The 56,405-nt window shown below is 59.4% G+C and carries 57 protein-coding genes and 1 tRNA gene (1 of these 58 cut by a window edge); 30 read left to right on the top strand and 28 right to left on the bottom strand.

Annotated elements, in window-relative coordinates; translation table 11 throughout:
• Positions 1-16: 16 nt before the first annotated feature.
• The gene (locus K3J57_RS13470) at positions 17-1,273 is read left to right on the top strand and encodes a M24 family metallopeptidase (protein ID WP_259796305.1); all 1,257 of its coding nucleotides are present in this window, start codon (positions 17-19) and stop codon (positions 1,271-1,273) included.
• Between the two features lie 90 nt (positions 1,274-1,363).
• Here K3J57_RS13470 and K3J57_RS13465 read toward each other — a convergent pair whose 3' ends face one another.
• From K3J57_RS13465 to ectA, 5 genes are all read right to left on the bottom strand, one after another.
• Positions 1,364-1,594 carry a helix-turn-helix domain-containing protein gene (locus K3J57_RS13465; RefSeq protein ID WP_259792390.1) on the bottom strand — a complete coding sequence of 77 codons (231 nt, stop codon included), beginning with the start codon at positions 1,592-1,594 and terminating at the stop codon, positions 1,364-1,366.
• Between the two features lie 143 nt (positions 1,595-1,737).
• Positions 1,738-3,174 carry an aspartate kinase gene (locus tag K3J57_RS13460; RefSeq protein WP_259796304.1) on the bottom strand — a complete coding sequence of 479 codons (1,437 nt, stop codon included), beginning with the start codon at positions 3,172-3,174 and terminating at the stop codon, positions 1,738-1,740.
• Between the two features lie 30 nt (positions 3,175-3,204).
• The gene (locus K3J57_RS13455; RefSeq protein ID WP_259785214.1) at positions 3,205-3,609 is read right to left on the bottom strand and encodes an ectoine synthase; all 405 of its coding nucleotides are present in this window, start codon (positions 3,607-3,609) and stop codon (positions 3,205-3,207) included.
• A 3-nt stretch (positions 3,610-3,612) separates the two neighbouring features.
• Positions 3,613-4,899: a diaminobutyrate--2-oxoglutarate transaminase gene (gene ectB, locus K3J57_RS13450; protein ID WP_259796303.1), complete on the bottom strand. Its 1,287-nt coding sequence runs from the start codon at positions 4,897-4,899 to the stop codon at positions 3,613-3,615.
• Positions 4,900-4,965: 66 nt separating this feature from the next.
• Positions 4,966-5,496 carry a diaminobutyrate acetyltransferase gene (gene ectA, locus K3J57_RS13445; RefSeq protein WP_259785210.1) on the bottom strand — a complete coding sequence of 177 codons (531 nt, stop codon included), beginning with the start codon at positions 5,494-5,496 and terminating at the stop codon, positions 4,966-4,968.
• A 227-nt stretch (positions 5,497-5,723) separates the two neighbouring features.
• On the opposite strand from ectA, the gene K3J57_RS13440 reads away from it, so the two are divergent.
• On the top strand, positions 5,724-6,200 hold the full coding sequence (locus tag K3J57_RS13440; RefSeq protein ID WP_259792382.1) for a MarR family winged helix-turn-helix transcriptional regulator: 477 nt from the start codon (positions 5,724-5,726) through the stop codon (positions 6,198-6,200).
• Positions 6,201-6,312: 112 nt separating this feature from the next.
• Here K3J57_RS13440 and K3J57_RS13435 read toward each other — a convergent pair whose 3' ends face one another.
• The 6 genes from K3J57_RS13435 to K3J57_RS13410 all read right to left on the bottom strand — a co-directional run bounded on the left by K3J57_RS13435 (position 6,313) and on the right by K3J57_RS13410 (position 10,551).
• Complete coding sequence (locus tag K3J57_RS13435; protein WP_259792380.1) at positions 6,313-6,525, bottom strand: hypothetical protein; 213 nt, start codon at positions 6,523-6,525, stop codon at positions 6,313-6,315.
• Between the two features lie 210 nt (positions 6,526-6,735).
• Positions 6,736-7,002, bottom strand: a complete 267-nt coding sequence (locus K3J57_RS13430) for a hypothetical protein (RefSeq protein ID WP_259796302.1) — start codon at positions 7,000-7,002, stop codon at positions 6,736-6,738.
• A 136-nt stretch (positions 7,003-7,138) separates the two neighbouring features.
• Positions 7,139-7,215, bottom strand: a tRNA-Arg gene (locus K3J57_RS13425).
• A gap of 44 nt (positions 7,216-7,259) precedes the next feature.
• Complete coding sequence (locus K3J57_RS13420) at positions 7,260-8,309, bottom strand: LacI family DNA-binding transcriptional regulator (RefSeq protein ID WP_259796301.1); 1,050 nt, start codon at positions 8,307-8,309, stop codon at positions 7,260-7,262.
• A gap of 109 nt (positions 8,310-8,418) precedes the next feature.
• Complete coding sequence (locus K3J57_RS13415) at positions 8,419-9,186, bottom strand: inositol monophosphatase family protein (RefSeq protein ID WP_259796300.1); 768 nt, start codon at positions 9,184-9,186, stop codon at positions 8,419-8,421.
• Positions 9,187-10,551 carry a TldD/PmbA family protein gene (locus K3J57_RS13410; protein WP_259785194.1) on the bottom strand — a complete coding sequence of 455 codons (1,365 nt, stop codon included), beginning with the start codon at positions 10,549-10,551 and terminating at the stop codon, positions 9,187-9,189.
• Positions 10,552-10,694: 143 nt separating this feature from the next.
• On the opposite strand from K3J57_RS13410, the gene K3J57_RS13405 reads away from it, so the two are divergent.
• From K3J57_RS13405 to K3J57_RS13390, 4 genes are all read left to right on the top strand, one after another.
• Positions 10,695-11,450: an SDR family oxidoreductase gene (locus tag K3J57_RS13405; protein ID WP_055193008.1), complete on the top strand. Its 756-nt coding sequence runs from the start codon at positions 10,695-10,697 to the stop codon at positions 11,448-11,450.
• Complete coding sequence (locus K3J57_RS13400; RefSeq protein WP_259796298.1) at positions 11,447-12,061, top strand: enoyl-CoA hydratase/isomerase family protein; 615 nt, start codon at positions 11,447-11,449, stop codon at positions 12,059-12,061. The genes K3J57_RS13405 and K3J57_RS13400 overlap by 4 nt, the downstream gene beginning before the upstream one ends.
• Before the next feature lie 318 nt (positions 12,062-12,379).
• A complete protein-coding gene (locus K3J57_RS13395) occupies positions 12,380-13,714 on the top strand; it encodes a mechanosensitive ion channel family protein (RefSeq protein WP_259785184.1) in 1,335 nt (444 codons plus the stop codon).
• The gene (locus K3J57_RS13390; protein ID WP_259796295.1) at positions 13,711-14,886 is read left to right on the top strand and encodes a TIGR03862 family flavoprotein; all 1,176 of its coding nucleotides are present in this window, start codon (positions 13,711-13,713) and stop codon (positions 14,884-14,886) included. Before K3J57_RS13395 ends, K3J57_RS13390 begins: the two co-directional genes overlap by 4 nt.
• Positions 14,887-15,198: 312 nt before the next feature.
• Here K3J57_RS13390 and holA read toward each other — a convergent pair whose 3' ends face one another.
• The 3 genes from holA to leuS are packed head-to-tail and all read right to left on the bottom strand — an operon-like array spanning position 15,199 to position 19,257.
• Positions 15,199-16,224 carry a DNA polymerase III subunit delta gene (gene holA, locus K3J57_RS13385; RefSeq protein WP_259796293.1) on the bottom strand — a complete coding sequence of 342 codons (1,026 nt, stop codon included), beginning with the start codon at positions 16,222-16,224 and terminating at the stop codon, positions 15,199-15,201.
• A complete protein-coding gene (lptE, locus tag K3J57_RS13380; RefSeq protein WP_259785179.1) occupies positions 16,221-16,688 on the bottom strand; it encodes an LPS assembly lipoprotein LptE in 468 nt (155 codons plus the stop codon). The genes holA and lptE overlap by 4 nt, the downstream gene beginning before the upstream one ends.
• 13 nt (positions 16,689-16,701) lie before the next feature.
• Entirely contained in the window at positions 16,702-19,257 is a 2,556-nt protein-coding gene (leuS, locus tag K3J57_RS13375) for a leucine--tRNA ligase (RefSeq protein WP_259796291.1), read from the bottom strand.
• Positions 19,258-19,422: 165 nt separating this feature from the next.
• On the opposite strand from leuS, the gene K3J57_RS13370 reads away from it, so the two are divergent.
• Positions 19,423-20,676, top strand: coding sequence for a glycosyltransferase (locus tag K3J57_RS13370; protein WP_259796288.1), 1,254 nt, complete (start codon positions 19,423-19,425; stop codon positions 20,674-20,676).
• A 248-nt stretch (positions 20,677-20,924) separates the two neighbouring features.
• On the opposite strand, the gene K3J57_RS13365 is transcribed toward K3J57_RS13370, so the two are convergent.
• Positions 20,925-21,449 (bottom strand): DUF3576 domain-containing protein, encoded by a 525-nt coding sequence (locus K3J57_RS13365; protein WP_173496070.1) that lies wholly within the window; start codon positions 21,447-21,449, stop codon positions 20,925-20,927.
• Between the two features lie 364 nt (positions 21,450-21,813).
• On the opposite strand from K3J57_RS13365, the gene K3J57_RS13360 reads away from it, so the two are divergent.
• Together K3J57_RS13360 and K3J57_RS13355 are read left to right on the top strand one after the other, a co-directional pair.
• Positions 21,814-22,674, top strand: a complete 861-nt coding sequence (locus K3J57_RS13360; protein WP_259796285.1) for a porin — start codon at positions 21,814-21,816, stop codon at positions 22,672-22,674.
• Positions 22,675-22,767: 93 nt separating this feature from the next.
• Positions 22,768-23,424: a YggS family pyridoxal phosphate-dependent enzyme gene (locus tag K3J57_RS13355; protein WP_259796281.1), complete on the top strand. Its 657-nt coding sequence runs from the start codon at positions 22,768-22,770 to the stop codon at positions 23,422-23,424.
• A 146-nt stretch (positions 23,425-23,570) separates the two neighbouring features.
• On the opposite strand, the gene K3J57_RS13350 is transcribed toward K3J57_RS13355, so the two are convergent.
• Both K3J57_RS13350 and ribA read right to left on the bottom strand, forming a co-directional pair.
• Complete coding sequence (locus tag K3J57_RS13350) at positions 23,571-24,059, bottom strand: L,D-transpeptidase family protein (protein WP_259797802.1); 489 nt, start codon at positions 24,057-24,059, stop codon at positions 23,571-23,573.
• A 26-nt stretch (positions 24,060-24,085) separates the two neighbouring features.
• Positions 24,086-25,177, bottom strand: a complete 1,092-nt coding sequence (gene ribA / locus K3J57_RS13345) for a GTP cyclohydrolase II (RefSeq protein WP_259796279.1) — start codon at positions 25,175-25,177, stop codon at positions 24,086-24,088.
• 248 nt (positions 25,178-25,425) lie between these two features.
• Between ribA and K3J57_RS13340 the strand changes: the two genes are divergently transcribed.
• The gene (locus K3J57_RS13340; protein WP_173487577.1) at positions 25,426-26,112 is read left to right on the top strand and encodes a response regulator transcription factor; all 687 of its coding nucleotides are present in this window, start codon (positions 25,426-25,428) and stop codon (positions 26,110-26,112) included.
• Between the two features lie 102 nt (positions 26,113-26,214).
• Here K3J57_RS13340 and K3J57_RS13335 read toward each other — a convergent pair whose 3' ends face one another.
• From K3J57_RS13335 to soxR, 3 genes are all read right to left on the bottom strand, one after another.
• On the bottom strand, positions 26,215-26,835 hold the full coding sequence (locus K3J57_RS13335) for a hypothetical protein (protein WP_259796277.1): 621 nt from the start codon (positions 26,833-26,835) through the stop codon (positions 26,215-26,217).
• Positions 26,836-27,021: 186 nt separating this feature from the next.
• The gene (locus tag K3J57_RS13330; RefSeq protein ID WP_259792347.1) at positions 27,022-27,732 is read right to left on the bottom strand and encodes a VIT1/CCC1 transporter family protein; all 711 of its coding nucleotides are present in this window, start codon (positions 27,730-27,732) and stop codon (positions 27,022-27,024) included.
• A gap of 92 nt (positions 27,733-27,824) precedes the next feature.
• Entirely contained in the window at positions 27,825-28,289 is a 465-nt protein-coding gene (gene soxR, locus K3J57_RS13325) for a redox-sensitive transcriptional activator SoxR (protein ID WP_259796275.1), read from the bottom strand.
• 82 nt (positions 28,290-28,371) lie between these two features.
• Here soxR and K3J57_RS13320 point away from each other — a divergent pair, with 82 nt between their 5' ends.
• The 6 genes from K3J57_RS13320 to K3J57_RS13295 all read left to right on the top strand — a co-directional run bounded on the left by K3J57_RS13320 (position 28,372) and on the right by K3J57_RS13295 (position 31,971).
• Positions 28,372-28,749 (top strand): VOC family protein, encoded by a 378-nt coding sequence (locus tag K3J57_RS13320; RefSeq protein WP_259776067.1) that lies wholly within the window; start codon positions 28,372-28,374, stop codon positions 28,747-28,749.
• A gap of 87 nt (positions 28,750-28,836) precedes the next feature.
• Positions 28,837-29,625 carry an exodeoxyribonuclease III gene (locus K3J57_RS13315; RefSeq protein WP_259792343.1) on the top strand — a complete coding sequence of 263 codons (789 nt, stop codon included), beginning with the start codon at positions 28,837-28,839 and terminating at the stop codon, positions 29,623-29,625.
• A 153-nt stretch (positions 29,626-29,778) separates the two neighbouring features.
• Entirely contained in the window at positions 29,779-30,684 is a 906-nt protein-coding gene (locus tag K3J57_RS13310; RefSeq protein WP_259785160.1) for a thioredoxin family protein, read from the top strand.
• 25 nt (positions 30,685-30,709) lie between these two features.
• Entirely contained in the window at positions 30,710-31,336 is a 627-nt protein-coding gene (locus K3J57_RS13305; protein WP_259776064.1) for an LON peptidase substrate-binding domain-containing protein, read from the top strand.
• Entirely contained in the window at positions 31,333-31,527 is a 195-nt protein-coding gene (locus K3J57_RS13300; RefSeq protein ID WP_055192973.1) for a Trm112 family protein, read from the top strand. The genes K3J57_RS13305 and K3J57_RS13300 overlap by 4 nt, the downstream gene beginning before the upstream one ends.
• A 105-nt stretch (positions 31,528-31,632) precedes the next feature.
• Positions 31,633-31,971 (top strand): hypothetical protein, encoded by a 339-nt coding sequence (locus K3J57_RS13295; RefSeq protein WP_259796274.1) that lies wholly within the window; start codon positions 31,633-31,635, stop codon positions 31,969-31,971.
• A gap of 200 nt (positions 31,972-32,171) precedes the next feature.
• Here the strand turns inward: K3J57_RS13295 and K3J57_RS13290 are convergent, their stop codons facing one another.
• From K3J57_RS13290 to K3J57_RS13275, 4 genes are all read right to left on the bottom strand, one after another.
• Positions 32,172-32,486 (bottom strand): monooxygenase, encoded by a 315-nt coding sequence (locus tag K3J57_RS13290; protein ID WP_259796272.1) that lies wholly within the window; start codon positions 32,484-32,486, stop codon positions 32,172-32,174.
• Between the two features lie 26 nt (positions 32,487-32,512).
• The gene (locus tag K3J57_RS13285) at positions 32,513-32,890 is read right to left on the bottom strand and encodes a hypothetical protein (protein ID WP_173488253.1); all 378 of its coding nucleotides are present in this window, start codon (positions 32,888-32,890) and stop codon (positions 32,513-32,515) included.
• On the bottom strand, positions 32,887-33,345 hold the full coding sequence (locus K3J57_RS13280) for a MarR family winged helix-turn-helix transcriptional regulator (RefSeq protein ID WP_259776062.1): 459 nt from the start codon (positions 33,343-33,345) through the stop codon (positions 32,887-32,889). The genes K3J57_RS13285 and K3J57_RS13280 overlap by 4 nt, the downstream gene beginning before the upstream one ends.
• A 139-nt stretch (positions 33,346-33,484) precedes the next feature.
• On the bottom strand, positions 33,485-34,747 hold the full coding sequence (locus K3J57_RS13275) for an FAD-dependent monooxygenase (RefSeq protein ID WP_259785156.1): 1,263 nt from the start codon (positions 34,745-34,747) through the stop codon (positions 33,485-33,487).
• Between the two features lie 45 nt (positions 34,748-34,792).
• On the opposite strand from K3J57_RS13275, the gene K3J57_RS13270 reads away from it, so the two are divergent.
• The 5 genes from K3J57_RS13270 (at position 34,793) to K3J57_RS13250 (ending at position 42,267) form a co-directional block, all read left to right on the top strand.
• The gene (locus K3J57_RS13270; protein ID WP_259796270.1) at positions 34,793-36,124 is read left to right on the top strand and encodes an amidase; all 1,332 of its coding nucleotides are present in this window, start codon (positions 34,793-34,795) and stop codon (positions 36,122-36,124) included.
• A gap of 589 nt (positions 36,125-36,713) precedes the next feature.
• Complete coding sequence (locus K3J57_RS13265; RefSeq protein WP_259796268.1) at positions 36,714-37,895, top strand: aminotransferase class I/II-fold pyridoxal phosphate-dependent enzyme; 1,182 nt, start codon at positions 36,714-36,716, stop codon at positions 37,893-37,895.
• An 11-nt stretch (positions 37,896-37,906) separates the two neighbouring features.
• On the top strand, positions 37,907-40,960 hold the full coding sequence (locus tag K3J57_RS13260) for a DNA translocase FtsK (RefSeq protein WP_259796266.1): 3,054 nt from the start codon (positions 37,907-37,909) through the stop codon (positions 40,958-40,960).
• A gap of 99 nt (positions 40,961-41,059) precedes the next feature.
• Positions 41,060-41,407, top strand: coding sequence for a RidA family protein (locus tag K3J57_RS13255; RefSeq protein WP_055192981.1), 348 nt, complete (start codon positions 41,060-41,062; stop codon positions 41,405-41,407).
• 260 nt (positions 41,408-41,667) lie between these two features.
• Positions 41,668-42,267, top strand: a complete 600-nt coding sequence (locus tag K3J57_RS13250) for a LolA family protein (protein WP_259785152.1) — start codon at positions 41,668-41,670, stop codon at positions 42,265-42,267.
• Positions 42,268-42,445: 178 nt separating this feature from the next.
• On the opposite strand, the gene K3J57_RS13245 is transcribed toward K3J57_RS13250, so the two are convergent.
• Complete coding sequence (locus K3J57_RS13245; RefSeq protein ID WP_259776054.1) at positions 42,446-43,039, bottom strand: transglycosylase SLT domain-containing protein; 594 nt, start codon at positions 43,037-43,039, stop codon at positions 42,446-42,448.
• Between the two features lie 234 nt (positions 43,040-43,273).
• On the opposite strand from K3J57_RS13245, the gene hspQ reads away from it, so the two are divergent.
• A complete protein-coding gene (gene hspQ / locus K3J57_RS13240; RefSeq protein ID WP_055192984.1) occupies positions 43,274-43,600 on the top strand; it encodes a heat shock protein HspQ in 327 nt (108 codons plus the stop codon).
• Between the two features lie 22 nt (positions 43,601-43,622).
• Here the strand turns inward: hspQ and K3J57_RS13235 are convergent, their stop codons facing one another.
• From K3J57_RS13235 to K3J57_RS13225, 3 genes are all read right to left on the bottom strand, one after another.
• Positions 43,623-45,209 carry a gamma-glutamyltransferase family protein gene (locus K3J57_RS13235; RefSeq protein ID WP_259792327.1) on the bottom strand — a complete coding sequence of 529 codons (1,587 nt, stop codon included), beginning with the start codon at positions 45,207-45,209 and terminating at the stop codon, positions 43,623-43,625.
• A 365-nt stretch (positions 45,210-45,574) separates the two neighbouring features.
• Entirely contained in the window at positions 45,575-46,090 is a 516-nt protein-coding gene (locus K3J57_RS13230) for an ATP-binding protein (RefSeq protein ID WP_259785150.1), read from the bottom strand.
• Entirely contained in the window at positions 46,065-46,412 is a 348-nt protein-coding gene (locus K3J57_RS13225) for an STAS domain-containing protein (RefSeq protein ID WP_259773377.1), read from the bottom strand. The genes K3J57_RS13230 and K3J57_RS13225 overlap by 26 nt, the downstream gene beginning before the upstream one ends.
• 156 nt (positions 46,413-46,568) lie before the next feature.
• On the opposite strand from K3J57_RS13225, the gene K3J57_RS13220 reads away from it, so the two are divergent.
• The 8 genes from K3J57_RS13220 to K3J57_RS13185 form a co-directional block, all read left to right on the top strand.
• Complete coding sequence (locus K3J57_RS13220) at positions 46,569-47,747, top strand: thiolase family protein (protein ID WP_259776051.1); 1,179 nt, start codon at positions 46,569-46,571, stop codon at positions 47,745-47,747.
• A 70-nt stretch (positions 47,748-47,817) separates the two neighbouring features.
• The gene (msrC, locus tag K3J57_RS13215) at positions 47,818-48,273 is read left to right on the top strand and encodes a free L-methionine (R)-S-oxide reductase MsrC (protein WP_259796264.1); all 456 of its coding nucleotides are present in this window, start codon (positions 47,818-47,820) and stop codon (positions 48,271-48,273) included.
• A 299-nt stretch (positions 48,274-48,572) separates the two neighbouring features.
• Complete coding sequence (locus K3J57_RS13210) at positions 48,573-49,142, top strand: helix-turn-helix domain-containing protein (RefSeq protein WP_375542845.1); 570 nt, start codon at positions 48,573-48,575, stop codon at positions 49,140-49,142.
• A gap of 190 nt (positions 49,143-49,332) precedes the next feature.
• Positions 49,333-49,707, top strand: coding sequence for a GFA family protein (locus K3J57_RS13205; RefSeq protein ID WP_259796258.1), 375 nt, complete (start codon positions 49,333-49,335; stop codon positions 49,705-49,707).
• Positions 49,707-50,330, top strand: coding sequence for a LysE family translocator (locus K3J57_RS13200; protein ID WP_259796256.1), 624 nt, complete (start codon positions 49,707-49,709; stop codon positions 50,328-50,330). The genes K3J57_RS13205 and K3J57_RS13200 overlap by 1 nt, the downstream gene beginning before the upstream one ends.
• Positions 50,331-50,368: 38 nt before the next feature.
• Positions 50,369-52,816, top strand: a complete 2,448-nt coding sequence (locus K3J57_RS13195) for a GcvT family protein (protein ID WP_259796253.1) — start codon at positions 50,369-50,371, stop codon at positions 52,814-52,816.
• Between the two features lie 100 nt (positions 52,817-52,916).
• Positions 52,917-53,888, top strand: a complete 972-nt coding sequence (locus tag K3J57_RS13190; RefSeq protein ID WP_259796251.1) for a GlxA family transcriptional regulator — start codon at positions 52,917-52,919, stop codon at positions 53,886-53,888.
• 110 nt (positions 53,889-53,998) lie between these two features.
• Positions 53,999-56,405: the 5' portion of a GcvT family protein gene (locus K3J57_RS13185; protein WP_259796248.1), read on the top strand. Its footprint extends 47 nt past the window's final position; only the first 2,407 of its 2,454 coding nucleotides appear in the window; the start codon lies at positions 53,999-54,001; the stop codon falls past the right edge of the window.

Below are 56,405 nucleotides of genomic sequence, written 5' to 3'. Positions count from 1 at the left end.
GAAAAGGGAAAGCATCATGGCAAACTTCGACTGGCATGCAGAACGCAGTGATTTGGCGGGGATCGCCTTGCTTGATCGTGCGCCCGAAAGCGAAGGCATCGACCTAAAGGCTGTGCGCCTGTATCGCCTTGGGCGGGTGCGCGAACAGATGATGCGCTATGGTGTTGATGCCGTGATCCTGTCGGATCCGATAAACATCCGCTACGCCACCGGCGCGCGCAACATGCAAGTGTTCAGCCAGCGTAATGCGCCCTCTCGCTATCTGCTACTGACAGCGAACAGAAGCATTCTGTTTGAGTTCACCGGCTGTCTGCATCTGGGACAGGGGTTTGAGACCATTGACGAGGTCCGCCCCGCCAAAACCGCCAGTTTCGTGGCTGCGGGCCCCCATATTGCCGAGCGCGAACGTGCTTGGGCCGCAGAAATGGCCGATCTGATCACCGAACTGGTCGGCCCCGGCGCGACCGTTGGGCTGGAACGTTTGAACGCGGGCACTGCGATTGCGATGAAAGACTGTGGCCTGCGCATTGTGGACGCGCAGGAACCGGTCGAGATGGCCCGCGCCATCAAGTCTGATGAAGAGATGAAATGCGTTAATGCCTCTTTGCGCGCCACCGAAACTGGTGTTGGCAAACTGCGCGAGGCGATCCGCCCGGGCATGACCGAGAACGAGCTTTGGTCCGTGCTGCATCAATCCGTGATTGCCCAGAACGCGGATTACTGTGAAACGCGGCTGTTGAATGCCGGGGCGCGTACGAACCCTTGGTTTCAGGAAACCTCGTCCAATGTGATCGGTGAAAACGAATTGATCGCGCTGGACACAGATGTGGTGGGCTGCCACGGGTATTATTCGGACTTTTCGCGCACCTTTCACTCGGGTCCGGACAAACCCAGCGCCGCACAGCGAGAACTCTACCAAGTGGCCTATGAACAGGTGCATCACAATATGGGCATCCTGAAACCGGGCATGAGCTTTCGCGACTATGCTGACCGCGCGTGGGATATCCCTGACGCGTACTATGAGAACCGTTATTATCTGTCTGCGCATGGCTGCGGAATGACCGGGGAGTACCCTTATCTTTACCACCGCGGGGACTTCCCTGACGCGGGGTATGATGGGGAGATCCTGCCGGGCATGACACTTTGTGTCGAAAGCTACATCGGGAAGGCAACGGGGGGTGAAGGCGTCAAACTGGAACAACAGGTACTGGTCACTGAAACCGGGATCAAGTTGTTATCCCGCTTTCCGTTTGAAGACGAGTTGCTTGGTTAATCTCCACGATTGGGCGTCCGTCTAGGCTGCGGAACCGGACCGCTGCGGGTATCGGCACCACTGCCGCCGACAGTAAATCGCTTTTCGGGGTCAGGATTGAAGGCTTCGGAGGAGACGTATAGTGGTCTCTGAATCCTGAGCCATGAGCCCCAGTAGCTTGAAGGCCGGCCCACCCGGCTGTCGATGACCGTTCTCCCAGAGCTGGTAGCCATTCACACTCATACCGATCAGGTCGGCCATCTCTTCCGCTGAGAGGTTCGCGCCTTCTCGAACTGTGCGCGGGTCCGGTGTGGTTTTCTCTTCCGGTGTCTTGACGTCCATGGTTTTCTCCTTGCCTTGGTTGTGGCTGTGAGCACAGGTTAGCACAAACAGCGTTTCTGCTTCTCTTGGCGCAATCAAACCAACTCTGCGGCGCAGGTCTTAGCCTTTCACCACTGCCCTCCGCGGTTTCGGTGCAAACCCAGTCATGCCACCTGCTGGAGATGTGCTTCGCCTGACGCCCCGATCAGAGCCGCGTGCAAAGCCACCACAGCTGCATCGGCCGCTTCGCGCGGGACGACAAATTGAATGTCCACATTGCGCGGCGTCTGGTGGGCGGCAATCAACTCGATCTCTGCCATTTCAAGAGAAATCAGACCTCGACTGAAGGCTTTTAGACCACTCAGGTCGCGCCCAATCGCCGAGACAATCGACACATTGCGCGCGCTGATGTTGGCAGAGGGATACGCGCCTTCCAGATCAAACACCACGCGCCGCACGATTTTCAGCGGAGCCTCGACATAGTGGGTGATCGAATTGGCGTTCGACGTCTTCGAGGCAATACGCACATTGTGGCGCTTGAGCGCATCCAGAGCGGCAGCGTCGTAGCCTTTTACGCCCACCATGTCCTGCTCGAACAGTTCCAGCGCAACAACGTTCAGCCCAGTGATGATTTCCACGGCTGGGCTGTCCGCTGGCTGCTCGTCAATGAGCGTCCCTGGGTCAGAGGGGTCAAATGCATTGGTGACCCGCAACGCAACCTTCGATTGGCGCAGGATTTTGGCAGCGTTGGGGTGAATGGCCTCCATCCCCATGTTCGAGAGCTGGTCGGCGACATCATAGTTGGTATGCCCCAGCTTGCGTACGGCATCCGCCCCGACAAGCGTCGGGTCGGCCGAGGAGAGGTGGAATTCTTTGTGAATGATCGCCTCTTTTGCCCCGGTGAAGGCGGCGATGTTCGAGAAGGTTACCTCGGAATAGCCGCGGTCGTATTCGCGCATCAGCCCTTCACGGCATTGCGCATAGCCTGTCACGATGGGCAGTTCGCTTGCCAAGTCTACGTCCTGAAAAGCGCCTGCGATACGTTCTTGCAAATTGCATTCGGTTTCATCGCGCCACCCGCTGAGATCAACGAAACGGGCATTGACCCCGGCACGCTGCAACATGAGCGTCGTGACATAGGCGGAATGCGCCTCGCCCAGACCGGACAGTAACTCGCGCACGATCATCATCTGGCTCGACAGGCGGAAATGCCCGTATGAGCACAAACGGCGCAGGTCATAAAGACAATTGCGTGCGCCCTCGATACGATCACGGACGAAATCTTCGGCCAAGGCGCGGTCGGCGGCATTTTCCAGAACCTTGCTGTGACATGCGCCCATCGCCTCGGCCACGCGGGTCAGTGCATCCAGCCAGCTGTGGTCGTTATCGTCATTGGCGAACAGGGCGTAAACGCCGGGCGCGCCCGTTTTCTTGTGCTCCAGAAGCAGGTTGGTGATCCCGCCAAACGCCGAGACCACGAAGATGCGATGGAACAGAGCATCCGCAGCGCGGTCGCCGATAATCAACGTGTCGCGCAGCTCGTGGATGCGCGACATTGAGGTGCCGCCGATTTTTTCGACGGTATGTGCAGGAAAGGTCAAAATATGTCATCCAGCGTGTGCCGGAGCCTCTTAGGCTGTTTCCAGGTCGTCTGCGATGGCGTACGAGCCATCTTCGCGGTGCACCTCGGTACCGGTGACCGGCGGATTGAAGCAGCAAGCCATGACCAGCTCTTCCTCGGCGCGCAGAATGTGGCGGTCATGCTTGTCCAGCGCGTACATCACGCCGGGCTTGATATAATGGGTTTCCCCAGTGGCCAGGTCAGTGATCGAGCCGGTGCCCTGCATGCAGTAGACGCTTTCGAAATGGTTCTTATACTCAAACGTGTGCTCGGAACCCGGCTCAAGAAAGGTGATGTGGAAGGAAAAGCCCATCCCGTCATCCGCCAGCAGCATGCGAACGCTGCTCCATTGCGCATCCGATACGACCCGGTCGCGTTCTTTTGTGATGATCTCGTTGAAATCGCGTACAATCATGTCTTACTCCGCTGCAAATTTGCTTGAATCGGTGGCAATGCGCATGGCGTTTCGCAGGATCCTCAGACCCTTCAGGAAAGTGTCCTGATCCGTGGTCAGCGGGGCCAGAATTTTGATCACCTGATCCTCGTTTCCTGAGGTTTCAATGATCAGCCCGTCCCGGAAGGCGCGCGCACAGATGTCGGCGGCCAGATCGCCCGATCCCACATCCAACCCCTGCATCATACCGCGCCCTTTCAGCTTCGCGCCGGGCAGCATTTCCGCCATCTCCTCCAGAGCCGACGTCAGCAGCATCGCCTTGGCGGCAACCTCTTTCTGAAACCGATCATCGGCCCAGAACTTGGTGATTGCGGTGTGGGCGGTGACAAAGGCATGGGTGTTGCCCCGGAAGGTGCCATTGTGCTCGGCAGGGCCAAAGACGTCATGTTCCGGACGCACCAACAACAGCGCCATGGGCAGGCCAAAGCCTGACACGGATTTCGCCAGCGTGACGATATCGGGGGTGACGCCCATATCCTCGAACGAGAAGAAGCCGCCGGTCCGGCCGCAGCCGGCCTGAATGTCATCAACGATCAGCAGCGCGCCATGTTCCTTGGCCAGCGCGGCGATGCGGCGGATCCACTCGGGGCGCGCAGCGTTCAGTCCGCCTTCACCCTGCACCGTTTCCAGTAGGATTGCCGCAGGCGCGTCAAGCCCGGACGAGCGGTCTTTCAGCATGGCTTCAAGGAAATCAGCAGTGTCCGTGTTGCCGGGGAAATAGCCGTCATAAGGCATGCGCGTCACGCCGTTCAGCGTGGTGCCCGCACCGCCCCGGTGATAGCTGTTGCCGGTCGCCGACAGTGCCCCCAAGGTGACACCGTGAAACCCGTTGGTGAAGGCGATTACATTTGTGCGCCCCGTGACTTTGCGTGCCAGTTTCAGGGCCGCTTCCACTGCATTGGCACCGGTGGGGCCGGTGAACATCACCTTATGATCCATCTTGCGCGGCTGAAGGATGAGTTGATCAAACGCGTCCAGAAATGCGGCCTTGGCATCCGTGTGTAGATCCAGTCCATGGGCCAGACCATCCGACTGCAGATGATCAATCAACGCCTCTTTCATGTCCGGATCGTTGTGTCCGTAGTTCAGCGAAGAACACCCGGCTAGGAAGTCGATGTAGCGCGTACCGTCGCGGGTGATCATCTCGGATCCTTTTGCCGAAGTGAATACAGCGTCAAATCCCCGGCAATAGCTGCGCGCGTCGGATTCGCGGCGTTTGAAAATGGCGATTTCAGGCGGGTTCGTAGACATACGACCTCTCTCGGGTTTTGGCGGATGAATTAAGAATAAGCTGCTGAGCACTGAGGGGCGCATGGCTCAGGCGGCCAGCTGCGCCCGGCTGGTCAGCGGGATCGTGACCATGTATTCGGTCTTGTGGCGTTCCCGGAAATGCAGCGCTTGCGTGTAATAGGGCGCGATATCCAGTTCGCTGCCCTGAAGGCTGGCGAACTTGCGGAACAGAGCCCAGGAGGCCTCGTTATCGGCGGTAATGGTGGTCTGCACCCGGGTCACGTCTTTGCATTGCGGGCGGTTCAGGATGCTTTTCAGCATCAGGCCGCTCAATCCCTGCCCACGCGCGATTTCCGAGACCGCGACCTGCCAGACGAACAAGGTATTAGGTTCGTTCGGCATGACATAGGCGGACACCCAACCCGCAGCCTCGCCCGATAGTTCGGCCAGAACACATGTGTCGGCAAAGTGATCGCATTGTAGCAGGTTGCAATACATGGAGTTCTCGTCGAGCGGGCGACAAGCCCGGACCAGCTTCCAGATATCGGCGCCATCTTTGGCGGTGGGCTTGCGCAAGGACGGTAGGTCAACGCGCATGGGGTGAGCGGGGTGTTGCATTATGGGCTCCTTTCGCTTCGATGGTCGAACTATCACGGAGTTGTATAAAGTTCAACAGCCAAAGCATTAACGTAACCCCACATGCCGATTTGTCGCGATATTACAACGCATACCACCGTTATCAGCCGCAATTCCTGCAATATTCGCTTCGCTTCTCGAATTAATTTTGAATTTGCGCGAAGGCACCGGAGTGGGTATGTTTTGACGATCAAACCAATGGAGGCGAATTGGACCGGATCGACAGCAGCTTGATTGCCCTAAGACGAATAGTACGCGCGACAGAACTGTTCGGGCGCGAGATTCGCCAGTCTACGGGCGTCACCCCCACCCAGTTTCGCGTTCTGCAAATTGTCGCGGAACAGGGATACGCCACCGCCAAAGCCATCTCGCTGCGCATGCGCGTTTCGCAGGGAACAGTCACGTCCTTGGTTGACAAGCTTGTGCGTGATGGGCTGGCCGTGCGAGAGAAGTCCACCCTGGACCGCCGCCAGACAAACATCCTGCTTACCGAAGAGGGCCGCACCGTCCTGCAAGAGGCTCCGGACCCACTTCAGCAACGCTTCGTGCGCAAATTCGCCGCGATGGAGGATTGGGAACAGGCCATGCTGGTGGCCAGCCTTGAACGCGTGGCCACCATGTTGGACGCGGAAGATATGGATGCGTCGCCAGTGCTTGACACCGGTGAAATTAGGCCTGCCAGTTAGGCGCTCGGAGATGTGCTTTTCGGCCAAAGCCTTTTGGGGTTTCGGGCCGTAGATAGATGCAAGTCTACGCAAGGCACCCTGGGCTTGGGCCGCGAGCTTTTGACAACTCGCATCAAAAGTCCGCGTCGCCCCACTTCTCGATTATCAATCCCACTTGCGGCGAAAAGGGCGGCTTGGATTCTGCAGGATTATACCGGACCGCATGTCCGCAAACGGGCAATCCGCTGTATTGCCGCAAATCTACCGCTGCGGGCGCGAGGATTTTCTGCATCAGCACATGCCGCGCCTGCAAAAGGCAGCTTTGTCCCACAACACGGTCGTCCATCCCGGGCGCCTGAATGACTGGTTTTCCCGCATGTGCATCCATCGAGTGCATTGCAGACTTGTCGCTGAATGCTGCAGACCGCGTTTAGGACTGCCGCTACAGACCTCCTAAACACGGCAACACTTGCAGTAAGATTAAAGCGAGCGGCCCGCGCTACGGTGATTATTGCGGGTATCAAGCTCTCGTTCAGCCGCTTCTCGGCGTCTTTCGCTAGTTTCCAGCTGTTTTTAAGCCCGCCTGAAGCGTCTCGTAATTCTGCTCCTCGCGCAGCAAGTCGGCCAATGTGGTGTTGGACGTGAGATGTGATTTCATCAATAGCGCCAGGCAATGTGCCAAGCCATTCACCTTGCTTTCGATCCTGCTGGTCGAGCGCGTCTCCAAGGTGTGCAATTCCTTGGCGGAGCTCTCGCAGGCTGTCACCAACCGTTCGACGGATGCGAGAAATTTGCGTTCGGGATCAAAGCTATGGCGGCTCATGATAGAGCCCCGAAATACGCGCAAACGTGCGAATTTTGTACAGGTTTTGTACGAGATTTCGGCCTGAAAGCTCACGGGCCTTTCTGCAAGCTTCCGCACAACGCCCTGTAAATACGCCATATTTTTCAGGCAGTTTTGGCGACCCCGGCAGGATTCGAACCTGCAACCTGCCCCTTAGGAGGGGGCTGCTCTATCCAGTTGAGCCACGGGGCCGCGTTGGTGCCTGCCAGTCGTCTAATCCGCGAGGCGCGGGATGTCTAGCGTCGCTTCAGCGTCTCGCCGGGCTCGATCTTGGGGGCAAGTTCCACCCGTTCGCCACCGGCAACCCCCCCGTCCTGTGTCCGCTCGGCGATGATTTTTGCAGCGGCGCGCCCGATTTCAAGCCTGCAGGCATCCATCGTGGCCAGTCGGCGCGGCAGACCCTCCAGCAACTCCACCCCGTTAAAGCCCGCAAGCCCCAGTTTGCCCGGCACGTCGATGCCTTTGTCGAGGCAGTAAAGCAGCCCGCCGGCGCCGATCATGTCATTGGAATAATACAGAAAATCCAGTTCAGGGGAGCGGGTCAGAATGGTTTCGGTCATCTCGCGCCCCTTGGCCAGAGCGGATCCGCCCTCATAAAACTCCTGATCCATGATCTCGATGCCCTCTTTCGCCAGCGCCTCAGTGAAGCCTTCAAACCTTTTGCGGGCGCGGTGATCCAGCGGCATTTTCGTGCCGAGAAAGCCGATATTGCGATAGCCTGCCTTGAGGATCGCCTTGGCCATCATCCGGCCAGCGCGGCGATGTGAAATGCCGACACAGGCGTCGATGGCGGGCCCGTCCGTATCCATGATTTCCACCACTGGGATTCCTGCCGCGCGCAGCATCGCCTTGGCGTTTTCGCTGTGTTCCAACCCTGCGATGATCACGCCGGAGGGGCGCCAGGACAACATCTCGTAAAGCACTTTTTCTTCGCGCTCCGGGTCATATTTGGTCACGCCGAACACCGGCTGCAAAGGGGTTTCATCCAGCACCTGATTGATGCCCGTCAGCACTTCGGGAAACACCATGTTCGACAGCGACGGGATGATCACCGCAACCAGATTTACCCGCTGTGAGGCCAGCGCGCCGGCAATTTTGTTGGGCACGTAGCCCAGTTCCTTTGCCGCGGCGAGGACCTTTTCCCGTGTGGCCTGACTGACATCCCCGCGATTGCGCAACACCCGGCTGACCGTCATCTCACTGACGCCGGAGGCTTCGGAGACATCGCGCAGGGTCAGGGGACGGCGGTTTGCAGAAGGGGCGGGGGAGGTCTTCGGATCAGTCAAAGCAGGCACCTTTCTCAAATTCGGTGCCTATAGTGTTAGCGTCTGATATCTGATCCGCAAAGCCAAATTTTATTGAATGTTAGTTCTAACAAAACCTTACTGGATCTGATCAAAGTAACCCTGCGACAAGGGCGTGGTGAATGTCGGGGTTCCCGGCAACCAGACCATTGATCATCGGGGTCGGATTGTTGAAACGCACCAGCCCCGCGCGGCGGTCGCTCACATCGCCGCCAGCTTCTTCGACAATCAGGTTGCCAGCGGCAATGTCCCATTCCCAGGTGCCGCGCAGGCTCATCATTGCATCAAACCGCCCCTCGGCCACCAAAGCCAGACGATACGCAAGGGATGAACGGAAGGCGCGGGTTACCGGCGGGGCCTTGGCCCCTTTCCAGAACCACGGGTCCAGGTTGGGTTTGGCGGCAAGCACGGTGGCACCGTCAATATCACGCCGGTCGGAAACGCGCAGCGGCGCGCCGTTCAGCGTGGCCCCCTTGCCCCGTTCAGCAGCATAAAGCTTGTCGGCGGCGGGCAGGTAAACCACCGCTGCCTGCACAATTCCGCCCTTGGCCACGGCCAGCGAATGGGACCAGTGATAGGCCCCTTCGATAAAGGCGCGTGTGCCGTCGATCGGGTCGACGATAAACACGTGCTCGGCATCGAGTCGCGCCTTGTCATCCTCGGTCTCCTCGGACAGCCACGCGTAATTGCGCGCCGCCAGCAATTCGCCATGCAGCATGCGGTCAACGGCAAGGTCGGCTTCGGTCACCGGCCCCTGATCCCCCTCCTTGTGCCAGACCTCCGGGTCGTCCTGAAAGAACCCCAATGAGATCTCGCCCGCCGCCCGTGCCGCATTTATCAGAAGGTCGAGGTCGCCCACTTACGCCCCCGCAAGTGTCATGCCATCCACCAGCAGGCTGGGCACCAGACGGCTCAGATGCGGTTCGGCGTCATTGGCAGGCACGAGGGTGCGCAGCATCTCGATCAGGTTGCCCGCGATGGTGCATTCGTTGACCGGATAGGCAATCTCGCCGTTTTCCACCCAGAACCCGGACGCCCCGCGCGAATAATCCCCTGTGGTCGGGTTGATGGTTGATCCGATCATCGAGGTGACAATCAGCCCGGTCCCCATCTCGCGGATCAGGTCTTCGCGGCTTTGTGGTCCCTGTGTCAGGGCCACGTTGGAAATCGACGGGCCGGGTGGTGAAGAGGTGCCGCGTGAGGCACTTGCCGTGCTCTCCATCCCAAGCTTGTCTGCCGTGGCCAGATCCAGCGTCCAGCCGGTCAGCACGCCCGCGTCAATGATCTTGCGGCGGCGGGTCGCCAACCCTTCGCCGTCAAAGGGCCGCGACCCGGTGATCCGGGGGCGCAGCGGGTCTTCGATCAGGTCGAGCCCAACGGGCAGCACCTCTTTGCCCAGCAGATCCCGCGCCCAGCTGGACCCGCGCGCGATCATCGCCCCATTGGTGGCGGCAAGCAGATGCCCGATCAGCGAGGCCGAGACGCGTTCGTCATAGAGCACCGGAAAAGCGCCGGTGGGGGGTTTCTTTGCCCCGGCCATGGCAACGGTGCGTTCCCCCGCCTTGGTGCCGATGTCTTCGGGAGAGGGAAGGTCGGCCTGAAACACCCGCATTTCTCCGGCATAGTCCCGTTCCATATTGGCGCCTTCCCCGGTGATTGCCACCACCGAGGTGCCCCGGTTGGTGCGCCCATAGCCGCCGGAAAACCCGTTTGAGGTCATCAGGTGGAACTGGTGCCGCCCATACCCACCCGAGGCCGACGACACCTGCGTCACCCCCTTCACGGCAAGCGCTGCCGCCTCCGCCTCTGCCGCATCGCGTTCAAGCGCCGCCGGGTCCGGTTCATCGGATGGATCCGCCAGTTCCAGCGCGGCCAGATCCCATTCTTTTGCAAGTTCATCAGCCCGCGCCAGCCGGATATGCGGATCTTCGGGGGCCTCTTTTGCCATCGCCACCGCGCGTTCGGCCATCGCCGCGATCGTTTCGGCGGATGTGTCCGAGGCCGAGACGATGGCCTGCCGCTGACCGATCAGGACCCGCAGGCCAATATCTACCCCCTCCGAGCGCTCTGCATGTTCCAGCTTGCCGCCCAGCACGTCGATGGACACCGAGGTGCCATCCACCGCCAGCGCATCCGCCTGATCGGCGCCCGCGCGCCTTGCCGCGGCCAGAAGCTGTTCGGTCAGGGTCTCAAGCTTGGAATTGTCCGTGTCGGGCCGGGTCATGGGCGCTCCTTCATTTGCTTCTCATTCAGGTAAACGCTGGGCCGGTGTCTCGCAAGGGCCACGATGTGGGCGGCGGTCATCATCCCGTCTGGTCACGCCTTGGTGACTGGGTTACTCTTGAGGCAAAGAAGGGGGGCAACATGTTGGATATGACCGGAAAAACCGTTCTGATCACCGGTGCAAGCCGTGGGATCGGGGAAGCAAGCGCCCATATTTTTGCGGGCGCTGGGGCCAATGTCGTGCTGACCGCGCGCGGGGCGGCCCAGATCAGCGCCATTGCCAAGGCGATTGGCGAAGAGCGCGCGCTTGCCGTGCCCTGTGACGTGTCGAAATGGGCGGACGTCAAGGCGGTCGTGGATGCGGGTATGAAGAAATTTGGCCGCATCGACGTGCTGATCAACAATGCCGGTGTGATCGAGCCGATTGGCCCAATGATGACCAGCGACCCGGCTGAATGGGGCCATGTGATCGATGTGAACCTCAAGGGGGTCTATTACGGCATGCGCGCCGTGATGCCGATCATGGCGGCACAGGGGGGTGGCTCGGTGCTGACCATCAGCTCGGGTGCGGCCCATAATGCGCTTGAAGGCTGGGCCCATTACTGTGCCTCCAAGGCAGGGGTGCATATGATGACCAAGGCGCTGCACAAGGAAGGGGCCGGCAAGGGCATCCGTGCCATCGGCCTTTCGCCCGGCACCGTGGCCACACAGATGCAACGCGAGATCAAATCCTCAGGCATCAATGCCGTGGCGCAGCTCAAATGGGATGACCACATCCCACCCGAATGGGTGGCGCGTGCGCTTTTGTGGATGTGTTCTGAAGATGCGGATGAGTTCAAAGGCGAGGAAATCTCGCTGCGTGATGTCTCGATCCGCCAACGTGCAAAGGTATTTGGATGATCAACCTGACCAAGGATGACGGGGTCTGGACGGTGACAATCAACCGCCCGGACAAGGCAAACTCGCTGACCAAGACGATGCTGGAAGAGCTGGCTGAGATTGCCCAGCAGGCAGCGGGTGACGCCCGCGTGCTGGTTCTGACCGGCGAGGGCAAAGTGTTCTCGGCCGGCGCCGATCTGGATGAAGCCCGCGCGGGCCTTGCAACTGACGATGTCTGGGAACGCCTCTCCGGTGCCATCGCCAACGCGCCTTGCCTGACCATTGCAGCGTTGAACGGAACGCTGGCCGGTGGGGCCATGGGCATGGCGCTGGCCTGTGACATCCGCATCGCGGTGCCCTCGGCCAAGTTCTTCTACCCGGTGATGAAATTGGGCTACCTGCCGCAACCGTCCGATCCGGGCCGTATGGCGGCGCTTGTTGGCCCCGCCCGAGCCAAGATGATCCTTATGGCAGGACAGAAAATTCTTGCGGATGAAGCCCTTTCTTGGGGCTTGATTGATCGCATTGTCGAAGGCCCCGAGCTCATGATCGCAGCCCTTGATCTGGCCGATCATGCCCGCGGCCAAAGCCCGGATCACGTCGCTGCCATGAAGGCGATGGTGCCCGCCTGATCCACGCCCGCCGCGTGTTGGGTGCCGGGATGCCTCCGGCGGGAGTATTGGTGCCAAGAAGAAAGCATGGGTCCTTCTTCTTGGCCCAAATCCTCCGGGGTGAGCGCAGAGCGCGAGGGGCAGCGCCCCTGAAGTGCTTCCAGCTTCAGGTAAGAACTGAAACGCTTGAGGCGCCGGAGGGTGTCGGCATCTGGTGGAATGGCCCGACCACATAATGGGGAAAACGGATCAGAGGTCTTGTTCTTGTCCGCCAAAGGGCTATCAACCTGTCTAAATTCGATGCAGTCTGTTCACGAGTATGAGCGCAAGAGGTGAGGGATGGAAGACCAACCGGAAATCGTACAAAAAATCTGGGGATATCTGGAACCGGTATGGGAGGTTGTGCAGGGGTGGATCCTGTCTCCGGCTGCCTGGTCGCAATTTGCATTGCTGATCGCGGCATTTCTGGCGGCCCGTTATGCGAATGGTAAGCTGACCCCGCTCATCCTGAAATACCTCACTCCGAAAGAGGGGCGGAGCGACATTTTTGCCAAGGTGATGAAGTTTTCGCTCCTGTTCCTGCCCCTGATGATGCCGCTTCTGGCCTTTGCGTTCACCGGGATTGGTGAGGCGGTCACCCGTTCGATTTTCGGGTCTGGCGCGGTGATTGCGCTGGGCAAGCGCATCTTTCTGTTCCTGGCCGTGCGCGCCTTTGCCCGTGAAATCCTGGCCGACCCGTTCCTGAAACTGCTTGGCAAATATGTTCTGATCCCGGTTGCGGCGCTTTACATGATCGGTTTGCTGGATCCGGCGATGGCCTGGCTCGACAATGCGGTGGTGCCGCTGGGCAACATGAGCTTCTCGCTGCTATTCGCAATTCGTTTTGCCGTGGTGGGGGGGATCATCTTCTGGTTTGGTCGCTGGTCGAATGATCAGTCCGCTCAACTGATCAAGCAGCAAGAAGACATGCGCCCCGCCACGCGGGAACTTGCGGCCAAGGCTGCCGAGATCGCCATTTTTGGTGCGGCATTCCTGGTCTTGATGAACATCATGGGGGTGAACCTCACCTCGCTCGCCGTCTTGGGGGGCGCGATTGGTGTGGGGCTGGGCTTTGGCCTGCAACAGATTGCGTCGAACTTTATCTCTGGCGTGATCTTGCTGATCGAGGGGCAGGCCACGGTCGGCGACTATGTTGAACTTGATGGCGGTGAGGCGGGCACCATTGTGAAAATGACCGCCCGCGCAGCCATTCTGGAAACCTTCGACGGGCGCTGGATTGTGGTGCCCAATGAGCATTTCATCACCACCCGCGTGGTGAATTTTTCCGATGCCGGCAGTGCCAACCGCTACGAGGCGCCTTTCTCGGTCAGCTATGACAGTGATGTCGAACAGGTGGCCGAACTGGTGGAAAACGCGGTGGGGGAGCTTGACTTCGTGCTTACCGATAGGCCCGAACACATGCCCGATTGCGAGCTGCGCGCCTTTGGTGACAACGGGATCGAGTTTGCGTTGGAATTCTGGGTGGAAGGCATTGACGACGGGCGCAACAAGTTTACCCCGCGTGTGATGGTGCAGATCTGGAAAACGCTCAAGGAAAACAACATCGAAATCCCGTTCCCGCAACGGGTGGTGCAGTTCCGGGATGGCGTGAAAGACGGGTCACTGCCCGCGTGAAAACCGCATGTGTCATAGGGGCCGGCCCCGCTGGCCTGATGGCGGCGGGGGACCTGGTGCGCGCCGGTGTCAGGGTCACTTTGGCCGAGGCCAAACCTTCCCCCGCGCGCAAGTTCCTGATGGCGGGAAAATCCGGGCTGAACCTGACCAAAGATGAACCGCTGGAACAGTTCCTTGCCAATTATTCCGGGTCCGAGAGGATCCGCGACATCACTGCGGGTTTTGGGCCAGAAGCGGTGATGGGCTGGGCGCGCGACCTGGGGCAGGAGGTGTTCACCGGCTCCTCCGGTCGCGTGTTTCCAAAAGTGATGAAAGCGTCCCCCCTGTTGCGCGCCTGGATGGCGGAACTTGGGGAACTGGGGGTGCAGCTCAGAACCCGTTGGCGCTGGATGGGCTGGGAAGAGGAGGCCCTGATCTTTGACACGCCGGACGGGCGCGTCATTGACCGCCCCGATGCAACGGTCCTCGCCTTGGGTGGGGCCAGTTGGCGGCGGCTTGGGTCTGATGCGGCCTGGGTGCCCTGGTTGGAGCAGGAAGGCCTTACCCTTGCCCCGTTCCAGCCCAGCAATGTCGGGCTTGTGGTGCAATGGTCCGACCATATGCAGAAACATTTCGGTCGCCCGATCAAACCGGCCAGACTAACTGCCGGGGCGCATTCCGTTCGGGGCGAGTTTGTGATCTCGTCGCGGGGGTTGGAAGGCAGTGCGATCTATGCGATGTCGCGCGCCCTGCGGAAGGGGGCGGCGCTGTTCGTGGATCTCGTGCCGGAACGGGATGTTGCGGATGTGGCCGCCCGCCTGGGCCGTGCGCGCGGCAAGGCAACGCTGACCAACCATCTGCGCAAACAGTTGAAACTCGGCCCGGCCCAGATCGCGCTTTTACAGGAATTTGCCCGCCCGTTGCCGCAGGCTACTGAACAGCTGGCTTCGCTGATCAAGGCGGTTCCGATCCGCCATGAGGGGCCGCGCCCGCTGGATGAAGCAATTTCCGTGGCCGGTGGCCTGCGGTTTGAGGAGCTTGATCAAGGCCTTATGATCCGTGCCCTTCCGGGGGTTTTTGCCTGTGGTGAGATGCTTGATTGGGATGCCCCGACGGGGGGCTATCTTCTGACCGCGTGCCTGGCCACAGGGCGTCATGCCGGTCGCGCGGCCGCGGACTACCTGAACAGGTAGACAGGCAGGGGGCGCCTTCGCCTACGCTTCGGCGCGCTACCGGTGGCCTCGCTGCGCTCGGCAGTCAGGGGCGCTGCCCCTCGGCCCCGCTCTTCGAGCGCGCCCTCACCCCGGGATATTTGGAACCAGAAAATTGGGCTGGGATCATTTTCAACGCGCGGATATGCGCGCGTCATAGGTGGGTTATTGGAACGAGAGCTTTAGAATGGCACATTTGTCGGAGGGGTTGTCGGGCGTGCCAGCGGTTCCGCCTTATTTTCTGGTCAGAAATATCCCGGGGTGAGCCGCCTTGGCGGCGAGGGGCAGCGCCCCTTATCGACGACCGCCCAGCATCGCGAGGCGAATCAATGTCCGTTCCATCAGCGCCAATTGCGGTGCTTTTTGCGATGACCGAAGAGCAAGGTCGGTTTCAATCAGCGCTTCAAGAGCTTTTTCAAGTCGATGGGTGCCCCAGTTTTGGGCCTGTCGCACCATTCGGTCGCGGTTCTTGAAATGCACCGGCGGGCGCAGGCGCCCAATGCCCTGTGCGGCCCCTCCGGGATCAGAGCTTGCGGCATGGAGTGCGCGGAAATGGCGGGTGGCCCCGATGCACAGGGCAACGGGCTGGGTGCCCTGTGCCTGTAGTTTCGACAGGAGAGGACCGATCTCGGTGGTTTTGCCTTCGGCCACGATATGCAGCAGCGTGTCCAGTTCAGCTTCGGTTGACGCGGGCGCCATGGCCAGCACGTCGTCCGGGGTAACGGGGGTCGGGTCCGACAGCTTGTAGAGCGCCAGTTTTTCGACGGTCTGGCGAAAATCGCCCGGATCCAGATCGCGCGACAGACCGATCAGGTCATTCATCGCCTCCCGGTCCACCTCTCCCAACCCGGCACGCTTGAAATCGGCTTCGATCTCTTCGCGGGTAGGGGGATCGTCGTAAATACCGGCGGCGTAGGCATTGGGGTGGGTTTCAAAGAGTTTGCGCAGCTTGCCTTTGGGTTTCAGCGAGCCGGCGGTGATCACCACCTGAGCATCCCCCTCCTGCCAGTCCTCCAGCGCCTTTGTCACGATATCCCCCACCAGGTCGGTGGCGTCTTCCACAAAGGCAACGCGCGGACCGGGGAAAAAGCTTTGCGCCTTGATCGCATCGGACAGCATGGCGGGATCTTTGCGCAGCTCGCTTGCGGGGATGCGGGTCAGGCGCATTTCCTCTTCCCCCTGCGGTCCAATCAGCGCGGCAATCAGCTCTTGCCGTTTCAGGGCCACCCGCATCGGGTCAGTGCCAAAGATCAGAACGCCGGTGCGATGGGGCTCGGGCTTGGTGAAATACCGCGCCGCATCACGAGGAGAGAGTTTCATGCCCCCCAACCCGCAAAGCTGGCCATCAGGCGTGTGGTGATCATGTCCGCCATCGACACCATCAGGCGGCGATAGGCATCACGTTCCACCGTTGCGGTGGACACGGTTGACCCTTCCGAGGAATAGGTGGTGAAGTTGGAAACCGCCCCTTTGGTCACCACAGCCCCGCTTGCGCGTTCGGTCACCGTATAGGCCACCGTGCCCTGCACCTGGGTGCGCGTGATCTCCTGCGTGGCGGTCACCCCCATGTCCTGGGTCTGCGTGGCGATCTTGTAGCTGAGCAGATATGGCCCATCAAATGTGCGCCCCAGCCGGCTTTCCAGCGCCTTCACCAGCTCATAGCCTTCGCGCGTGTCTGGGCTGGCAAAGCTGATCACCCCGCGCAACCCTTCGCCGGTGCCGCCCGGCCCATAGACCGGGGTGAACCCGCAGGCCGCAACGCCACCTGCGAGGAGAACTGACAAAAATGCGCGGCGATCAGACAACCACATTCACGATACGTCCCGGAACAACAATGACCTTTTTCGGCGCCTTGCCATCCAGCGCCCTGATCACAGCATCCTCGGCCAGCGCAAGTTTTTCAACCTCGGCCTTGTCCATGTCCTTGGGCACGCTGATTTCCGCACGGCGCTTGCCGTTGATCTGGATCGGCAGGGTAACGTTATCTTCGATCAGCATGGTTTCATCCGCAACGGGCCATGCGGCTTGCGCCACCAGACCTTCGCCGCCCAGCATCGACCAGACCTCTTCTGACAGGTGCGGGGTCATGGGCGACATCAGTTGCGCCATGGTGCGCATGGCCTGCTTTTGTGCGCGCCCGCCCGCTTTCGATTTCGAGATTGTGTTCTGGAAGGCGTAAAGCTTGGCGATCGCGGCGTTGAAGCCGAAGCTTTCGATGCCCATGGTCACGTCATGGATGGCCTTGTGCATGGCGCGAATGAGGTCTTCATCATTCCCGTCTGCATCCTCCATATCCGCGATCTTCACCGCAGAAGCATAGACGCGGCTGAGGAACTTGGCGGCCGCTTCTGCGCCCGAGGCGGTCCATTCCACGTCGCGCTCGGGGGGGCTGTCCGACAGCACGAACCAACGGGCAGTGTCGGCGCCGAAGGCGTCGATGATGTTCACCGGGTCGACCACGTTGTTTTTCGACTTCGACATTTTGGCGGACGGGATCACTTTGATCGCCTCACCGGTCTCTTTCACGACCACCTTGCCATCACGTTCCTCGACCTCCTCGGGATAGTGATAGATCGCGCGACCGTTTTCATCGGTGCGGTCTGCGTTCTTATAAATCGCGTGGGTCACCATGCCCTGTGTGAACAGCGCGTTGAACGGCTCACGCGCCTTGTCCGGCAGGTGGCCACAGATGTTCATCGCGCGGGCGAAGAAGCGCGAATAGAGCAGGTGCAGGATCGCGTGTTCGATGCCGCCGATATACTGGTCGACATTCATCCAATAGGCCGCGTCCTCCGCATCGGTCGGCGTGGCCGCATTGGGCGAGGTGAAGCGCGCGAAATACCACGAGCTGTCCACAAACGTGTCCATCGTGTCGGTTTCACGCTTGGCGGGCTTGCCGCAGGAGGGGCAAGCACAGTCGCGCCATGTCGGGTGACGGTCCAGCGGGTTGCCGGGGATGTCGAAGGACACGTCCTCGGGCAGTTTGACCGGCAGGTTTTCTTTCTTCTCGGGCACCACGCCGCAATTGTCGCAATGCACCACGGGGATCGGGCAGCCCCAATAGCGTTGACGCGAAAGCCCCCAATCGCGCAGGCGGAATTTCTCGACGCCCGTGCCCCAGCCAGCCTCTTCGGCGAATTTCACCGTGGCGTCGATGGCTTCCTCGCCGGTGGCCTCATCAAGCCCGGCGAAGTGATCCACCCATTTCACTTTTTCGGTTTTCGGCGGCACGAAAGCTTCGTTTTCAACGGGCGCGGGGTTTTCCAGCGACAGGAAGGTGTCCACGACCGGCAGGTCATATTTGCGGCAGAAGTCCAAATCGCGCTGGTCATGGGCCGGGCAGGCGAAGATCGCGCCGGTGCCGTAATCCATCAGGATGAAGTTGGCGATCCAGACCGGCAGCTCCCAATTCGGGTCCAGCGGGTGTTTCACGCGGATGCCGGTGTCATAGCCCAGCTTCTCGGCGGTTTCGATCGCTTCCTCGGTGGTGCCACCCTTGCGCATTTCAGCAAGCTTGGCGGCAACCTCGGGGTTTTCTGCCTCAAGCGCCTTGGAAATCGGGTGATCGGGTGAGATGCCGACAAAGCTGGCGCCGTTCAGCGTGTCGGGACGGGTGGTATAGACCTCGATCGGGGCGCCGCCATCGGTGCGTTCAAAGCTGAATTGCAGACCTTGCGAGCGGCCAATCCAGTTGGCCTGCATGGTGCGCACTTTTTCCGGCCAGTTGTCCAGCCCATCCAGCGCGTCCAGAAGCTCACCCGAGTAATCGGAGATCTTGAAGAACCATTGCGTCAGCTCGCGACGTTCCACCGGCGCGCCGGAGCGCCAGCCGCAGCCGTCGATCACCTGCTCGTTGGCCAGAACCGTCATGTCGACCGGGTCCCAGTTCACCGTGGCATTCTTGCGGTAGACCAGCCCCTTTTCCATGAAGTCGATGAACATTGCCTGCTGCTGGCCGTAATATTCCGGGTCACAGGTGGCAAATTCGCGGCTCCAGTCAATCGACAGACCCAGGGGGCGCATCTGGCCCTTCATGGTGGCAATGTTGTCATAGGTCCAGGTGCCGGGGTGGCCGCCCTGTGCCATCGCCGCGTTTTCAGCGGGCATCCCGAACGCGTCCCACCCCATCGGATGCAGCACTGAATACCCGCAAGAGGACTTGTAGCGCGCAATCACGTCCCCCATCGTATAGTTGCGCACATGGCCCATATGGATGCGGCCCGACGGGTAGGGGAACATCTCAAGCACATAATATTTCGGCTTGGTTTCATCGCGCTTGGCGGTGAAAATCCCGGCCTCATCCCAGGCCTTTTGCCATTTCGGTTCGATGTCGGCGGCGGTATAGCGGCTCATCCAGTGACCTTTCGCATTCATTTCGCGCAAATTCTTTCCGGTGATAAGCGGCACGCGCGGCGGCGTCCAGCCTTCTTGCCCTATTCAAGGGGGAAGTGGCGCGATAATCTGATGTAAAGCAAACCCCATTATCAGTACCGCGCAGTGGTTTTCAGGCAGGCTCAGATGAAACTTCTCTTCATTCACCAGAATTTTCCGGGGCAATTTGTGCATCTGGCGCCTGAACTGGTCCGTCAGGGTCATGACTGCGTGGCGCTGACCCTGCGGGTGAAAGAGGCGCGGGTCTGGAAAGGGGTGAAGGTGCTGCCCTATCAGCTCGATGTGCCGAAAAACGCCACCCAGCCGCATCCCTGGCTGACCAACACCAACACCCACCTCATTCGCGCGCATAGCTTTTTCAAAGCCGCGCTGCGCCTGCGGGACCAGGGGTTCAACCCGGATGTGATCGTGGCCCATCCCGGCTGGGGCGAATCCCTTTTTGTCAAAGATGTCTGGCCCGATGCGCGGCTGGGCCTGTTTTGCGAATTTTACAACGGCCCCGAACAGGCCGCGTTTGAAGGAGAGGTCACGGCAGATGATGTGCTGCGCCTCCGGATGAAAAACATCACCAACCACCTGCATTTCGCGATTGGCGATGCAGGGCTCTCCCCCACCCGATTTCAGGCCGACAGTTTTCCCGCCGCATTCCGCGACAAGATCCACGTGATCCATGACGGCATCCGCACCGATCAGCTGGTGCGCGATGAAACCGTAACCTTCCAGGCCGAAAACACCCCACGCCTGACCCGCCAGGATGAGGTGATCACTTTCGTCAACCGCAACCTCGAACCCTATCGCGGCTACCACATCTTCATGCGCGCCCTGCCGCAGATCCTGCGCGACCGGCCCAAGGCGCAGATTTTGATCACAGGCGGGGATGACACCTCTTATGGCGCGCGCCCGCCCGAGGGGCAGACCTGGAAACAGATCTATATCGACGAGGTGCGGGATCAGATTTCCGACGCAGACTGGGCGCGCGTGCATTTTCTGGGCCGTATCCCCTATGACCAGTTCACCAGAATGCTCCAGGTCAGCCGGGTGCATGTCTACCTGACCTACCCGTTTGTGCTCAGCTGGTCCCTGCTCGAAGCCATGTCGGTTGAGGCCGCCATCGTCGCCAGCCGCACGGAACCGGTGGAAGAAGTGCTGCAGGATGGCAAATCCGCGCGGTTGTTCGACTTCCACAACCCGCAGGACCTGGCCGACAATATCATCACCCTGCTCGATGACCCGGATCAGCGCGCCCGCCTCGGTCAGGCCGCCCGGGCCGAGGTTGTCGAAAATTACGACCTCCTGACCATCTGCCAGCCGCGCCTGATCAAATGGGTCCAGCACCTATATGATATGCCCGCCAACCCACCAGAACACGTCGCCCGCTAAAGCGTTTCGGCATTTCCCTTCGCCAGCCTGAACCCGAAGCGCCTCAAACCATCCCCTCTTCCTCTTGCTGAAAATATCCCGGGGTGAGCGGGCTTGTCCCGCGAGGGGCAGCGCCCCTGATTGATCGACTGAACCGAAATACTTTCATCGGGGCCAATCATACGGGGCACAAAAAAACGCGCCCCAATGCAGGGCGCGCTCCTGTTCCGATTTGAAAGCCTCCGTGCCTTCGCAAAGGCCAGACCGGCTTAAAGCTTGCTGTCTGCCACCCGCAGCTGACGGGCGCGGGTCAGAATCGCATCCTCAACCTGCCGCACCGCACTCGCGCTGGCCGGACCGCCGCGCGTATACATGGCAACCGTCAGTGACCGCGCATCGAGGGACGGGTCCTTCACATAAACCGTGGCCTTATAGCTTGAACCGCTGCCGGGCGGGCGACCGTAATCAAACACGATGATGCCTGTGAACGGGTCAGCTGCCTTGACCGGCATGAAATCCAGAACGTCCAGCGCCGCGTTCCAGATATACTTGTTGACCTCAACCGTGGTGTTCGGATCATCCACATTGGTGAACAGATCCCAGATCGTTTCCCGCTCTTGGGCTTTTTCCGGCGCATGACGCAGCCCGTCCTGCTTGGCCTCGGTCTTGCCCGACCCGCCAAAGATATTGCCCGATCCGATAGATCCGACCGATCCGCTGCCGCCTCCACATGCCGACAATGCGACCGAGGCGACCAAAGATACACCAAGAATAGATTTCCGCAGGTTGCTCATCAAAACGCCCCGTTCCTGTAAAGTCTCTTTGTTAGTATATAAGCCCCCTTGGGCGGGCAAGCGTTTTCCCCGGAACCAGCGCGCCATCCCCGGCGCCATCCTGCTCAGGTGATTCCATTTTGGAAACCTGCCGGCCAATCCGGGCCAAATGGCGTTCCCGCCGGTTTATTTCCGATTGTTTCAGACATTTTCGGCGTGGCGTGAGGAAACTGTGGCAAAGAAGCACCAACACTCCGGCCAAACCACCCATCGCGGGTCACTGCGCTTGCAATGACCGCCGGGAAGAGGAAAAACACGCTCATACTCAATTCGGATCCCCCGTTTTGAGGTGCACTCTTAAAAAAATATCATGAGGGAAACCGAAATGAAAAAGATCCTTATTGCTACGACCGCACTCGTTGCAACCGCTGGCTACGCCGCTGCCGACATCAACCTGTCGGGTGCCGCTGTTGCTGGTTTCAAATACGTTGACAGCGATCTGGTCGACGAAAAGCTGATTGCTCACGTTGACTACACCCTGACCATCGCAATGTCGGGTGAAACCGACGGTGGCCTGACCTTCGGTGCCGACCTGACCGTATACGGCGACGAGTCGAGCACCCTGAACGGTGGCGACCTGGTTGCTTACATCGAAGGCGGCTTCGGCAAGTTCTCGGCTGGTAACGTTGGTTCGGCTGTTGACGCAACCCTCGGCCTGGGCGACCTGGGCTTCGACGGTCTGGGCACCGACAACGTTGCTGAAGCTCTGATCGACGCCAACGACCAAGGTACCCTGATGTACAAAGGCACCTTCGGCGATTTCGCTGTGGCTGCTTCGTACAACATGTCGGTTGACGGCACCGATCCGAACGCTGCTGACGCTGCAAACGAATTCTCGATCGCAGCCACCTACAACATGGGCGACTACGACTTCGGTCTGGGTTATGACGAGCGTGGCGACGTTGTCACCGTGAAAGCTGGCGCAAACGTTTCCGGCTTCGACATCGACGCTCTGGCTTCGTTCGGCGACAACGACGTGTCGGCTTACGGTCTGACCGCTGGCTACACCATGGGTGCAACCACCGTGACCGCTGCTTACTCGAAAGCAGAAGCTGGTCTGGCTGAAGTTGAAGCCTTCGGTGTGGGCGTTGCCTACGACCTGGGCGGCGGCGCCAAAATCAAAGGCGGCATCGCAGAAGTTGCTGACGTGACCGTTGCTGATCTCGGCATCACCATGTCGTTCTAATCCTCACGGATTATTACGAGGGAAGAGCGGGCCTTGTGCCCGCTCTTTTCTTTTGGGAGATGTGGAAAAACAGATACACACATGAGGTCCCCCATGCCCCTTGCTGACATTCAGGCCCGCATCACCAAAGAAGAAACCCGCCTTGGCCGCGCCCCCGGTTCGACCCGGCTGATCGCCGTGTCAAAGGTCCAGCCGCTTGATCGCGTGGTTGCGGTGCTCGACCAGGGGCACCGGGTCTTTGGCGAAAACAAGGTGCAGGAAGCCGTCGGGAAATGGCCGGATCTGAAAGAGCGATATGACGGGGTCGAACTGCACCTCATCGGTCCGCTGCAAACCAACAAGACACGACAGGCCATGGATCTGTTCGACGTGATCCATTCCGTCGACCGCCCGAAACTCGCCAATACCATCGCGCGAATCGCCAGGGAAACAGGGCGCTGCCCGCGCCTGATGATTCAGGTGAATACCGGCGAAGAAGACCAAAAAGCCGGGGTGCTGCCCGCCGAGGCCGATGCATTCATCGCCGAATGCCGCGCGCTTGGCTTGCCTGTCGAGGGATTGATGTGCATCCCGCCCGCCGACGAAGAGCCCAGCCTGCATTTCGCCCTGCTTGCCAAAATCGCCGCGCGCAATGACCTGTCGGAACTGTCCATGGGCATGAGCGGTGATTTCGAACGCGCCATCGGCCAGGGGGCTACCTATGTGCGGGTCGGCTCCGCCATTTTTGGCGCACGCGACAGCCACGCCTGATCCCCTCTTTTTCTGGTCCTCAATATCCCGGGGTGAGCGGCAAAACCGCGAGGGGCAGCGCCCCTTTCAGGTTCACCGACAGCGCGCCGAAGCGAAAGCGCCAGCGCCCCCGGGTCGCAGGTCAATCCATCGCTGAAACACATATCTTACCGCACAAGGATACGGCTATCCGCCTGCCAGCGGGCAAGGATCCAGCTAAGGTCTTTTGCCGCAAAAGCAATGCAGCCCGCTGTTGGAAACCGCGGACGACGCCAGTTATGCACAAACAGGGCAGACCCCTTTCCCGGCACGGCATCCGGCCAGTTCTGATCCGAAATCAGGCAAACATCATAAAGCGGGGCCGCCATGCGAAGCTGTTCATGGCTGTGCGAATAGCGCAAAGCGCGGACCGGATGATTGTAATTCGAATCATCAGGATCATCTGACCAAAGGTCCCACGGACCGATCGGACGCAAGGGCAGGGGGCAGGTCGGGCGCGCGCGCCGATCCGCCCGATAGAGGCCGGCCGCAAGCTCCCAGATCCCGCGCGGTGTGGCGCCATCCCCCTCCCGCTTGTCATCGGTCATACCGCCACGCCCGATGGAACAGGGAATGCTGCGCCCCATGAACCGTGCGCCCCAGCGGGTGACCAGCATGTCATGCCGACGTGGCAGCAGGCGCGTCACAGGATATGCCCGGATTTGCGCGCCTTGGTGGCGAGGTAAGCGGCATTATGTGCCCCTTCCCCCACTTTCAGCGGCACACGCTCGCTCACCTCGATCCCGGTGGCCTGCATCATCTCAACCTTGCGCGGGTTGTTGGTCATCAGCCGCACGGCAGAAAATCCCATGGTCTTGAGGATCTCTGACCCGATGCCGAAATTGCGCTCGTCATCCTCGAACCCCAGCCGGTGGTTGGCTTCGACCGTGTCAAACCCCTGATCCTGCAGCGAATAGGCGCGCATCTTGTTGGCAAGCCCAATGCCGCGCCCTTCCTGATTGAGGTAAAGCAGCACCCCGGCGCCGGCGTCCCCCATCCGGCGCAAGGCAGTGTTCAGCTGCGGGCCGCAGTCACATTTCAGACTGCCCAGAACGTCACCGGTAAAACAGGCGGAATGCAGCCGTGCCAGAACTGGCTCATCGCGCGGCGGGCGCCCGATTTCGATTGCGTAATGTTCCTCGCGCCCGTCTACGGGGCGGAAAATATGCAGACGTCCCGCTTCTGAGGCCGCCATCGGCAGGCGTGCATGAACAATGGGCACAAGGTTCAGCGCCGCCACATGATCATCGGTGAGCTTCAGCACGGTGAGAAGATGGGTGCGGGCCAGCTCTTCAGCCTCTTCAATCTCGACCACCAACGCGGCGGGCAGAAGCTGTGCGGATTTTGTCAGGGCCACGGCCTGCGCCTCAAGCCCGTCCTCGCCACCACGTTTTGTATTGAGCGGGCCCTTCATCGGGTGGGTCAGGTCGTCGGCCGGGTCGGCAATGGCGGCGATCCAGCGCGTGTCTGCCTCCTCCGGCAGCGTCACACGGGCCACCTTGTCGGAATAGGCGCGGGCCTTGAGCGTCTCGGCGCGGCGGGTGGTGATTGCCAGCACCGGCTCGCCCAACCCACGCAATTCGCGCAGGCGGGCGCTGGCCAGCGTCTCGGCCGCCGCGGCAATGACGGCGCGGCCATTTTGCATGAGCACCACCGGCACCCCCATGCGCAGATCGGCACGGGCGCGGGCAATCAATTCGTTCAGATCCGGGATCAGGTCCGCAAAACGGGTCATGGGGCACTCCTTGCGCCCATATTTAGGGGCTTGGCGGGATAAGGGAAACGGCTTTTCAAGGTTTTTGCATCAGATTGCCGGGGCGGGATGCAATGAATTGAAACATTTCCCACGAAATTATCGCCCCCTGGACACGAGGGCGTGAAAGATCTGTTGCAATGCTTGTCAAACCCGTGTGTGGGGCACATGTCTTGGGAAACGCAATCGTGATTGCTGCCGTGATCGGCCCAACAAAAAGGGAGAGCGAAATGTCGAATCTGAAGAAGATCCTGCTGGTGGATGATGATGAGGACCTGCGCGAGGCGCTCGCGGAACAGCTTTTGATGACGGAAGAGTTCGACGTGTTCGAGGCGGGCAACGGCGCCGAGGCGATCGTGAAGGCGAAAGAGGCGATCTATGATCTGGTGATTCTCGATGTGGGGCTGCCGGACACTGATGGGCGAGAGCTGTGCCGGGTGATGCGCAAGCAAGGTGTGAAATGTCCGGTGGTGATGCTGACCGGCCATGATACCGATGCCGACACCATTCTGGGGCTTGATGCCGGTGCCAATGATTACGTGACCAAACCGTTCAAATTCCCGGTGCTTCTGGCGCGGATTCGCGCCCAGCTGCGCCAGCATGAACAATCCGAAGATGCCGTGTTCCAGCTTGGGCCGTATACGTTCAAACCGGCGACCAAGATGCTGATCACCGAGGATGATCGCAAGATCCGCCTGACGGAAAAAGAAACCAACATCTTGAAATTTCTCTATCGCGCCACAGATGGTGTGGTGCCCCGTGATGTGCTGTTGCACGAGGTCTGGGGCTATAATGCGGGTGTGACCACGCACACGCTTGAGACACATATTTACCGGCTGCGCCAGAAGATCGAACCCGATCCCTCGAATGCGCGCATTCTGGTGACCGAAAGCGGTGGCTATCGCCTGAACGGCTAAAGTTCCCTTGTACTCGGGGTTACGAGTACACCTCCCTCCCTGAAGACTGACCGGACCCTTGTGGGTCCGGTTTTTTTGTGTTCCCGATGGTATGAATTGCGATCAGCGGTTCTTCGACTTCAACCAGTCTCCCAATCGGTCTCTCACCTGTTGCAGGCCGGCGTCGCGTAGCCTCCGATCATAGTCAGCGCACTTTTCGAAATAGGCGATCTGTTCTGATTCATAGAACTTGTCTTCGTTTGCATCCGACCACTCAACAAAATCGACCGCTTCAGTCAGAACTTCCTTGGCTTGGCTCAGCCCTAAAGTGTCGAGGGCGGGCAAAGCATTGCGAACGCCGTCTACGCCCCAGTTAGCAACGCCACTCTCTACGCCACCTGACACAACATAGTTGTTGAGGCCGACCGCATTGAGGCACAGTTTTTCCGCGTCGCTCAAAGACTTGCCTTTTGAACTCTTTTCCCACGCGATTTCATGCAATTGATCGACTGTCTTGAACTGCGGACCTTTTGGGCGAAAAATAATTGCGAGGATCGTTCCTGCAACAAAGACCAAAAAAGAGTAGAGCAACCAATCATTCAAGTAAGGTTGCACCCAGTCATGGTGCCGATGCGTAATCCCGATTGCGCGAAACGCGACCATCACGCCATTAAAGCACATAGAGAAAAAAGCCAAAGCAGCTATCGCAATAAAAAATGCCTGGGCGAGTGATCTTTCCTGCATCTTCAATCCTTTTTAACCAATGCCCATTTGTCTCCCGGAAATGAAGCACAATCAAGGAATTGATTGAGGTTGTGGCGAAACGGAACCGAGCTGGCAATTGATCCCTCACTCCTCCGACTTTGGGGCATCATCTTCCACCGCTAGAGCCCTGAGATGGGAGTTCGTAGAACCGACCCGTGTTGCCCCCTACGTGTTGAACAAACTCCCCACCCCATAAGCCAGCGCCGCAGCAGCGCCTCCGATCAGCAGCGTTTCCCCGGCCGAGCGCCACCAAGGGCTCAGCGACCAGTGGCTTTTCAGCGCGCCGATGGCAAAGAAGCTCGCCATGGTCATCCAGGCAGAAAGGGTAAAGGCCCCCTCAAGCCGGAAGATGAATGGCAGAAGCGGGACCATGCCCGCGACCAGAAATGCCAGAAAGGTAGCGGTGGCAGAGCGCAGGGGATTGGGATCCAGCCCGCCCAGCCCATATTCCCCTTCCATCATCAGGGTGATCCAGCGTTCCCGGTTTTGGGTGACCGCATCGGTCGCCTCGTCCAGAATGTGGTCCGACAGACCCTTCTGGGCCAGAATCTCGCGCACCTCGCGCCATTCGCCCTCGGGATTGGTGGCGATGTGACGCTCTTCGATCTTGCGCAGGCGGCGATAATTGTCCTGTTCCGCCTTGGAGCCGGAATAGGCGGCAGCGGCCATGGAAAACCCGTCGGCCAGCACATTGGCCAGCCCGAGGATCACGATAATGAGGGGGGACAGCCCGGCACCGGCCACACCGGCCACGATGGCAAAGGTCGTGACGGATCCGTCGATGGCGCCATAAACCGCATCGCGCAGAACGCCGCGCCCGGGTGGGGCGCCTATGCGGGCGGCGATTTCCTGTGGGCTGTGGCCATGCTCTGACATGCGGCACCTCTTTTGCATCCAGTCTGAGGGGCCGCGCCGCCACGTGCCTTAAGGCAGATCAAGCAGGGCGGGATTGTTGGCGCGGCGCGGCGTCAGTCCTCTGGCCTGACCGCCTCATCCCCCATCAGGTAGCGGGGGCCGGCGCCCTTATCCGCCGCCACGTCATCGGGGTTATAGAGCGCGCAGCGATCCAGCGAGAGGCAGCCGCAGCCGATGCACCCGTCAAGCTTGTCGCGCAGCCGGGTCAGGGCGGCGATCTGTTCGTCCAGTTCGGCGCGGAAATCTTGCGAAATTTCGGTCCAATCCTTGGCCGTGGGGGTGCGGTTTTTCGGCAACCGGCCCAGCACCTCGCGGATACGGTCAAGGGTGAAGCCGAATTTCTGCGCGATCATCACGAAGCTCAGACGCCGAATATCTGACCGCAGAAACCGCCGCTGCCCACCAGCATTGCGTTCCGGGGCAACCAGCCCCTGGGTTTCATAATAGCGGATCGCCGACACGGCGAGCCCGGTGCGTTTGGCCAATGTGCCAATCGAAATCTCGTTTCTGCGCTCCATGAGGGTCTCCGAAAGAAATAGCTTGAGCTAAAGTTAGATTTAGGAATTATCAACCGAGTCGCAACGAAAAAAGGAGGCCGAAATGGCAGTTTTAGAACATGTGAATGTCACCGTTAGCGACCCGAAAGCCACCGCCGCCTGGCTGGGGGCTGTCTTTGGGTGGAAAATCCGCTGGCAGGGGGATGCGATGTCGGGCGGATACACCGCGCATGTGGGCGACGAGGGGTCATATGTGGCGCTCTACACGCCCAATATCGCGATGAAGGATCCGCAGCATTCCTATACGACACGCGCTGGCCTGAACCATGTGGGGGTGGTTGTGGACGACATCGACGCGACCGAGGCACGGGTGAAGGCCGCAGGGTTCACCCCGCACAATCACGCGGACTACGAACCGGGTAAGCGGTTCTATTTCGACGATCATGATGGCGTGGAATGGGAAGTGGTTTCCTATGCGTGATGAAATGGGGGCGGGGGGAACTCGCCCCTGTTCCCCATATGTTTCTCGGTGTAGGGTGGCCCGGAACGCGCGAAACCGGAGGATAACATGAGCTTCACCCTGGCCACCTGGAACATCAACTCGGTCCGCCTGCGCGAACCAATTGTGCTGAAGCTGCTGGAGGAAGAAGCGCCGGATGTGCTGTGCCTGCAGGAATGCAAAAGCCCGGTCGACAAGATCCCGATGGACGGGTTTCGTGCGCTGGGATACGAGCACATGGTGGCGCGGGGGCAGAAGGGTTATAACGGTGTCGCCATCCTGTCGCGCCTGCCGATGGTGGAGGCAGGCAGCTTTGACTTTGCCGATCTCGGCCATGCGCGCCACATTGCGGGGCAGCTGGAAAACGGGGTCACGATCCACAATTTCTATGTCCCGGCGGGCGGCGATGTGCCGGATCGTGAGGTGAACGAGAAGTTTGGCCAGAAGCTCGATTACCTCGCAGAGATGCGGGACCATTTCTTCAAGGAAAAACCGGGCAAGTCGATCCTGGTGGGGGATCTGAACATTGCCCCGCGCGAAGATGATGTCTGGTCGCATAAGCAGCTTTTGAAAGTGGTCAGTCACACGCCGGTTGAGGTTGAGGCGCTGGGCGAGGTGCAGGAGGCCGCGGGTTGGGTGGATGTGACCCGGCAGGATATCCCCGAAGGGCAGCTTTACTCCTGGTGGTCCTATCGGGCGCGAGACTGGGATGCGGCGGATAAAGGGCGCAGGCTGGACCATGTCTGGGCCACATCGGATATTTCCAATGCCGGGCATGGATCGCGGGTGTTGCGGGATGCGCGTGGCTGGGAGAAGCCGTCGGATCACGCACCTGTTTTTGCGAGTTTTGATCTGTAAGGGGCGCTGCCCCTCGCCTCTTCGAGGCTCACCCCGAGGTATTTTCAGCAAGAAAAAAGCCCGGTTCCGGGGGTGGCCCTTGCATGGCGTGTGGGGTTGCGCCATCTAAGGGGCAACGCAAGACCGTTTACCGGAACATAAGGATGCATCGTCATGGAACTTGACCTCGGCCAAACTGCCGCCCCTGCTGCTGATCTGATCAAGGACGGTTCTGAAGCCACCTTTATGCAGGACGTGGTTGAGGCCTCGAAAGAGGTGCCGGTGATTGTTGATTTCTGGGCGCCCTGGTGTGGCCCGTGCAAGCAGCTGGGACCGGCTTTGGAAGCGGCTGTGACGGCTGCCAAGGGTCGGGTGCGGATGATCAAGATCAACGTGGATGAGAACCAGATGATCGCCGGGCAATTGCGGGTGCAGTCCATTCCGACCGTATATGCGTTCTGGCAGGGCCAGCCTGCGGATGGGTTTCAGGGCGCCTTGCCGCCGAGCGAGATTACCGCGTTTGTGAACCGGGTGGCTGATCTTGGCGGGGATGGCGGTCTTTCCGAAGCGATTGAGGCGGCGGAGGAGATGCTGGAGGCGGGCGCTGTGGAAGATGCGGCCCAGACCTTTGCGGCAATCCTTGAGGAGGATCCGAACTCGGCCGCTGCCTTTGCTGGGCTGGCGCGGGCGCAGATTGCCCTTGGCCAGTTGGATCAGGCGGAGGCGGTGTTGAATGGCGCCCCGGCCGAGATTTCATCGGCCCCAGACATCGAAGCGGTGCGGGCGCAGATTGAACTGGCCCGGCAGGCTGAGGATGCGGGGCCGGTGGCCGAGCTGCGGGCGCGGGTGGATGCCAATGCCGATGATCACCAGGCGCGGTTTGATCTGGCGGTGGCGCTGAGTGCCGCTGGAGACAGTGCCTCGGCTGTAACCGAGCTTTTGGAGCTTTTCCGTCGTGATCGTGACTGGAATGAGGGGGCGGCCAAGGCCCAGCTGTTGACGATTTTTGAAGCGCTTGCCGCGAATGATCCCGTGGCCCTGAACGGGCGGCGCAAACTGGCGTCAATGATCTTGGTGTAATCGGATCCTCGGGGTAGGGTAGGGTATGATCACCGCTGCTGACCTGCCCGACACCGTGCCGATTTTCCCGCTTGCGGGGGCGCTTTTGCTGCCGCGCGGTCGTCTGCCCCTGCATATTTTCGAGCCACGCTATCTGGCGATGTTTGAGGATGCGCTGAAGACGCGGGCGAGGTTGATTGGCATGGTCCAGCCGCAGGGCGAGGCGCTGCACGGGATTGGCTGTGCCGGGCGGATCACTTCGTTTACCGAAACTGAAGATGGGCGTTACATGGTGACGCTGACAGGGGTGTCTCGGTTTCGTCTGATTGGGGTGCAGGACGGGTTCACCCCCTACAAATATGCGCGCGTCAATTGGACCTGTTTTGATCGCGATCTTGGGAAGCCTGAACGGGACCCCCAGATGAAGCGCCCCGCTTTTCTTGACCTGCTGGCGCGCTATTTTGCGCTGGAAGAGTTGCAATCGGACTGGGAAAGTCTGAAAGAGGCGGAAGATGAGCTGCTGATCAACGCCCTGGCCACGCTTTGCCCCTTTGGCCCCGAAGACAAACAGGCGCTTCTTGAGGCACCATCGTTGACCACCCGCCGCGAGACCCTCGAGGCGCTAATGGAAATCGCCCTGCGCAGCAGGGAAGGAGATGAGACCCTGCAATGACTGATCAGAAATCCGCCCCCCAGGTTGACCGCCACATGATCGAAGCCCTGGTCTGCCCGGTCACCCAGACCACGCTGAGCTATGACGCGGAGGCGCAGGAGCTGATCTCAAAAGCCGCCAAAATCGCCTTCCCGATCCGGGACGGGATCCCGGTGATGCTGGTGGATGAGGCGCGCAAATTGGAAGGGTGAGGTTTTCAGGATTTGATGTGTGCCGAATGGGGCAGGTGCTACCTTTTTTCACCTTGCCTCATTTGTGTGCGTTGCGTACTCCGTCGGTAATAGACGGAGAACATTATGAAAAAATCCATTTTTGCAGGTCTTGTCTGCTCACTTCCGATGACTGCAACAGCGCTGACAGATGAATATGCACAGGCCGGTCAGGATCTTGGGATGGCCGCCACCTGTGTTCAGTATCTGGGTGACATGGAGATGTATGCACATTTCGAGCGACAATTGATCGAGCGGAACCGGTATGAGGTGAAGCAGGGTGTGCCCGGTGCACCGAACCCGGCAGAGGTGGAGAAAACACTGCAGATAACGCGGCCCAAAGCGCGTGCGGCATCAGAGCTTCCGAAAGAGGTCCCGGAAATCATCCAGAGCTGGTGTGACGATCTTCGGAAGAAGATGAAGTAGGGCACAGCCGAACCAATCTGGTTGCCAGTGAATAAAGGAACCAGCACCCCAGAGTTGCCTTTCCGATCTGTAAGGGCATTCCAATCAAGCTGGCGGATGAAGCGCGCAAGCTGGAGGGGCGGGCGGGAAGGACATTTCGCGAAGCCCTCAACAGGAAGCCAGGCACCACAGCCAATGGATGGGTGCCCGGCGGAAAGTTGTCACCCTGCAAGCGGGGCGTTGTTGATCGCACTGACCTCTTCCATAATGTCAAAGACATGATCCGAGGTCACTTTGATCCCGATGCCCTCCAGGCGCTTCATATGCATGGCCTTGTAGGTTTCCAGATCGTCGCGGGTGCGAAACAAGTAGGTGGACCCGTAGTGATTTGTGCCTTCTTCGGCGGTCCAGATCTTCCAGATGATGCCCGGTTCTTCGGCAATGCTTTCGGCAAGCTGTTTGGTGCCTTGCAGAAACTCGTCGGTGATCGGACCGTCATAGGTCATATGCAGGTCCCAGATTTTCAACATACTCATGTTCTTGTTCCTTGATAGGGGGGGGATTATTTGTTCTTGCCAAGCTGCACGAAGCTCAGAACAGCGAGCAGCGCAAAGAAGGCAGGGTCGGACCAGCCGAACCCGGTGAAAATGCCGGTAAAGCCCGCGTAAAGCGTGATGATGACGCCGAGCAGGTTGGTCCAGATCAAGCCGGTCAGGATCGACCGTGCGGCGGAGCTGCTGTTTTCGACATGGCGAAACAGGAAGCTGATGATGCCAATCCCACCCAGGAAGATCGAGTTATGCTGGGACAGAAATACGGCATATTGGTCATTCAGCTGCACACCATAATTTGGCCACAGAAGGGTCGGGCCAAAAAACAGCGCAAGCGCGAAAAACATGTAGATCACGCCATGTGCGGTCAGGAAGGTTTTGTTGGTCATGGTTTGTCTCTCTCGGATTGAGGCAGCTTTTTACGAAGCTGATTGAGCACCCTGATTGCCTGTCGTTTGTCCTGGGCGTTGATGCCCGCGAACACCTGCTCCAGGGCGCGGTTGTGGGTCGGCATAAACTCAGCCACTTTTTCATGTCCCGCTGGGGTCAGGCGCAAAACCCGCGCCCGCCTGTCGTTTTCATCGACGGTTTTTTCCACCCATCCGGCCTGGATCAGGTTCTTGACGACCACATCCAGATTGCCGGACGTTGAAAGCGTCAGGCGCATCAGGTCGTTGATTGACAGGGGCCCCTTGTTGCTAAGCGTTTCCAGGGCGTCCCATTGCGGGGCCGTCAGGCCGCCGGAACGAAACACGGGACCCATCGCGCGCATGAACAACTGCTGACTGCGCAGCAATGCCAGAACCAGGGTTTGGTTTTCTCGTATGTGGTTTTCATTTGTCATGACGAGTATTTGTCCCTAGGTAGGGATAAATTCAAGACCTGAAGCAAATAATTTCTTCTTCTCCGCCTTGATGGTCGTTAAGCCATTCTATTTGAATGATATTTCATGATGTGAATTGAAGGGGATCCGGGGCGTCGGGTCAGATCTGCCGCCCCTGCAACAGCTTTGGCAGATCCCCCGTCAACCCTGCCGCCTCGCGGATGAAGCCACGGCGCAGGCCGGGGAAGGCGTTGACCACCCCCAGTCCAATGTCGCGGGTGGCGCGCAGGATTGGGTTATCGTTGGAGAAGAGGCGGTTGGTCAGCTCGGTTGCGCCCACCATCTGCATCACGTCCCAGCGCCGCCATTGCTGATACCGTTCCAGAACGTCGATCCGGCCGATATCTTCGCCGCGACGCCGCGCCAGTGCCAGCACTTCCGCCAGCGTCGCCACGTCCTTCAACCCGGCATTCAGACCCTGCCCGGCAATCGGGTGCATCCCATGTGCCGCGTCCCCCACCAGCGCCAGACGGTCAGACACAAACGCCTCGGCCACGGTCAGGTTCAAGGGATAGGTGAAGCGTTTCCCGGCCAACCCGATCTCCCCCAGGAACGACCCGAAGCGCGGGCGCAGCTCATCCAGATATCCCGCGTCATCCAGCCCCTGAATGCGCGCCGCTTCTTCGTGGCTTTCGGTCCAGACGATGGAGCTTTGATTGCCCGGCAGTGGCAGGATCGCCAAGGGGCCGGGGGGCATGAAAAACTGGTGTGCCGCGCCATTATGCGGCAGCGCGTGGTCCACGGCGCAGACCAGAGAGGTTTGCCCGTAATCATGGCCCCAGCGTTTGATCCCCGCCCGTTCGCAAGTGCCCGAGCGCCGCCCGTCACAGCCCACCACAATCTGACCGGTGAGTGTTTTACCCGACCCCAGTGTCAGCGCGACAGAGGCAGGCCCCACCTCTTGCGCCACCACAGTTTCCTGATCAATCAGGGTGATTTTGGGATGCGCTTCGACCGCGTCCAGAAAGGCGCGGGACAGAAACCGGTCCTCGACCATATAGCCCATCGGGCCTTCGTCGATCTCGGCATGGTCAAATTCCAGCACAAACGGGCCGGGGCCTTCACCCGCGCGCCCGTCCGAGATGCGGATATCCAGAAGCGGCTGGGAATGTGGGGCCACCCTGGGCCAGACGCCAATCGCTGAAAGCAGGCGTTGAGAGGCAAGGGCGAGCGCATAGCCGCGCCCGTCGAAATCATCCGCCCCCCGCGTGCCCTTGGGCATCGCGTCCACGATGGTGACGTCAAAGCCGCAATCCGCCAGCGCCAGCCCCAGCGCCGGGCCATTCAGCCCGCCACCCACGATCAGAATATCAGCATCCAGTTTCATGCCCCCTTTCTCGCGCGATTGCGGGGGATTGTCCATGTGCGATCCTGCCGCTACCGTCCTCGCGGATATGAGGAGAATGTCATGAGCCGTGCGTGGTTGAAAATGTCTGTGGGGGATCTGGGGCGCGGTATTGGCGCGGGGCAGATCGACCCGGTGGATCTGGTCAGCAGCTATTTCGAGGCAATCCGCGCGCACCCCTTTGCCGACCGGATCTATGCCCGATTGACCGAGGGTCGCGCGATGGCCGAGGCGAAAGCGGCCCGTCTGCGCGCCAAGTCCGGCCAGCGTCTGGGGCTGGTCGATGGCGTTCCGATCTCGTGGAAAGACCTGTTTGACACGGCGGGGGTCGCGACCGAGGCCGGGTCGGCGCTCCTGAAAAACCGCATCCCGACCGAGGATGCCGAGGTCTTGAAAAACGCCACCGCACAGGGGCTGGTCTGCCTTGGCAAAACCCATATGAGCGAGCTGGCTTTCTCAGGTCTGGGCCTCAACCCGATCACGGCCACCTCACCTTGCGTGAATGATCCTGACGCCGTGTCGGGCGGGTCCTCGTCCGGCGCGGCCACCTCGGTTGCTTTTGACCTGGCCCCTTGCGGGATTGGGTCGGACACCGGCGGGTCGGTGCGGATCCCGTCCGCGTGGAACGATCTGGTTGGGCTGAAAACCACCTCTGGCCGCCTGTCGCTGAAAGGCGTGGTGCCGCTGGTCAAAAGTTTCGACACGGTGGGGCCGCTTTGCCGCACTGTGGAAGACGCCGCTTTGATGCTGGCCGCGCTTGAGGGGGGCAGGCCAGCTGACCTGCGCGGGGCCACGCTTTCCGGCGCCCGGCTTATGGTCTTGGAAAACGGGCTGGACGCTGCCCGCGACGCCCCGCGCGCGGGCTTTGAAAACGCAATTGGGCGGCTGCGCGACCAAGGCGCCGACATCACCCGCGCCCATCTGCCCGTGGTGGAAGAGGCGCTGGCTCTGTCCGGCGTGCTGTTCACGACCGAGGCCTATGGCATCTGGAAAGACCAGATCGAAGCGCAGCCCGACCTGATGTTTCCTGAGATCCGTGACCGGTTCCGCTCTGGCGGGCAGTTTTCGGGGGTGGAGTTTGTGCAGGCCTGGCAGGCGCTTGATCAGATGCGCGCGCAGTTCCACGCGCAAACCGCAGGCTTTGACGCCGTGGTCCTGCCGACCTCAACCATCTTGCCACCCAACATGCAGCGCCTGCTGACCGACAGTGACTATTACGTCGAAGAAAACCTCTGGGCGCTCAGAAATACCCGCATCGGCAACCTGATGGGCAGCTGTGGCCTGACGCTGCCGACCGGGGTGCCGTCTACGGGGGTCATGTTCCTAGGGGAACCGAGGGCAGAAGAGCGCTTGCTGCGGCTGGGGGCCGCTGCGGAGGTGTTGGGGGAGGGGTGAAGTCTGGTTTGAGCCCGTGTGGACGGATGCTGCACCAGGCACTAAGGTCCGACTTGGGGCATTAAATAAAGCCCGGAGGGGACGGATGGGATCACCAGAAGAAAAGAAAGTTCACTGCAATCTGCATGGCCCATCAAATCCAGCTTATGCGTGCTCCCACTCTCTAACCTCATTGCGCGATGGGCGTAGGAGAGGGTTGGTATTCGTTCGCGATGAAGACGGGCAATACAACGGATGGTGTGAGGAATGCGACAAATTTCTCATGAACCATGGTGAAGAATGGAATGATGAGACTGAAGCATTTGCCAAGATAGGCCTGCTTTGTGAATTCTGTTTTGAACGGCTCATCGAGATGAACAAAACGTCATAAGCGCGGACATTGACATGTCCTGGGGCACGACCGCCCCGCCTCGCGCGGCCACCTTTGTGCCAACACTCTCCCTCCCCCACTGACCAAAAAACCACACCTTCCCGCCGCAACGCGCGAAAATAATGGGGTTTTTCTGGACCGCGGCAAATTTGCGGCCTATTGTGGATAAAAACGGGGCGACATGATCCCGATATCTGAGGCAGAAAAAAGACGTTCCAAATGACGTTTCCCGAGCGGTATTCCGGCTTGCCAGCCTATGCATTCCCGCGCCTGCGCGCGCTTCTGGATCACCTCGATCCGGGGGGTGATGTGGTGCATATGACCATTGGCGAACCCAAACACGCCTTCCCCGATTGGGTGATGGGCATCATCAATGAACACGCCCATGAATTCGGGCGCTACCCGACCAATGAGGGCACGCCCGAGCTGCTCTCGGCCATCTCGGGGTTTCTGAAACGTCGGTATGGTGTGGACATGCCCGAGGCGCAGATCATGGCGCTTAACGGCACCCGCGAAGGGTTGCACAACGCCCTTCTGGCGCTCTGCCCCGAGGAAACCGCGCGCGGGCAGCAGCCGATTGTGCTGACGCCGAACCCGTTTTATCAGGTCTATGCCGTGGCCGCGCGCAGCGTCGGGGCAGAGCCGATGTTTGTGCATGCCACCGCGGCCACCGGCCATCTGCCCGATTACACCAGCCTGCCGCCCGAGGTGCTGAACCGGGTCGAAGTGGCCTATATCTGTTCGCCCGCCAACCCGCAGGGCGCGGTGGCAGACCGCGATTACTGGGCCAATCTGATCCAGCTGGCGGAGAAGTTCGATTTCAAGATTTTCGCGGATGAATGTTATTCCGAGATCTACCGTGACACACCGCCCGCCGGTGCCATGGCCGTGGCGCAGGAAGGGGGGGCGGATCCTGAAAGGGTGACGATTTTCCATTCCCTTTCAAAGCGTTCCAACCTGCCGGGGCTGCGTTCGGGTTTTGTCGCCTCCGGGCCGGAAAGCATCGTGCGGATGCGTCGCCTGCGCAATTATGCGGGCGCTCCGATCCCGCTGCCCCTTCAGCGCGTGTCGGAACGGGCATGGTCTGATGACGTGCATGTGGCCGAGAATCGCGCGCTGTATCAGGAGAAATATACCATCGCGGATGAGGTGTTTTCCGGTGTGCCCGGATACATGTCGCCCGAGGCGGGGTTCTTCCTCTGGCTGCCGGTCGAGGATGGAGAGGCGGCGGCCGTGAAGCTTTGGCAAGAGACCGGCGTGCGGGTCCTCCCCGGCGCTTACCTGTCGCGCGAAGTGGACGGGTTCAACCCCGGCAAAGGGTATATTCGGGCCGCGATGGTGGCCCCAAAAGAAGAAATGCGGCGCGGGCTGATCCAGCTTCGTGACTGTCTCTATACGTGAGGTTTGGCGAAATGGCGTTTCAGGCGAAACAACGGAATCCGATCTTTGACAGCACCACCCAGGCGGTGATCGAAAAGCGTGGCAAGGAACTGATCGGCATCGGGTTGATGGTGGCCGGGATTGTCATCGCCTTTATCCTCGGCAGCTACTCGCCCGAGGATCCGGGCTGGATGTCCGCAACCGATGCGCCCGCGAAAAATGCGCTGGGGCTGGTGGGGGCGTTCATTGCTTCACCGCTGTCGGTGATTTCTGGTCTGGGTGCCTGGGTTCTGCCGGTGATCCTCGTGGTTTGGGGGGGGCGTTTTGCATTCCACATGGGCAGCGAACGGGCCGTTTCGCGGGGGATTTTCGCCCCGATTGCCGTCGCGGTTGCTGCTGTTTACGCCTCAACCCTGGTGCCGGGGCCCGAGTGGACCCACAGCTTCGGACTGGGCGGTCTGTTTGGGGATACGGTTCTGGGTGCGTTCCTGGCGGCCCTGCCGGTGACCACCGGGGTCGGGCTGAAGCTGATGTCAATTGTGTCCGCATGCGCCATGCTGGTGGTGCTGGGCTATGCGCTGGGCCTGAACAAGGCTGAGGCAAGCCGGATTGGCCACTTCCTGCTGTTTGGCCTGATCATGAGCTATGCTGGCGTGATGTCGCTCTTGGGCCGTGGTGCCAAAGGGGCCGCAAAAGGTGCCGCCATGGGCGCATCGGTGACTGCAAAGGGGCTTTATGCGCGCCATCAGGCTCGCAAAATGGCCCGCGCCGAAGAACGTGAGCTCGCCGAAGCGGCAGAAGACAGCCTGATTGAGGATGAAGATTTCGCCGCCCCGCCGCCCCTGCGGGCCGCGCGCGTGCGCCGCCCTGAACCCCATATGCAACCGGCCCATGTTGAGCCGCCGATGAGCGCAGCTGCGCTGTCGCAGGACCCGGATCTGCTGATGGCAGCCCCCGCGCCGGAACCGGTGCAGAAACCGGGCCTTCTGGCGGCAATCATGCGCCGTGCGCAGCCGACACCCCCGCCGGAACTGGTGGAGAACCCCGCCTTTGAAGGTGAGATCCCCGAAGGTCTGGGCGGTGAGGATCGTATCAAAGCCAAGGTGGCCAATGCGCTGAAAAACCGCGCCCGCCATGCCCCGATCCCCCATGCCCCCGGCGCCATGCGCAATGAGCCGCCGCTGGAACGTGCCGTGGCGCGCCACCGTCGCAAGCCCGATCCGATGATCCTTGACACCACGCCCGAAGCCCCGATGGTTGAGGCCCCGCTGATGGATGATCCCATGGCGGAGTATGAGGCGATGTCGATGGCAATGCCGCATGACAGCATGCCCGCCGCCATTCCTGTCGCCCCCGCCCCGCAAATGACCGAGGAAGAGGACGATCTGGTGGTGGAAAACCTGATGGATGCGCCCGCGGACGTGCCGCGCGTCTATACCCCGCCCCAGGCCGGGTTCTCGACCCCTGCCAAAAAGGTGGTTCAGCACAACACCCGCAAACCCGCGCAGCCCTCGACACAGGCCAAGGCCGAAGCCCAGCCCAGCCTGAAATTCGACGACAACCGCCCGGAATTCGAAGTTCCGCCACTGGGCCTGCTCACCGATCCGGTCACCATCGACCGCCATCACCTGTCTGACGAGGCGCTTGAGGAAAACGCGCGGATGCTGGAAACGGTGCTGGATGATTATGGCGTCAAAGGTGAGATCGTTTCGGTCCGCCCCGGCCCCGTGGTCACCATGTATGAGCTGGAACCGGCGCCGGGCCTCAAGGCCAGCCGGGTGATTGGCCTGGCGGATGACATCGCGCGCTCGATGTCCGCGCTGTCGGCCCGTGTGTCCACCGTGCCAGGCCGCAGCGTGATCGGCATCGAACTGCCCAATGACAACCGCGAAAAAGTGGTCCTGCGTGAGATCCTCTCGACCCGTGATTTCGGCGACGCCAACATGCGTCTGCCGCTGGCACTGGGCAAGGATATCGGCGGCGACCCCATCGTCGCGAACCTCGCCAAAATGCCCCACCTGCTGATCGCGGGCACCACCGGGTCCGGTAAATCCGTGGCGATCAACACCATGATCCTGTCGCTGCTTTACCGCCTGACACCGGAAGAATGCCGGATGATCATGATCGACCCGAAAATGCTGGAACTTTCCGTTTATGACGGCATCCCGCACCTCCTGTCCCCGGTTGTGACCGACCCGAAAAAGGCCGTGGTCGCGCTCAAATGGGTGGTGGGCGAGATGGAAGATCGCTACCGCAAAATGTCCAAGATGGGTGTGCGCAATATCGAAGGCTACAATGGCCGTGTCGCCGACACGCTGGCCAAAGGTGAGATGTTCGAGCGCACAGTGCAGACCGGTTTTGACGATGAGACCGGCGAGCCGATCTTTGAAAGCGAGGAATTCGCGCCGCAGAAAATCCCCTATATCGTGGTGATCGTCGATGAGATGGCCGACCTGATGATGGTGGCGGGTAAGGAAATCGAGGCGTGTATTCAACGGCTTGCGCAGATGGCGCGGGCGTCCGGTATCCACCTGATCATGGCCACCCAGCGCCCGTCTGTGGACGTGATCACCGGCACGATCAAGGCCAACTTCCCCACCCGGATTTCCTTCCAGGTGACGTCGAAAATCGACAGCCGCACCATTCTGGGCGAACAGGGCGCCGAACAGCTCCTTGGTATGGGGGACATGCTTTACATGGCGGGTGGCGCGCGCATCACCCGTGTGCATGGCCCCTTTGTGTCGGATGAAGAGGTTGAGGAAATTGTCACCTATCTGAAATCCTACGGCCCGCCCGACTATATCGGCGGCGTGGTCGATGGGCCCGATGACGACAAGGCCGACAATATCGACGCGGTGCTTGGCCTGAACACCGGTGGGAATACCAATGGCGAAGATGCACTTTACGATCAGGCGGTGGCGATTGTGATCAAGGATCGCAAATGCTCGACCTCCTATATCCAGCGCAAACTGGGCATCGGGTACAACAAGGCCGCACGCCTGGTTGAACAGATGGAGGACGAAGGTCTTGTGTCGGCGTCCAACCATGTGGGCAAGCGCGAGATTCTGATCCCGGAGCAGCAATAACGGGTCGTTCAAAAACAACTAAAGAGTAATCTAAAGCACCGAACGTAGAGGGCGGAAAAGACCCCCGCGACTCGCGTCGCGCATTTCTGAGGCAGAGACATGATTCAAAGACGTTACACCAGCGATCGCATGAGCAAGATCGTCAAGCATAAAGGGGTGGTTTACCTCTGTGGCCAAGTCGGCAATCGCGGCGACAGCGTGGCGGACCAGACCCGCGAATGCCTGCAACGGGTTGAGGCGCTGCTGGAAGAGGCAGGATCGTCGACCAAACAGATGCTGCAGGCGATCATCTGGCTGGATGATATGAAAGACTTCGATGAGATGAATGCGGTCTGGGACAATTGGGTGCCCAAGGGCCACGCGCCCGCGCGCGCCTGCGGATCGGCCCATCTTGCCAGTCCGGATCTCAAGGTTGAGGTGATCATCACCGCTGCTTACGACGAGTGATTTCTTGCGCCGTGGCCTCCTTTGCCGCGGCGCAAAACTTTAAAGTTCCGGTATTTCACCGTCAGAAACTTTAAACTTCGTCCATTGAAGACCTTAAAAACTTTAAAGTTTCACGGGGCTGCGGCCCTGACTGGCCGTATCCGAATTTCCCGCGTGATGACGTGGTATGACACGCGCATGTTATCGCCTATCACGCGAGGTTCGGGGTTAAATCCTCTGTGGAAAAGGGGCAAACTGGTCCCGAACAGAAGGTAGGATATATGAACGCTTTTCGTATGATGATTGCCGCCGCCGGGGTGATGCTCAGCGCAGCACCCGCTTTGGCCGAGAAACTTTCGCTGAAGGAAATCTCAAGCTATCTCAATGGTTTGCAGACCGCCCAAGCGCAGTTCACCCAGTTGAATGGTGATGGGACGCTGTCCACCGGGACGTTTTATATCAAACGGCCGGGGAAGGCCCGGTTTGAATATAACCCGCCGGAAAAGGCTCTTGTCGTGGTAGGGAGCCAGCAAGTTGCTGTTTTTGATGGGAAATCTAATGCTGGCCCATCGCAATATCCGCTCAGCCGCACACCGCTTTCCGTGATCCTCGCCAAGACGGTTGACCTGTCGCGCGCCAAGATGGTGACGGGGCACAGCTATGACGGCACCGCCACGACCATCACCGCACAGGACCCGGACAACCCGCAATATGGCAATATCAAACTGATGTTCACATCCAGCCCGACAGAGCTGCGCCAATGGATCATCACCGATGACAGCGGCACTGAAACGACGGTGATACTTGGGGAGTTGAACAAGGGGGGTGATCTGCCCAACAAGCTGTTTTCGATCAATCAAGAGATCAGAAAAAGGCAATAAATCAATGGATTAAAGCGTTTCGAGATTAACTTGAGGCACAAGTTGATTTCGTAACGTCCGCAACAGTAACGCCCGCAACATCAGTAGGTTTCGAGCGTTTCGCCTCATTATTGTGCCTCAATAATAAGTCGAAACACTTTACCGGCCCCTTCCGGTTTGGTAGGGGCCGGATCCTGCTTTACCGGCGGCAGCTCAGCAATTGTGAGCGATACATGTAGGAGCGGTCCTGAACACGGTTGGCCACGTTCAAAAGCCAGGTCTTCCCATTGTGGCTACCGCGTAGATACCCGGTGCGTCCTTCGTGATAGGCCAGATATTGCCCTCGCGCATCCGACAGGGGAATCCCGGTCATCTGTGTGGTTTCGGTCATGTACCAGCCCATGAAATCCGTGGCATCGCGAATGTCCGTGCGCTTGGCACCGCGCCCCCCTTCTGTCCGCTGATATTCTTTCCAGGTGGCATCCAGAGCCTGTGCATAGCCATAGGCCGAGCTCTGCCGTCCCATTGGCAAAACGCCCAGAACATATTTCACCGGGGTGCGGGCATCGGCCACGAATTTTGATTCCTGATGGATCACGGCCATCTGCACATGCACCGGAACCCCCCATTTTCGCTGGGCTTTTTTCATAGCCCGATAAATTTTGGGCTTCTGTTTGATAATGCTGCACGCGTTGTCCAGATTGCGTGGTGCCTTTGATCCGCCGCCGCCACAGGCTGCGAGGACGCCTAAAACAAGGCCGCTAATGACTACGGTGCGAAGAAAGCTGCTCATCTGCCTAACTCGCTATTGTTTGTTATTGGTCCCAGCATACACGGTTTGCGAGGGCTTGAAAACGGACCAACTGATCACAAATGAGGGGGTCGAGAGATGATGCGCGAGACGGTCCGAAGGAGAGGCGGAAAGTTGCTACCTGCTGATGAAGGACAATTTGTTTCTAATATTTCCGGCCTCCATGCATGGACCCTCGGGTGTTAACGCGGTAGTAACGGATATAGGGGCTAAAAGATGTTGAAGACACACGCGAAATATCACCTGGGCCAAATTGTGCGCCACCGCAAACATCCGTTTCGCGGGGTGATTTTTGATGTCGATGCCATGTTTTCGAACACCGAGGAGTGGTATGACGCCATCCCCGAGGACAGCCGCCCCTCAAAAGATCAGCCCTTCTATCATCTGCTCGCCGAAAACGATCAGAGCTATTATGTGGCTTACGTGTCCGAACAGAACCTGATTGCGGATTATTCCGGAGAGCCGGTGAGCCACCCTGATCTGCCCGATATGTTCGGTGAATTTGAGGACGGGCAATACCCGCTGCATTTTCAACTGAACTGATCCGAAAACCCTTTGTTTTCAATCAGTAACCGATAGCGCAGCCATCTTTTCGATGATCTGATGCCCCCATCAGGACGCCCCTTTGATGGTCGATTCTAATGGCCTGTCCACCACCGATCGGGACCTCTGGGATTTCAACACGGTGTCCCATTTCAACCAATCTGGCGGCCACAGTATCCGGGTAAGCCCGCTCCAGCTTCAATATGTTTCCATCGGCAAATGCCCGCGGACCATCAATGGCGGACTGAATATCCATGCCATAATCCACCAGATTGCTGAGGAAACGGGCATGTCCCGTGGGTTGGTAGGCGCCCCCCATGACACCAAAGGGCAGAATGACTTTTCCATGCTGGCGAATCATCCCCGGGATAATCGTGTGCATCGGGCGCTTTCCACCATTTGCTTCGTTCGGATGACCGGGGATCAGGTTGAAACCTGCGCCTCGGTTTTGAAACAGAATGCCAAATTTATCTGATGCCAACCCGGATCCGAAGCTGTGGAAAATCGAGTAGATCAGCGAAACAGACATCAGATTCTGATCGACCACCGTGAGGTAAACAGTGTCTTTGTGAACCGCTTCTGAAACCCTAGCGGCTGAGTGCAGAGCCTTTGTTGGGTGAATGCGAGCGGCAAGTTTTTCCGCGGTGTCGGTGGAAATCATGTGGTCCAGCCGTGTGGACAGGGACGGGTCGGCGATAAAGCGATCCCGGGCGTCATAGGCCAGCTTGGCCACTTCGGCCTCAATATGGATGCGGGCCGCACCTTCTGCGCGCAGATCCGGAAGATTGAAACACTCCAGCATCTTGGCCATGAGAATCGCGGTTGCACCTTGCCCATTTGGGGGGTGCTCAACCAACTCAGTTCCCTTGTAGAAACCGGAAATCGGATCTGTATAGAAGCTTGCCGTTTCGGCAAAATCCTGCATCTCGTGGGTTCCCCCGAGCGCGCGCAGGCTATCCACCATGTCTTGCGCCACCTCGCCGGTGTAGAAGCCTTCCCGTCCTTGTTGCGCAATGCGTCGCAAAACGGCGGCCTGCTTTGGGGCGCGAAAAAGGTCGCCGGGCAAAGGGGCGTGTCCCGATTTGAGATAAAAGCTCGTGGCGGCCCCTTGCAAAATATTGCTTCGGGCAGCGATGTCCCAGTCGAATGCTACGCGCGGTGCCACCGGGACACCTTGTTCGGCGTATTGAATTGCGGGGGCAAGGATCTGCTCAAGTCCGAGCTTACCCCAGTCCGCAGACAGGCGGCAAAAGGCGTCGATTGCGCCCGGAATAGTGACGGATTGGGCATCGCGCAGGGGCATGGCCTTGTGGCCTGACTGACGCAAGGTTTCTGCCTCCAAACCCGCTGGCGCCTTGCCTGAGCCGTTCAGGGCAATGATCTCATCAGAATTTGGGGGAGACAAAAGTGCAAAACAGTCGCCACCGATTCCAGCCATGGCGGGTTCGCAGATTCCCAGTAGAAAGGCTGCGGCCAAGGCTGCGTCCACCGCATTTCCTCCGGCTTTCAAAATGTCGAGCGCTGTCTGGGCTGCAAGAGGGTGGGATGTTGCACAGATTGCGTTGGGGGCAAAAACAGGGGAGCGTCCTGGCAAATGAAAATCGCGCAAGTTCAAACCTCAACACGGTTGTTTACGGGGAGGATAGCGTGATCTTACTGATCATTGCCGGGATTTCAAACCGCCCTGAAGCAGTGCGATAATCTTGGTTGGAAAATGCGTTGAGTGTTTCCCCGACGCCGCGAACTGGGTGGGGGCTGTGATTTGCGGCATCGGGGCAAGCTCTTACGCTACCAGATCACATTGTCATTTGTTTCTGTCTGCAAAAGGGTGGAACTGGGGCAATTTGGGGGCGAGTGTGTAAGGTTCCAAATGCAGTTAAGTCAAATTGATTGCAGAAGAGACTTGAGAGACAGAGAAAACGCCCCCGAAAGAAATGGGAGCGTTTGGGCGACCCATTTGTACACAGGTCAGTTTTAGGACAGGCTGTTCTCCAGTGGAATGGAGCAGGTCATCTTGTTCTGGGAGCCGCTACGATCATAGCTTAGGTTTTGTGTTAACTCGCGAATGAGAAACCACCCGAAACCACCTTCGGGTAGATTGCTATCCATCTGTTCAAGATCATAAGGTTCGCCCTCCGGAAGTTCACCGTTCGGCATCGGGTGCCCGTCATCCAGAATACTGATCCACAGGTCACTGCCTTGTCGGTGCAAAGTGACCTCGATTACGCCTGAAAGGTCGCGATAGGCGTGTTCCACCACGTTGTTCAGCGCTTCAGCCAAGACAATTTCTAAGGTGCCCTGGATGTCATCACGGATACCAAGGGTTTCCAGCTGATCCCTTATGGATTGCAAGGCGTCGCGCACGGCCAACGCGTCACCTGGGAACACCAAGTTCAGCCCGGAATGTGCGGCCGCTGTGGTGCCAGAATTGATATCGCGTGCGTGGCCCATGAATGACAGGCTTTCAAACTGCATTTTCCATGCCGCCATCCAAGGCAGATTGCAGGTCGGCATGGATGGTGAAAACAGTGTCCATTCGGGTCAGTCGAAACACCCGCGTGACGGTTTGCGACAGGCAGGCCAGTTCAAGTTTGGAGTCTGCGTCCACTTGTTTAAGGGAGGCCACGACGGCGCCCAGTCCGCTGGAATCAATGAACTCGACCTTTGTCATGTCCAGAATGTTACGCTTTGGACCTCCATCGGTCAGCTCTCGCATCTTGTCTTTGAACGCAATTGCGATCGCAGCATCAATACGACTTTCGCCCATGGTGATGACACGGGTTTGGCCGAAATCTTCAAAGGTCAGTTGCACGTCAAATCTCCTTACGGTGTGGGTTCACTCTCTCATACGCCGCACAAACCCGTTTGGATCTCGTTGTTACGGCGGGTCACTTTCGAATGAGACTAGACGTGGATCGTTACCATTCGGTAAGCGGAAGGCAGGAATTTCAAGGAATTGGAGAGGGCCATGAAGAATGTTGTGATTGCCGGGGCATCTCGTACCCCGATGGGAGGCTTTCAGGGGGCTTTCACCGGTGTGACCGCGTCTGAGCTGGGCGGTGCTGCGATCAAGGCTGCTCTTGAAGACGCAGGTGCCAAGCCGGACCAGATCGAAGAGTTGCTGATGGGCTGTGTGCTGCCTGCCGGCCAGGGGCAGGCCCCTGCGCGTCAGGCCGGTTTTGCCGCCGGGCTTGGTCAAGACGTGCCTGCGACAACCCTGAACAAAATGTGTGGCTCCGGTATGAAGACCACGATGATTGCCTTTGATCAGGTGGCCCTGGGTGCCACCGACATCATGGTTGCCGGCGGCATGGAGAGCATGACCGAAGCACCCTATATCCTGCCCAAAATGCGCAGCGGGGCCCGCATTGGTCATGGCGCCGTGGTGGACCACATGTTCCTTGATGGTCTGGAAGATGCTTATGACAAGGGCCGCCTGATGGGCACCTTTGCCGAAGACTGCGCCGAGAAGTTTCAATTCACCCGCGAGGCGCAGGATGAATATGCGCTGAAATCGCTGTCAAACGCGCTGGAGGCACAGAAATCCGGGGGGTTTGAGGGTGAGATTGCTCCGGTTTCCATCAAGACCCGCAAGGGCGAAGTTGTCGTCAGCGAAGATGAACAGCCCGGCAATGCCCGGCCCGAAAAAATCCCGGCGCTGAAGCCTGCATTCAAGAAAGATGGCACCGTCACCGCAGCCAACGCATCGTCGATTTCCGACGGGGCCGCGGCGCTGGTTGTCGCGTCAGAGGAGGCGGCGCAGGCAGCGGGCCTCAAAATCCGTGCGCGTATTGTTGGCCATGCCAGCCATGCTCAGGAACCGGGCTGGTTCACCACCGCGCCTGTGCCTGCGGCGCAAAAATTGCTCGACCGCCTGGGGTGGAAAGCGGAAGATGTGGACCTGTGGGAAGTGAACGAAGCTTTTGCCGTGGTGCCGATGGCGTTCATGCATGAATTTGGGCTGTCTCGCGATAAGGTCAATGTGAATGGCGGCGCCTGCGCGCTGGGCCACCCGATTGGCGCCTCCGGTACGCGCATTATCGTGACGCTTCTGAACGCGATGGAGAAGCGCGGGCTGAAACGGGGCGTTGCCGCAATCTGCATCGGGGGCGGCGAAGGCACTGCAATTGCAATTGAACGCGACTGATCGCTGATCTTATAAGGGAAAGGGCGCGGCAGGGTTCCGCGCCCTTTTTGCTGCAAAGTCAGGAGCCCCCATGTCCCGTATCAATTATACCGACCTCGCCAAAACCATCGCGTCTCTGACCGAAGGCGAAACCGATGACGTGGCGTTGATGGCAACGGTGACGTGTGAATTGCACCACGCGGATGACCGGTTCGACTGGACCGGGTTTTACCGTGTCACAGAACCGGGAGTGTTGAAGATCGGGCCCTACCAGGGCGGTCACGGCTGTCTCACAATCCCATTTTCACGCGGTGTTTGCGGTGCGGCCGCGCGCACCGGAGAGGTGCAGCTGGTTCCTGATGTTGATGCCTTTCCCGGCCACATCGCCTGTGCCAGCTCAACCCAATCAGAACTGGTCCTGCCGGTTCACAACCGGACCGGTGATGTCATCGCTGTGCTTGATATCGACAGCAACCAGCCTGCAGCCTTTACCGAGGAGGACGCAGAGAAACTCTCTCAAATCCTCGCCGCCACCTTCGCGCGCTGACCGCCCATTTTCCTTTTTCTTGCTGAAAATACCTCGGGGTGAGCGCGCAAGCGCGAGGGGCAGCGCCCCTTGATGACTTGAGTAAAACTCCCCCACGCCTGTTCATGTCAGACCGCCAGCACGGGGAAAGCTGTCGAACCTGTTCCGAATGCGACGGGCTGAATGTCGTTTTTTTGTTTGCATGAGGGCCCTCTCCACGCCATCGTGAAAAAAAGCGTGAAAATTTCACGTCTCATTTCATACTAGCGCCAAGCCTGAAGGGATGCGTCCCGCCGGGCCAAAGGAAAGGGCACGACGTGCTGCAAACCGACCCGACAAAACCGCAAAGCCTCGGGGCTGATTTGCGCGCGCTTCGTAAGCAGCGCAACCTGACCTTGACCGAGCTTGCAGAGCGACTGGGCCGTTCCGTGGGGTGGCTCAGCCAGGTGGAACGCGACATGTCGGATCCTTCGATTTCCGACCTGCGCGCCATTGCCAAAGCCTTGGGCGTGCCAATGTCCCTCTTGTTTGCCCACGTCTCGGCACCGGCAGAGGAAAAGGGATATGTGGTGCGAGAGGGAAGCCGCCGTCCGATGGGATCTGGCGATGAGGGGCTGCGCGAAGAGCTTCTGTCGCCGGACCTGACCGATGATTTTGAAATGGTGCATTCCACGTTTGCCCCGAAATCCGCGATGCAGACCCCGGCCAATCGCCCCACGCAAGAGGTGGGCTACATCATCTCCGGCAGGCTTGATCTGGTGATTGGTGGACGCTCCTTCTCCGTGGGGCCCGGGGACAGTTTTCGCATCAAGCATGAACCTTATGAATGGGCCAATCCCTATGACGAACCGGCGGTGGCGATCTGGGTGATCGCACCTCCGGTTTACTGAGCACGCCGATGAAAATCAGGCACCAAGACACCGTTGATACCGCCGTTGGTTGTGTGGCGGGTCAAACTCCCGGTGGGTCGAGCAATCGACGCCAACTGACCCCGTTCAGAGGGGTGTGTCCCTCTGAACGGGGGACTTTGGGGGAACTGGCCAAAGGAACTGGCCCAAGAAACTGGACAGGAGAAAAGACATGATCAGGGGGAGCTGCCTCTGCGGCGCCATTCATTTTGAAACGGATGCCAAACCCAAAGGGGCCTCGATGTGTCATTGCTCGCAATGCCGCAAACAGTCGGGCGGGATCTGGTCGTCTGCTCAGGTGCCTGCGCAGGAGATCACCATTACCGGCCCTGTCAGCTGGTATCAGGCCAGCCCACAGGCCAATCGCGGTTCCTGTCCCACATGCGGTGCCTTCCTGTTCTGGCAGGGCGTCGGTGAGGACAATATCAGCTTCTCACTTGGTGCCGTGGATGGTCCGACCGGGCTTGCGCTCGAGAAACACATCTTTGTGGCCGACAAGGGGGATTACTACCAGATCGCCGATGGCTTGCCGCAGGAGGATCAATAATGCTCGAGACGCTTTTTGCCATGGATCCCTGGGTGATCATCACCTTTATCGGGGCGTCGATCATCCTTTATGTCACCCCCGGCCCGGACATGATGTTCATCATTGCCAGCAGCATCAAGGGCGGGGCAAAGGCCGGAGTGATGGCCACCGCCGGGATCATTCTGGGCGTGTTTTGCCACGTCATTCTGGCGGCAGCAGGGCTGGCGGTGCTGATCGCGGCCTCGCCCATCGCGCTTGATGTGATCCGATACGCCGGCGCTGGGTATCTGGCGTGGCTGGCCTGGAGCAGCTGGCGCTCGGTTGAACCCGCATCAAAGCGTGAAGGGCGGGCGGATTTGTGGCGCGCATTCCGCCGGGGGTTTGTCACCAACATCCTGAACGTCAAAGTGATCCTCTTCATCCTCGCCTTCCTGCCGCAATTCATTCGCCCCGAGGTGGGGCCAGAGTGGCACCAGATTGTGATCCTTGGCGTGATTCTTGCGATCGGAGGGTTTGTCGCGGACGCGCTGATCGGCGTGTTTGCCGGTCTCGCCGCAGACCGTATCCGCCGCTCCGCCCGCCTCATGAACCGCATTTCGGCCGTGATTTTCGGCGCGCTGGCCGCCCGACTGGTCCTCAACTGAACACAGAAAAAGAACACTCGCATCACAGGGAGACTGCAATGTCTGACTTTCCAACCAAAGCCCGCGTTGTCATCATTGGCGGTGGTGTCGTCGGTGCCTCGACGCTTTACCACCTCGGCCTGAAAGGCTGGACCGATTGTGTCCTTCTGGAAAAGAACGAGCTGACCGCCGGGTCCACCTGGCATGCGGCGGGCAACGTGCCGACCTTTTCGACCTCATGGGCGATCATGAATATGCAGCGTTACTCGACCGAGCTGTATGCCCGTCTGGGCGAAGAGGTCGACTACCCGATGAACTACCACCAGACCGGATCAATCCGTCTGGCGCACACCAAGGAACGGATGCAGGAATTTGAACGCGCCTGTTCGATGGGTCGTTATCAGGGGATCGAGATGGAGATCTGGACGCCGGAACAGGCGAAGGAAAAATACCCCTTCCTTGAGATCCATGATCTGGCCGGTGTTCTTTGGGACCCGTCGGATGGCGACATCGACCCGGCGCAGGTCACACAAGCCCTTGCAAAAGGTGCGCGCGACATGGGCCAGAAGATCCTGCGCTTCACCCCGGCCACCGGCGTCACTCAGAAAGAAGACAAGACCTGGATTGTGCACACGGAAAAGGGCGACATTGACTGTGATTACGTGGTCAACGCGGCGGGCTATTATGCCCAGCGTGTGGGTGAGATGTTCAAGCCCTATGGCGGGCGCACCGTGCCGATGATGGTGATGGAGCATCAGTATCTGCTGACCGAACAGATCCCCGAGATCGAGGCCCACACCAAAAAGACCGGCAAAAAGCTTCCCCTGATCCGCGACGTGGATGTGTCCTATTATCTGCGTCAGGAAAAGCACGGCTATAACCTTGGCCCCTATGAACCGAACTGCAAGGCGCATTGGCTGGGCGAAGACAAGATGCCAGAGGATTTCAGCTTCCAGCTCTGGCAGCAGGATCTGGACCGGATTGAGGATATCGTCGTTGACGCCATGGCCCGCGTGCCGTTGATGGAAAGCTCGGGCGTGTCCAGCGTGATCAACGGCCCGATCCCCTATGCCCCTGATGGCCTGCCGCTGATGGGGCCGATGCCGGGCGTCGAGAATGCGTTTGAGGCCTGTGTTTTCACCTTCGGCATTGCCCAGGGCGGCGGCGCCGGGAAGGTCATGGCAGAATGGATCGTCGATGGCGCGACCGAGTGGGATATGTGGGCGGTCGATCCGCGCCGCTATACCGACTACACCGATCAGGACTATTGCGACCAGAAAGGGATGGAGGTCTACGGCAACGAATACGCCATGCATTTCCCCCATCATGAATGGCCCGCCGCGCGCGACAAAAAGCTTTCGCCGGTCCACGCGAAGGTCAAGGAACTGGGCGGTGTAATGGGGGCCTATAATGGCTGGGAGCGCGCCAATTGGTTTGCGCAACCCGGTGATGATACCTCACTTGAGGCAACCCATACCTGGGGCCGCTCCGGCCCGTGGGAGAGCCGCATCAAGGAGGAATGCGAAGCGGTGCGGGATGGTGTCGGTGTGCTCGATCTGCCCGGCTTCTCACGTTTCGACCTTGAAGGTGAAGGCGCGGCAGAATTCCTGCGCACCCGCATCACCGGGGCGCTTCCGAAAGCGGGCCGCATGAACCTTGTCTATTTCGCCGATGACCGGGGGCGGATCCTGACCGAAATGTCCTGCATGCGTCATGGCGAAGACCACTTTACCATGATCACCGCGGCATCTGCCCAGTGGCATGACTTTGAGGTGCTGAAAAAGGGCCTGCCCACCGGTGTTTCGCTGACAGATCATTCGACCGAGTTCGGAACCATGATCGTGACCGGTCCCCAAACCCGCGAGATGTTTGAGGCAATCGGCACGGATGCCGACCTGTCGCGGGGTTGGCTCACGCATCAGGATGCCACAGTGGCCGGCACCCCCTGTCGTTTGGTCCGTGTCTCCTTCGCTGGAGAGCTTGGCTGGGAGGTGCATTGCGCCAACGAACACCAACCCGCAATCTATGACGCCCTGCTGGGCGCGGGCGCCAAACCCTTCGGCATGTATGCGCTCGACAGCCTGCGACTGGAGAAAGGCTACCGCACTTGGAAAGGTGATCTGTCGACCGATTACTCGATGTTCGAAGGTGGGCTGGAGCGGTTTGTGCGCCTCGACAAGCCACAGGACTTCCCGGGCAAAGCCGCGCTTCTGGCGGAAAAACAGCAAGGGTCGAAAAAGCGCTTTGTCACCATGGTGGTGGACGCAGGCGACTGTGATGCACCCTATATGTCCTGCGTCTGGTCCGGGGATGAGATCGTTGGTGAAACCACGTCTGGCGGTTGGGGCTATCGTGTGAACAAGTCGATTGCCTACGGCATGGTGCGCCCGGAACTGGCCACCCCCGGCACCGAACTTAAGGTCGAGATCTACGGCGAGAAACGCAAAGCCGTGGTCCAACCGGACCAACCGCTCTGGGATCCTGACAATACCCGGATCCGCGCCTGACCGGCAAAGCCGCGTCCTTCCCCCTTTTTCTTGCCTGAAATACCTCGGGGGGAGGACGCAGTCCGGGGGGCAGCGCCCCCTTCCAGACAGGAGGACACTCATGACCGATCCGGCAAAGAGCGTGCCCGTGCATGTCGACATCCTCATTGCAGATGATTTTGTCCTGACCGAACTGACCGCCGTGGTCGAGGTGATGCGGCTGAGCAATCGGGTGACCGCGAAAAAGGCTTTCAGCTGGACGTTTCGCGCCCGCACCCCCGGTCCCACGCGATGTCGGGCCGAGGCGACTGTCATGGCTGAGGCGATCCCCGAGAAACCCCGGGCGGACTATCTTTTTGTCATTGGTAATTCAAACCCCGATCACCCGGAACTGTCCATCAAACCGGTGATCAAATCCTACATGTGGTCCGGGGCCAAGGTGGTGCTTCTGGCTGAGGCCGCCAGCCGTTATATTGCCGAAACCGGTGAGCAGGGTAAACATCACACGACCCATTGGGAAAACCGCGCTGTCCTGAATGAGCGGGGCACGCCGGGAAGCGGCTCTTATGCGCTGGCGGCGGATGACGGGCGCCTGATCACCAGTGCGGGTATGGGCTCGACCTTTGATCTGGCGCTCTCCCTTCTGGGGCAGCATGTCTCTGCGGCTGCGATCACCACGGTGTCGGATATCCTGTTGCACGAAAACATCCGTGCGCTCACCAGCCTGCAACCCTTTGGCGGCAAGCAATTGTCCGTCACCGGCAACAAGGCGCTGGATCAATGTATCGAACTGATGCAGGCCAATCTGGATGAGCCTTTGCGCATTTCCGAACTGGTGGACCTGCTGGGGATCTCGGAACGGTCTCTCGAACGCCATTTCCGGGCCCATTTCGATATCACCCCCAATGCGTATTACCGTGAGCTGCGGCTCAACCATGCCAATACGCTCCTGCTCAATACCCGCATGTGTGTGCGGGATGTGGGGCTGGCCTGTGGGTTTCCAAACGGGTTCTCCTCGCTCTTTCACCGCCATTTCGGCGTGACCCCAACCGCGTGGCGCAGGCAGGGGGATGGATTGCGGATCTATGTCTGATAGCCGACAAATCTGGCGGAAATCAGATATAATGAACACAGGACCCATGCCACTCTCATCCAGCAACGCGAAATGCGACTCTGGTGTTTGTCTTTGATTGGAGGGAAGACATGAGCAATCTGCCGCAAAAGGCCCGTGTGGTTATTATTGGGGGAGGGGTGATTGGCTGCTCGGTGGCCTATCACCTGACCAAGAAAGGCTGGACGGATGTTGTGCTGCTGGAACGCAAGCAACTGACGTCGGGCACCACCTGGCATGCGGCCGGCCTGATTGCCCAGCTGCGCGCGACGGCCAATATGACCAAGCTCGCGAAATATTCGCAGGAGCTTTACGGATCCCTGGAAGAAGAAACCGGTGTCGCCACCGGGTTCAAGCGCTGCGGGTCGATCACGGTGGCCCTGACCGAAGAGCGCCGCGAAGAGATCTACCGCCAGGCCGCCATGGCGCGCGCCTTTGGGGTTGAGGTGGAAGAGATCTCAGCCGCGCGGGTGAAAGAGATGTATCCGCATCTGAATGTCGAGGATGTGAAGGGGGCGGTCTACCTGCCGAAAGACGGGCAGGGCGACCCCGCCAATATCGCGCTGGCCCTGGCCAAGGGGGCGCGCCAGCGGGGCGGTATCGTCAAGGAGCGCATCAAGGTTACGGATGTGACCAAAGAGGGGCGTCGCGTCACCGGTGTCGACTGGGTGTCGGATAATGGCACGGAAAGCGGCCATATTGAATGTGACATGGTGGTGAACTGTGCGGGCATGTGGGGCCATCAGGTGGGCCGCATGACCGGCACCAATGTGCCGCTTCATGCCTGTGAGCACTTCTATATCGTGACCGAAGCCATCGACGGGCTGACGCAACTGCCGGTGCTGCGGGTGCCGGATGAATGTGCCTATTATAAAGAAGACGCGGGCAAGATGCTTCTGGGGGCCTTTGAACCCAACGCAAAGCCGTGGGCGATGGATGGTATCCCCGACACGTTCGAATTCGACCAGCTTCCCGAAGACTTCGATCATTTCGAGCCAATCCTGGAAGCGGCCTGCAACCGGATGCCGATGCTGGCCGAAGCGGGTATTCACACCTTCTTCAACGGGCCGGAGAGCTTTACCCCTGATGATGCCTATCACCTTGGTCTTGCGCCGGAGATGGACAATGTCTGGGTCGCAGCTGGCTTTAACTCGATCGGCATCCAGTCCGCCGGTGGGGCGGGTCATGCGCTGGCCGAATGGATGGACAGTGGTGAGAAACCGTTTGATCTGGGGGACGTGGATATCAGCCGGATGCAGCCGTTCCAGGGTAATAAGACATATCTGTATGAGCGTTCGAAGGAAACGCTGGGCCTGCTTTATGCCGATCACTTCCCCTATCGGCAAAAGGCCACCGCGCGCGGTGTGCGCCGCACCCCGTTCCATCACCACCTGAAGGAACAGGGCGCTGTCTTTGGTGAGCTGGCCGGGTGGGAACGCGCCAACTGGTTTGCCAGTGAAGGTCAGGAGCGGGAATACCAGTATTCCTGGAAGCGCCAGAACTGGTTTGAGAACTCCGCCGCTGAACACCGTGCTGTGCGTGAAAATGTCGGCATGTATGACATGTCCTCTTTCGGCAAAATTCGCGTCGAAGGCCCGGATGCGGAACGGTTCCTGAATTATGTGGGGGGCGGCGATTACGCGGTGCCCAACGGCAAGATCGTCTATACCCAGTTCCTGAACCGCAAAGGTGGGATCGAGGCCGACGTGACTGTGACCCGCCTGACGGAAACCGCCTATCTCGTGGTGACCCCGGCGGCGACCCGTCTGGCGGATCAGACCTGGATGGAACGCCACAAAGGTGACTTCAACGTGGTGATCACCGATGTGACCGCGGGGGAAGGCGTGCTGGCGATCATGGGGCCGAATGCGCGAACGTTGCTCGAAAAGGTCTCTCCCGCCGATTTCACCAACGCCACCAACCCGTTTGGCACCGCGCAGGAGATCGAGATCGGCATGGGCCTCGCCCGTGCGCACCGCGTGACCTATGTGGGGGAACTCGGGTGGGAGCTATATGCCTCTGCCGACATGGCCGGACACATGTTCGAAACCCTCTGGGAGGCCGGGCAGGATCTGGGCCTGAAACTGTGCGGCATGCATATGATGGACAGTTGTCGGATCGAAAAGGGTTATCGCCATTTTGGCCACGACATCACCTGTGAGGATCACGTGGTTGATGCGGGGCTGGGGTTTGCGGTGAAGACCGACAAGGGCTGTGACTTCATCGGCCGCGAGGCGGTGATTGCCCGTAAGGAAACCGGACCCAAGGCCCGTCTGGTGCAGTTCAAACTGACCGATGCCGAACCGCTCTTGTTCCACAATGAACCGATCCTGCGGGATGGCGAATATGTGGGCTATCTCAGCTCGGGCAATTACGGCCACACGCTTGGTGGCGCCATTGGTCTTGGCTATGTGCCCTGCGAAGGTGAGAAAGCAGCCGAGGTGCTTGCCTCAAGCTATGAGATCGACGTCTGTGGTGTGAAGGTGAAGGCAGAGGCGT

Origin of the sequence: Aliiroseovarius crassostreae (assembly GCF_025137635.1) — a bacterium.
Lineage (GTDB): Bacteria > Pseudomonadota > Alphaproteobacteria > Rhodobacterales > Rhodobacteraceae > Aliiroseovarius > Aliiroseovarius crassostreae.
This window is presented reverse-complemented; position numbering and strand designations above follow the sequence as displayed.

Bases quoted from the DNA above. Each gene is read 5' to 3' on its own strand.
- K3J57_RS13470 (WP_259796305.1), top strand. From the start codon at position 17: ATGGCAAACTTCGACTGGCATGCAGAACGCAGTGATTTGGCGGGGATC.
- K3J57_RS13465 (WP_259792390.1), bottom strand. From the start codon at position 1,594: ATGGACGTCAAGACACCGGAAGAGAAAACCACACCGGACCCGCGCACA.
- K3J57_RS13455 (WP_259785214.1), bottom strand. From the start codon at position 3,609: ATGATTGTACGCGATTTCAACGAGATCATCACAAAAGAACGCGACCGG.
- ectB (WP_259796303.1), bottom strand. From the start codon at position 4,899: ATGTCTACGAACCCGCCTGAAATCGCCATTTTCAAACGCCGCGAATCC.
- ectA (WP_259785210.1), bottom strand. From the start codon at position 5,496: ATGCAACACCCCGCTCACCCCATGCGCGTTGACCTACCGTCCTTGCGC.
- K3J57_RS13435 (WP_259792380.1), bottom strand. From the start codon at position 6,525: ATGGACGACCGTGTTGTGGGACAAAGCTGCCTTTTGCAGGCGCGGCAT.
- K3J57_RS13430 (WP_259796302.1), bottom strand. From the start codon at position 7,002: ATGAGCCGCCATAGCTTTGATCCCGAACGCAAATTTCTCGCATCCGTC.
- K3J57_RS13410 (WP_259785194.1), bottom strand. From the start codon at position 10,551: ATGACCCGGCCCGACACGGACAATTCCAAGCTTGAGACCCTGACCGAA.
- K3J57_RS13400 (WP_259796298.1), top strand. From the start codon at position 11,447: ATGATCAACCTGACCAAGGATGACGGGGTCTGGACGGTGACAATCAAC.
- K3J57_RS13395 (WP_259785184.1), top strand. From the start codon at position 12,380: ATGGAAGACCAACCGGAAATCGTACAAAAAATCTGGGGATATCTGGAA.
- holA (WP_259796293.1), bottom strand. From the start codon at position 16,224: ATGAAACTCTCTCCTCGTGATGCGGCGCGGTATTTCACCAAGCCCGAG.
- leuS (WP_259796291.1), bottom strand. From the start codon at position 19,257: ATGAGCCGCTATACCGCCGCCGACATCGAACCGAAATGGCAAAAGGCC.
- K3J57_RS13370 (WP_259796288.1), top strand. From the start codon at position 19,423: ATGAAACTTCTCTTCATTCACCAGAATTTTCCGGGGCAATTTGTGCAT.
- K3J57_RS13365 (WP_173496070.1), bottom strand. From the start codon at position 21,449: ATGAGCAACCTGCGGAAATCTATTCTTGGTGTATCTTTGGTCGCCTCG.
- K3J57_RS13360 (WP_259796285.1), top strand. From the start codon at position 21,814: ATGAAAAAGATCCTTATTGCTACGACCGCACTCGTTGCAACCGCTGGC.
- K3J57_RS13355 (WP_259796281.1), top strand. From the start codon at position 22,768: ATGCCCCTTGCTGACATTCAGGCCCGCATCACCAAAGAAGAAACCCGC.
- K3J57_RS13350 (WP_259797802.1), bottom strand. From the start codon at position 24,059: ATGCTGGTCACCCGCTGGGGCGCACGGTTCATGGGGCGCAGCATTCCC.
- ribA (WP_259796279.1), bottom strand. From the start codon at position 25,177: ATGACCCGTTTTGCGGACCTGATCCCGGATCTGAACGAATTGATTGCC.
- K3J57_RS13340 (WP_173487577.1), top strand. From the start codon at position 25,426: ATGTCGAATCTGAAGAAGATCCTGCTGGTGGATGATGATGAGGACCTG.
- K3J57_RS13335 (WP_259796277.1), bottom strand. From the start codon at position 26,835: ATGCAGGAAAGATCACTCGCCCAGGCATTTTTTATTGCGATAGCTGCT.
- K3J57_RS13330 (WP_259792347.1), bottom strand. From the start codon at position 27,732: ATGTCAGAGCATGGCCACAGCCCACAGGAAATCGCCGCCCGCATAGGC.
- soxR (WP_259796275.1), bottom strand. From the start codon at position 28,289: ATGGAGCGCAGAAACGAGATTTCGATTGGCACATTGGCCAAACGCACC.
- K3J57_RS13320 (WP_259776067.1), top strand. From the start codon at position 28,372: ATGGCAGTTTTAGAACATGTGAATGTCACCGTTAGCGACCCGAAAGCC.
- K3J57_RS13315 (WP_259792343.1), top strand. From the start codon at position 28,837: ATGAGCTTCACCCTGGCCACCTGGAACATCAACTCGGTCCGCCTGCGC.
- K3J57_RS13310 (WP_259785160.1), top strand. From the start codon at position 29,779: ATGGAACTTGACCTCGGCCAAACTGCCGCCCCTGCTGCTGATCTGATC.
- K3J57_RS13305 (WP_259776064.1), top strand. From the start codon at position 30,710: ATGATCACCGCTGCTGACCTGCCCGACACCGTGCCGATTTTCCCGCTT.
- K3J57_RS13300 (WP_055192973.1), top strand. From the start codon at position 31,333: ATGACTGATCAGAAATCCGCCCCCCAGGTTGACCGCCACATGATCGAA.
- K3J57_RS13295 (WP_259796274.1), top strand. From the start codon at position 31,633: ATGAAAAAATCCATTTTTGCAGGTCTTGTCTGCTCACTTCCGATGACT.
- K3J57_RS13290 (WP_259796272.1), bottom strand. From the start codon at position 32,486: ATGAGTATGTTGAAAATCTGGGACCTGCATATGACCTATGACGGTCCG.
- K3J57_RS13285 (WP_173488253.1), bottom strand. From the start codon at position 32,890: ATGACCAACAAAACCTTCCTGACCGCACATGGCGTGATCTACATGTTT.
- K3J57_RS13280 (WP_259776062.1), bottom strand. From the start codon at position 33,345: ATGACAAATGAAAACCACATACGAGAAAACCAAACCCTGGTTCTGGCA.
- K3J57_RS13275 (WP_259785156.1), bottom strand. From the start codon at position 34,747: ATGGACAATCCCCCGCAATCGCGCGAGAAAGGGGGCATGAAACTGGAT.
- K3J57_RS13270 (WP_259796270.1), top strand. From the start codon at position 34,793: ATGAGCCGTGCGTGGTTGAAAATGTCTGTGGGGGATCTGGGGCGCGGT.
- K3J57_RS13265 (WP_259796268.1), top strand. From the start codon at position 36,714: ATGACGTTTCCCGAGCGGTATTCCGGCTTGCCAGCCTATGCATTCCCG.
- K3J57_RS13260 (WP_259796266.1), top strand. From the start codon at position 37,907: ATGGCGTTTCAGGCGAAACAACGGAATCCGATCTTTGACAGCACCACC.
- K3J57_RS13255 (WP_055192981.1), top strand. From the start codon at position 41,060: ATGATTCAAAGACGTTACACCAGCGATCGCATGAGCAAGATCGTCAAG.
- K3J57_RS13250 (WP_259785152.1), top strand. From the start codon at position 41,668: ATGAACGCTTTTCGTATGATGATTGCCGCCGCCGGGGTGATGCTCAGC.
- K3J57_RS13245 (WP_259776054.1), bottom strand. From the start codon at position 43,039: ATGAGCAGCTTTCTTCGCACCGTAGTCATTAGCGGCCTTGTTTTAGGC.
- hspQ (WP_055192984.1), top strand. From the start codon at position 43,274: ATGTTGAAGACACACGCGAAATATCACCTGGGCCAAATTGTGCGCCAC.
- K3J57_RS13230 (WP_259785150.1), bottom strand. From the start codon at position 46,090: ATGGCGGCATGGAAAATGCAGTTTGAAAGCCTGTCATTCATGGGCCAC.
- K3J57_RS13220 (WP_259776051.1), top strand. From the start codon at position 46,569: ATGAAGAATGTTGTGATTGCCGGGGCATCTCGTACCCCGATGGGAGGC.
- msrC (WP_259796264.1), top strand. From the start codon at position 47,818: ATGTCCCGTATCAATTATACCGACCTCGCCAAAACCATCGCGTCTCTG.
- K3J57_RS13205 (WP_259796258.1), top strand. From the start codon at position 49,333: ATGATCAGGGGGAGCTGCCTCTGCGGCGCCATTCATTTTGAAACGGAT.
- K3J57_RS13200 (WP_259796256.1), top strand. From the start codon at position 49,707: ATGCTCGAGACGCTTTTTGCCATGGATCCCTGGGTGATCATCACCTTT.
- K3J57_RS13195 (WP_259796253.1), top strand. From the start codon at position 50,369: ATGTCTGACTTTCCAACCAAAGCCCGCGTTGTCATCATTGGCGGTGGT.
- K3J57_RS13190 (WP_259796251.1), top strand. From the start codon at position 52,917: ATGACCGATCCGGCAAAGAGCGTGCCCGTGCATGTCGACATCCTCATT.